Source organism: Acidovorax sp. DMC1 (assembly GCF_056314325.1).
This window is the reverse complement of record NZ_JBQUYO010000008.1, coordinates 221,177-277,356: the sequence shown is the minus strand read 5'-3', so window position 1 is coordinate 277,356 and position 56,180 is coordinate 221,177. Positions and strand designations below refer to the sequence as shown.

At 64.1% G+C, this 56,180-nt stretch carries 58 protein-coding genes (2 of these 58 running past the window's edge); 28 read left to right on the top strand and 30 right to left on the bottom strand.

Annotated elements, in window-relative coordinates; translation table 11 throughout:
- Window positions 1–366: the 5' portion of a hypothetical protein gene (locus ACT531_RS17590; protein WP_056065760.1), read on the bottom strand. The gene continues 81 nt to the left of window position 1, outside the view; only the first 366 of its 447 coding nucleotides appear in the window; it begins with the start codon at window positions 364–366; the stop codon falls past the left edge of the window.
- 188 nt (window positions 367–554) lie between these two features.
- Here ACT531_RS17590 and ACT531_RS17585 point away from each other — a divergent pair, with 188 nt between their 5' ends.
- Window positions 555–1,664 carry a hybrid sensor histidine kinase/response regulator gene (locus tag ACT531_RS17585; protein ID WP_476018244.1) on the top strand — a complete coding sequence of 370 codons (1,110 nt, stop codon included), beginning with the start codon at window positions 555–557 and terminating at the stop codon, window positions 1,662–1,664.
- Complete coding sequence (locus ACT531_RS17580; RefSeq protein ID WP_476018243.1) at window positions 1,661–2,290, top strand: response regulator; 630 nt, start codon at window positions 1,661–1,663, stop codon at window positions 2,288–2,290. The genes ACT531_RS17585 and ACT531_RS17580 overlap by 4 nt, the downstream gene beginning before the upstream one ends.
- A gap of 9 nt (window positions 2,291–2,299) precedes the next feature.
- Here the strand turns inward: ACT531_RS17580 and fliR are convergent, their stop codons facing one another.
- The 13 genes from fliR to fliF form a co-directional block, all read right to left on the bottom strand.
- Window positions 2,300–3,070, bottom strand: a complete 771-nt coding sequence (gene fliR, locus ACT531_RS17575; protein WP_260668603.1) for a flagellar biosynthetic protein FliR — start codon at window positions 3,068–3,070, stop codon at window positions 2,300–2,302.
- A gap of 126 nt (window positions 3,071–3,196) precedes the next feature.
- A complete protein-coding gene (fliQ, locus tag ACT531_RS17570; RefSeq protein WP_015015801.1) occupies window positions 3,197–3,466 on the bottom strand; it encodes a flagellar biosynthesis protein FliQ in 270 nt (89 codons plus the stop codon).
- Window positions 3,467–3,477: 11 nt separating this feature from the next.
- Window positions 3,478–4,182: a flagellar type III secretion system pore protein FliP gene (gene fliP, locus ACT531_RS17565; protein ID WP_110961880.1), complete on the bottom strand. Its 705-nt coding sequence runs from the start codon at window positions 4,180–4,182 to the stop codon at window positions 3,478–3,480.
- Between the two features lie 70 nt (window positions 4,183–4,252).
- Window positions 4,253–4,618: a FliO/MopB family protein gene (locus ACT531_RS17560; RefSeq protein WP_476018242.1), complete on the bottom strand. Its 366-nt coding sequence runs from the start codon at window positions 4,616–4,618 to the stop codon at window positions 4,253–4,255.
- Between the two features lie 7 nt (window positions 4,619–4,625).
- The gene (fliN, locus tag ACT531_RS17555) at window positions 4,626–5,066 is read right to left on the bottom strand and encodes a flagellar motor switch protein FliN (RefSeq protein WP_110961878.1); all 441 of its coding nucleotides are present in this window, start codon (window positions 5,064–5,066) and stop codon (window positions 4,626–4,628) included.
- Window positions 5,056–6,060, bottom strand: coding sequence for a flagellar motor switch protein FliM (gene fliM, locus ACT531_RS17550; protein ID WP_015015805.1), 1,005 nt, complete (start codon window positions 6,058–6,060; stop codon window positions 5,056–5,058). The genes fliN and fliM overlap by 11 nt, the downstream gene beginning before the upstream one ends.
- 22 nt (window positions 6,061–6,082) lie before the next feature.
- Window positions 6,083–6,676 carry a flagellar basal body-associated FliL family protein gene (locus ACT531_RS17545; RefSeq protein WP_110961877.1) on the bottom strand — a complete coding sequence of 198 codons (594 nt, stop codon included), beginning with the start codon at window positions 6,674–6,676 and terminating at the stop codon, window positions 6,083–6,085.
- 193 nt (window positions 6,677–6,869) lie between these two features.
- Window positions 6,870–8,252, bottom strand: a complete 1,383-nt coding sequence (locus ACT531_RS17540) for a flagellar hook-length control protein FliK (RefSeq protein ID WP_476018241.1) — start codon at window positions 8,250–8,252, stop codon at window positions 6,870–6,872.
- A gap of 2 nt (window positions 8,253–8,254) precedes the next feature.
- The gene (locus ACT531_RS17535) at window positions 8,255–8,704 is read right to left on the bottom strand and encodes a flagellar export protein FliJ (RefSeq protein WP_476018240.1); all 450 of its coding nucleotides are present in this window, start codon (window positions 8,702–8,704) and stop codon (window positions 8,255–8,257) included.
- Between the two features lie 21 nt (window positions 8,705–8,725).
- Complete coding sequence (gene fliI, locus ACT531_RS17530; protein ID WP_476018239.1) at window positions 8,726–10,120, bottom strand: flagellar protein export ATPase FliI; 1,395 nt, start codon at window positions 10,118–10,120, stop codon at window positions 8,726–8,728.
- Entirely contained in the window at window positions 10,110–10,844 is a 735-nt protein-coding gene (locus tag ACT531_RS17525) for a FliH/SctL family protein (RefSeq protein WP_476018253.1), read from the bottom strand. Before ACT531_RS17525 ends, fliI begins: the two co-directional genes overlap by 11 nt.
- Entirely contained in the window at window positions 10,831–11,826 is a 996-nt protein-coding gene (fliG, locus tag ACT531_RS17520; protein ID WP_060984674.1) for a flagellar motor switch protein FliG, read from the bottom strand. The genes ACT531_RS17525 and fliG overlap by 14 nt, the downstream gene beginning before the upstream one ends.
- Before the next feature lie 21 nt (window positions 11,827–11,847).
- Window positions 11,848–13,542, bottom strand: a complete 1,695-nt coding sequence (fliF, locus tag ACT531_RS17515; protein ID WP_476018238.1) for a flagellar basal-body MS-ring/collar protein FliF — start codon at window positions 13,540–13,542, stop codon at window positions 11,848–11,850.
- Between the two features lie 175 nt (window positions 13,543–13,717).
- Between fliF and fliE the strand changes: the two genes are divergently transcribed.
- Window positions 13,718–14,029 carry a flagellar hook-basal body complex protein FliE gene (gene fliE / locus ACT531_RS17510; protein WP_015015813.1) on the top strand — a complete coding sequence of 104 codons (312 nt, stop codon included), beginning with the start codon at window positions 13,718–13,720 and terminating at the stop codon, window positions 14,027–14,029.
- Between the two features lie 310 nt (window positions 14,030–14,339).
- Here the strand turns inward: fliE and ACT531_RS17505 are convergent, their stop codons facing one another.
- The 4 genes from ACT531_RS17505 to ACT531_RS17490 form a co-directional block, all read right to left on the bottom strand.
- Complete coding sequence (locus ACT531_RS17505) at window positions 14,340–14,639, bottom strand: flagellar protein FliT (RefSeq protein ID WP_007860919.1); 300 nt, start codon at window positions 14,637–14,639, stop codon at window positions 14,340–14,342.
- A 2-nt stretch (window positions 14,640–14,641) separates the two neighbouring features.
- On the bottom strand, window positions 14,642–15,091 hold the full coding sequence (fliS, locus tag ACT531_RS17500; protein WP_476018237.1) for a flagellar export chaperone FliS: 450 nt from the start codon (window positions 15,089–15,091) through the stop codon (window positions 14,642–14,644).
- Between the two features lie 65 nt (window positions 15,092–15,156).
- Window positions 15,157–16,590, bottom strand: a complete 1,434-nt coding sequence (gene fliD / locus ACT531_RS17495; protein WP_476018236.1) for a flagellar filament capping protein FliD — start codon at window positions 16,588–16,590, stop codon at window positions 15,157–15,159.
- Between the two features lie 264 nt (window positions 16,591–16,854).
- Window positions 16,855–18,366 (bottom strand): flagellin N-terminal helical domain-containing protein, encoded by a 1,512-nt coding sequence (locus tag ACT531_RS17490; RefSeq protein WP_296018988.1) that lies wholly within the window; start codon window positions 18,364–18,366, stop codon window positions 16,855–16,857.
- A gap of 435 nt (window positions 18,367–18,801) precedes the next feature.
- Between ACT531_RS17490 and ACT531_RS17485 the strand changes: the two genes are divergently transcribed.
- Window positions 18,802–20,310, top strand: coding sequence for a flagellin N-terminal helical domain-containing protein (locus ACT531_RS17485; protein WP_476018235.1), 1,509 nt, complete (start codon window positions 18,802–18,804; stop codon window positions 20,308–20,310).
- Window positions 20,311–20,457: 147 nt separating this feature from the next.
- Window positions 20,458–22,650 carry an O-linked N-acetylglucosamine transferase, SPINDLY family protein gene (locus ACT531_RS17480; protein WP_476018234.1) on the top strand — a complete coding sequence of 731 codons (2,193 nt, stop codon included), beginning with the start codon at window positions 20,458–20,460 and terminating at the stop codon, window positions 22,648–22,650.
- Between the two features lie 97 nt (window positions 22,651–22,747).
- Here ACT531_RS17480 and ACT531_RS17475 read toward each other — a convergent pair whose 3' ends face one another.
- From ACT531_RS17475 to rfbF, 8 genes are read right to left on the bottom strand one after another with little or no spacing between them, the layout of a single operon-like run.
- Window positions 22,748–23,530, bottom strand: coding sequence for a cephalosporin hydroxylase family protein (locus ACT531_RS17475; protein WP_476018233.1), 783 nt, complete (start codon window positions 23,528–23,530; stop codon window positions 22,748–22,750).
- A gap of 11 nt (window positions 23,531–23,541) precedes the next feature.
- Window positions 23,542–24,369, bottom strand: a complete 828-nt coding sequence (locus tag ACT531_RS17470; protein WP_121508453.1) for a class I SAM-dependent methyltransferase — start codon at window positions 24,367–24,369, stop codon at window positions 23,542–23,544.
- Window positions 24,317–25,123 carry an NAD-dependent epimerase/dehydratase family protein gene (locus tag ACT531_RS17465; protein WP_476018232.1) on the bottom strand — a complete coding sequence of 269 codons (807 nt, stop codon included), beginning with the start codon at window positions 25,121–25,123 and terminating at the stop codon, window positions 24,317–24,319. Before ACT531_RS17465 ends, ACT531_RS17470 begins: the two co-directional genes overlap by 53 nt.
- Entirely contained in the window at window positions 25,120–25,608 is a 489-nt protein-coding gene (locus ACT531_RS17460; RefSeq protein WP_476018231.1) for an acyltransferase, read from the bottom strand. Before ACT531_RS17460 ends, ACT531_RS17465 begins: the two co-directional genes overlap by 4 nt.
- Complete coding sequence (locus ACT531_RS17455; protein WP_476018230.1) at window positions 25,609–26,850, bottom strand: methyltransferase domain-containing protein; 1,242 nt, start codon at window positions 26,848–26,850, stop codon at window positions 25,609–25,611.
- On the bottom strand, window positions 26,847–27,407 hold the full coding sequence (locus ACT531_RS17450; RefSeq protein WP_476018229.1) for a dTDP-4-dehydrorhamnose 3,5-epimerase family protein: 561 nt from the start codon (window positions 27,405–27,407) through the stop codon (window positions 26,847–26,849). The genes ACT531_RS17455 and ACT531_RS17450 overlap by 4 nt, the downstream gene beginning before the upstream one ends.
- Window positions 27,404–28,471 (bottom strand): CDP-glucose 4,6-dehydratase, encoded by a 1,068-nt coding sequence (gene rfbG, locus ACT531_RS17445; RefSeq protein WP_476018228.1) that lies wholly within the window; start codon window positions 28,469–28,471, stop codon window positions 27,404–27,406. Before rfbG ends, ACT531_RS17450 begins: the two co-directional genes overlap by 4 nt.
- A gap of 5 nt (window positions 28,472–28,476) precedes the next feature.
- A complete protein-coding gene (gene rfbF / locus ACT531_RS17440; protein WP_476018227.1) occupies window positions 28,477–29,247 on the bottom strand; it encodes a glucose-1-phosphate cytidylyltransferase in 771 nt (256 codons plus the stop codon).
- Window positions 29,248–29,715: 468 nt separating this feature from the next.
- Between rfbF and motA the strand changes: the two genes are divergently transcribed.
- The 9 genes from motA to ACT531_RS17395 all read left to right on the top strand — a co-directional run bounded on the left by motA (window position 29,716) and on the right by ACT531_RS17395 (window position 39,262).
- The gene (gene motA, locus ACT531_RS17435) at window positions 29,716–30,576 is read left to right on the top strand and encodes a flagellar motor stator protein MotA (RefSeq protein WP_056748020.1); all 861 of its coding nucleotides are present in this window, start codon (window positions 29,716–29,718) and stop codon (window positions 30,574–30,576) included.
- Between the two features lie 45 nt (window positions 30,577–30,621).
- Window positions 30,622–31,554 carry a flagellar motor protein MotB gene (gene motB, locus ACT531_RS17430; protein ID WP_476018226.1) on the top strand — a complete coding sequence of 311 codons (933 nt, stop codon included), beginning with the start codon at window positions 30,622–30,624 and terminating at the stop codon, window positions 31,552–31,554.
- Between the two features lie 72 nt (window positions 31,555–31,626).
- Window positions 31,627–32,013: a chemotaxis response regulator CheY gene (gene cheY / locus ACT531_RS17425; RefSeq protein ID WP_015015821.1), complete on the top strand. Its 387-nt coding sequence runs from the start codon at window positions 31,627–31,629 to the stop codon at window positions 32,011–32,013.
- Between the two features lie 4 nt (window positions 32,014–32,017).
- Window positions 32,018–32,644, top strand: a complete 627-nt coding sequence (locus tag ACT531_RS17420) for a protein phosphatase CheZ (protein ID WP_110961869.1) — start codon at window positions 32,018–32,020, stop codon at window positions 32,642–32,644.
- 222 nt (window positions 32,645–32,866) lie between these two features.
- Window positions 32,867–34,021 carry an EscU/YscU/HrcU family type III secretion system export apparatus switch protein gene (locus ACT531_RS17415; protein ID WP_476018225.1) on the top strand — a complete coding sequence of 385 codons (1,155 nt, stop codon included), beginning with the start codon at window positions 32,867–32,869 and terminating at the stop codon, window positions 34,019–34,021.
- A complete protein-coding gene (gene flhA / locus ACT531_RS17410; RefSeq protein WP_015015824.1) occupies window positions 34,018–36,099 on the top strand; it encodes a flagellar biosynthesis protein FlhA in 2,082 nt (693 codons plus the stop codon). The genes ACT531_RS17415 and flhA overlap by 4 nt, the downstream gene beginning before the upstream one ends.
- On the top strand, window positions 36,096–37,589 hold the full coding sequence (gene flhF / locus ACT531_RS17405; RefSeq protein WP_476018224.1) for a flagellar biosynthesis protein FlhF: 1,494 nt from the start codon (window positions 36,096–36,098) through the stop codon (window positions 37,587–37,589). The genes flhA and flhF overlap by 4 nt, the downstream gene beginning before the upstream one ends.
- On the top strand, window positions 37,582–38,379 hold the full coding sequence (locus tag ACT531_RS17400; RefSeq protein WP_476018223.1) for a hypothetical protein: 798 nt from the start codon (window positions 37,582–37,584) through the stop codon (window positions 38,377–38,379). The genes flhF and ACT531_RS17400 overlap by 8 nt, the downstream gene beginning before the upstream one ends.
- Window positions 38,380–38,545: 166 nt before the next feature.
- The gene (locus tag ACT531_RS17395; protein ID WP_015015827.1) at window positions 38,546–39,262 is read left to right on the top strand and encodes an RNA polymerase sigma factor FliA; all 717 of its coding nucleotides are present in this window, start codon (window positions 38,546–38,548) and stop codon (window positions 39,260–39,262) included.
- Between the two features lie 123 nt (window positions 39,263–39,385).
- Here ACT531_RS17395 and ACT531_RS17390 read toward each other — a convergent pair whose 3' ends face one another.
- The 3 genes from ACT531_RS17390 to flgA form a co-directional block, all read right to left on the bottom strand.
- Window positions 39,386–39,760: a hypothetical protein gene (locus ACT531_RS17390; RefSeq protein ID WP_110961864.1), complete on the bottom strand. Its 375-nt coding sequence runs from the start codon at window positions 39,758–39,760 to the stop codon at window positions 39,386–39,388.
- 42 nt (window positions 39,761–39,802) lie between these two features.
- On the bottom strand, window positions 39,803–40,123 hold the full coding sequence (gene flgM / locus ACT531_RS17385) for a flagellar biosynthesis anti-sigma factor FlgM (protein ID WP_110961863.1): 321 nt from the start codon (window positions 40,121–40,123) through the stop codon (window positions 39,803–39,805).
- A gap of 94 nt (window positions 40,124–40,217) precedes the next feature.
- The gene (flgA, locus tag ACT531_RS17380) at window positions 40,218–40,931 is read right to left on the bottom strand and encodes a flagellar basal body P-ring formation chaperone FlgA (protein ID WP_476018252.1); all 714 of its coding nucleotides are present in this window, start codon (window positions 40,929–40,931) and stop codon (window positions 40,218–40,220) included.
- A 332-nt stretch (window positions 40,932–41,263) separates the two neighbouring features.
- Between flgA and flgB the strand changes: the two genes are divergently transcribed.
- From flgB to ACT531_RS17320, 12 genes are all read left to right on the top strand, one after another.
- Window positions 41,264–41,734: a flagellar basal body rod protein FlgB gene (flgB, locus tag ACT531_RS17375; protein ID WP_060987142.1), complete on the top strand. Its 471-nt coding sequence runs from the start codon at window positions 41,264–41,266 to the stop codon at window positions 41,732–41,734.
- A gap of 36 nt (window positions 41,735–41,770) precedes the next feature.
- Window positions 41,771–42,175, top strand: coding sequence for a flagellar basal body rod protein FlgC (gene flgC, locus ACT531_RS17370; protein ID WP_015015832.1), 405 nt, complete (start codon window positions 41,771–41,773; stop codon window positions 42,173–42,175).
- A gap of 18 nt (window positions 42,176–42,193) precedes the next feature.
- Window positions 42,194–42,847, top strand: a complete 654-nt coding sequence (locus ACT531_RS17365; protein ID WP_209820602.1) for a flagellar hook assembly protein FlgD — start codon at window positions 42,194–42,196, stop codon at window positions 42,845–42,847.
- Between the two features lie 38 nt (window positions 42,848–42,885).
- Window positions 42,886–44,166, top strand: coding sequence for a flagellar hook protein FlgE (gene flgE, locus ACT531_RS17360; protein WP_209820601.1), 1,281 nt, complete (start codon window positions 42,886–42,888; stop codon window positions 44,164–44,166).
- 49 nt (window positions 44,167–44,215) lie between these two features.
- A complete protein-coding gene (flgF, locus tag ACT531_RS17355; RefSeq protein ID WP_015015835.1) occupies window positions 44,216–44,956 on the top strand; it encodes a flagellar basal-body rod protein FlgF in 741 nt (246 codons plus the stop codon).
- Between the two features lie 43 nt (window positions 44,957–44,999).
- Window positions 45,000–45,782 carry a flagellar basal-body rod protein FlgG gene (gene flgG, locus ACT531_RS17350; protein ID WP_110961860.1) on the top strand — a complete coding sequence of 261 codons (783 nt, stop codon included), beginning with the start codon at window positions 45,000–45,002 and terminating at the stop codon, window positions 45,780–45,782.
- 50 nt (window positions 45,783–45,832) lie between these two features.
- Window positions 45,833–46,555, top strand: coding sequence for a flagellar basal body L-ring protein FlgH (locus ACT531_RS17345; RefSeq protein ID WP_238990898.1), 723 nt, complete (start codon window positions 45,833–45,835; stop codon window positions 46,553–46,555).
- Between the two features lie 283 nt (window positions 46,556–46,838).
- Entirely contained in the window at window positions 46,839–47,981 is a 1,143-nt protein-coding gene (locus tag ACT531_RS17340; protein ID WP_015015838.1) for a flagellar basal body P-ring protein FlgI, read from the top strand.
- 48 nt (window positions 47,982–48,029) lie between these two features.
- Window positions 48,030–48,947, top strand: coding sequence for a flagellar assembly peptidoglycan hydrolase FlgJ (flgJ, locus tag ACT531_RS17335; RefSeq protein ID WP_209820600.1), 918 nt, complete (start codon window positions 48,030–48,032; stop codon window positions 48,945–48,947).
- A 25-nt stretch (window positions 48,948–48,972) separates the two neighbouring features.
- Entirely contained in the window at window positions 48,973–50,949 is a 1,977-nt protein-coding gene (gene flgK / locus ACT531_RS17330; protein WP_476018222.1) for a flagellar hook-associated protein FlgK, read from the top strand.
- 27 nt (window positions 50,950–50,976) lie between these two features.
- Entirely contained in the window at window positions 50,977–52,230 is a 1,254-nt protein-coding gene (flgL, locus tag ACT531_RS17325; RefSeq protein ID WP_476018221.1) for a flagellar hook-associated protein FlgL, read from the top strand.
- Between the two features lie 133 nt (window positions 52,231–52,363).
- The gene (locus tag ACT531_RS17320; RefSeq protein ID WP_476018220.1) at window positions 52,364–53,611 is read left to right on the top strand and encodes an HDOD domain-containing protein; all 1,248 of its coding nucleotides are present in this window, start codon (window positions 52,364–52,366) and stop codon (window positions 53,609–53,611) included.
- Window positions 53,612–53,706: 95 nt separating this feature from the next.
- Here the strand turns inward: ACT531_RS17320 and ACT531_RS17315 are convergent, their stop codons facing one another.
- Complete coding sequence (locus ACT531_RS17315; protein WP_476018219.1) at window positions 53,707–55,194, bottom strand: aminotransferase-like domain-containing protein; 1,488 nt, start codon at window positions 55,192–55,194, stop codon at window positions 53,707–53,709.
- A 138-nt stretch (window positions 55,195–55,332) separates the two neighbouring features.
- Between ACT531_RS17315 and ACT531_RS17310 the strand changes: the two genes are divergently transcribed.
- Together ACT531_RS17310 and ACT531_RS17305 are read left to right on the top strand one after the other, a co-directional pair.
- Window positions 55,333–55,947: a LysE family translocator gene (locus ACT531_RS17310; RefSeq protein WP_056747996.1), complete on the top strand. Its 615-nt coding sequence runs from the start codon at window positions 55,333–55,335 to the stop codon at window positions 55,945–55,947.
- Window positions 55,944–56,180 carry the 5' end (the start) of a DMT family transporter gene (locus ACT531_RS17305; RefSeq protein WP_476018218.1) on the top strand. The gene runs 681 nt beyond the window's last position, so the window shows 237 of its 918 coding nt (coding positions 1–237); the start codon lies at window positions 55,944–55,946; the stop codon falls past the right edge of the window. The genes ACT531_RS17310 and ACT531_RS17305 overlap by 4 nt, the downstream gene beginning before the upstream one ends.

Sequence of the window (56,180 nt, the reverse complement as noted above, 5' to 3'; positions counted from 1 at the left end):
CGCGGCATCTTCACCTTCTTCGTGCCCCATGGCTTCCGAGGCCAGGCGGAAGGCACAGCCTTGTAACACCTTGGTGGTGTGCCATATCAGCTGGGAGGCCATGTCCTGGAACTGCAGTTCGGTCACCGCACTGCGCAGCGCTGTCCGCGCAGCCACGAGCTCAGGCGAATCGGCCACCACGGCATCTGTCAACATGGCATTTGCCTCACCAAACCGCTCCAGCAGATTGTCGGTGGCGTGGTTCAGCAAGCCTTCCAGGCGATGCAAGTCATGCATCACGACCAGCAAGGAGTCCTGCAACTCTGCCGCCACCATGACGGGAACCTGGACAGCAGGTCCTCCAGGCGTTGTTAGCGTAGATTGCATCGTTTCTCCATCGCAGCACGTAGCAGCAAAACACGCAAATACACAGGACTACGATAAATGCATCAGTAACCTGCCCAGGTCCCCGTGCAAACCGGCACACCCACGTCCATTGGACGCTGACGTACAAACCAACCCAACCGGACAAACACCCTTGTTTGTTCCAATTTGTATCCTATGATAGCGCTCCTATGGGCCCTGCAGCATCAGACCAGACCCTTGAAATCCTGCATCTTGAAGATTCACCGGCCGATCACGAATTGGCGGCACGTGCTTTGCGTCGGTCCGGGCTTCAATGCCACCTCCAGCGGGTGGACACCCTCTCAGAATTCCAAAGACTGACGGATACCCTTCACTTTGACATCATCCTGGCAGATTACCGTCTGCCCGGCTTCACCGCATTGGATGCGTGGGCCCATGTGGCGCAAAAACCGCAGCATCCGCCTTTTGTACTGCTTTCGGGAGCCATCGGCGAACCTGCTGCGGTGGACGCAATGCGGCTCGGGGTAGCGGACTATGTGCTCAAAGACGATATTCAGCGCCTATCCCACGTCATTGGCCGGACTCTGGAGGTGCACCAAGCTCGCAACGCACGCGAGCAAGCCATTGCCGAACTGGCAAGGTCACAGCGCCGCCTGGCCGAACTGGCCGAGCACTTGCAGACGTCCATCGAACAAGAGCGCGCCGCCATCGCCCGCGAGATCCACGACGACATTGGTGGTGCATTGGCCGCCGTGCGCTTTGACATGGCATGGATTGGGCGCCACAGCACCGACCCGGTCATGCAAGAACATGCCACATCGGCGGCAGACATGTTGCAACACGCCATTGGTGCCAGCCAGCGCATCATGATGAACCTGCGCCCGCCCATCCTGGAACAAGGGCTGGTGGCGGCTGTCCAGTGGCTGGCTTCGGGCTTTGAGCGCAGGACCGGTATCCCTACGCGATTGCAGAGCAGCAGCGACACCATCGACACCCCGCCCGAGATTCAGCTGGTGGCTTATCGCACGGCCCAAGAGGCATTGACCAATGTCACCAAACACGCACAGCCCAGCAAAGTAGACATTGAGCTGTCTGACAAGGAAGGCGTTCTGACCCTGGAAGTCGCGGACAACGGCCGTGGCATGGATACCACAGTTCGCGACAAACCCAAGGCCTTCGGTCTCAAGGGCCTTCAAGAGCGTGCACGCACCGTCGGGGGCTGGCTGGATATCAGCAGTCGCCTGGGTCAAGGCACATCGGTCATCCTCTCCATCCCGCTACCATCTCCCGATACATCCGTACCAGGAGACGCTCAGTGATTCATGTCGTCTTGTGCGACGACCATGCCGTTTTGCGGCGCGGCATTCGCGACACACTTGCCGAAGCACCGGACATTCAGGTGACCGGGGAAGCAGGCGGGTACTCCGAGCTGCGGGAAGTCCTTCGCACAGCCGCCTGCGATGTTCTACTGCTGGACCTGAACATGCCCGGGCGCAGCGGACTGGAAGTATTGACCAGCCTGCGCGAAACCCATTCCAGCATCAAAGTGCTGGTGGTGTCGATGTACCCCGAGGACCAATACGCATTGCGCTGCCTCAAGGCGGGCGCCCAGGGCTACGCGAACAAGGCCGGCGACCCGGTGGAGCTGATTGCAGCCGTACGCACGGTAATGCAGGGGCGCAAGTACCTGACCGCCGAAGTGGCCCAGATGCTGGCCGACAGCCTGGCCCAGCCCACGCCCGAGGCCCCCCACGCGGCGCTGTCAGAACGCGAATTGCAGACCCTGGTCAAGATCGCCTCCGGTCGGCGCTTGTCGGACATTGCCGAAGAATTGATGCTGAGCCCCAAAACGGTGAGCGTGTACCGATCACGGGTTCTCGAAAAATTGAAGCTTTCGAACAACGCGGAACTGACGGTCTACGCGATCCGCAACCAGCTGGTGTAGCTGGATTGACTACCTGCCGGCAGAGAACAGATCCACAGCCTGCTGCATCAACGCCAACACCGGTTGCTCGAGCATCGGCAGTGTTGCTGCAATCCCCAGCATCCCCACCGTGAGCGTGACGGGGAAGCCCACTGCGTAGATATTCATTTGCGGCGCTACGCGCGAAATGATGCCCATGGTCAGGTTGACGAACAACAGCAACGCGATCATGGGCATGGCAATCCAGAGAGCGCTGGAAAACAGAGAAGCTCCCAGTTCATGCAAGCGCATCTGCCCGAGCGCCTGCAAAAAATTGCCATCCACAGGAAAGCGGTCAAAACTCTTGACCACAGCCATCAAGATCAACAAGTGGCCATTGATGACAATGAATAGCAGCATGGACATATGACCAAAAAACCGCGCCACGGCACTGATCTGTCCATTGGAGGTAGGGTCAAAGAATGAAGCGAAGTTGAGCCCCATCTGCAGCCCAATGATTTCCCCAGCCAGCTCGACCGCCGTGAACACGAGGCGGACCGAAAAGCCAATCGCCAGCCCCACGGCCACCTGCTGCGCCACCGTGCCCAGCGCCTCACGACCGTTCACGCTGATGACAGGCTGCTCACCCAGAACACCTTGCGCGCAGAGCGCCACCAAGAACGCCAAGCCAATCTTCACCCGCATGGGGACGACGCGCATGGAGAACACCGGCGCCACAGAGAACAACGCGAGCACGCGCAAAAAGGGCCACAGGATGGGAGACAGCCACGCCATGATCTGCGCTTCCGAGAAGGTAATCACGCTCCTCCTCCCATGATTTGGCTACGGCGCTTTGCAGACCCGGTTGCCTCCGCCCTACACGTCGAACTCAGACCCAAGCCGTCCGCCGTCATCCACAGACAAGCTGGTGCCCCAGTTGCCATGGCACTATCCGATCATGGACGGGATCGATTCGATCGTCCTGCGAATGAAGTCCACCAGGGTACTGAGCATCCAGGGACCCGCAATGGCAAACACCACCATCGCCGCAATCAGCTTCGGCACAAAGGCCAGCGTTGCCTCATGTATCTGTGTGACCGCCTGAAAAATACTGACCAGCAAGCCCACCGCCATGACCACGCCCAACACAGGCATGGAAATCATCAGCAGCAAGGTGAGGGCATCGCGCCCAATCGTCAGCACCATTTGTGAAGTCATAGCGAAATCCCTCAGGTGACGAAGCTGGCGGCCAACGAGCCAATCAGCAGGTTCCAGCCATCCGCCAGAACAAACAGCATGAGCTTGAACGGCAATGCCACCAGCACCGGCGACAACATCATCATGCCCAGTGACATTAGGATGCTGGACACCACCATGTCGATGACGAGAAACGGGATGAAGATCATGAAACCGATCTGAAATGCCGACTTGAGCTCACTGGTCACAAAGGCCGGCACCAACACACGAATAGGCGCAGTCTCGGCCGTCACCTTTGGGTCCAGGCGCGCGAGCCTGGAAAACAGCGCAAAGTCCGATTGCCGCGTCTGCTTGAGCATGAAGCTGCGCATGGGCGCCTCCGCCCTGTCCAGGGCCTGCTCAAAGCTGATGGTGTTGTTGGTGTAGGGAACGTAGGCGTCCTGGTACACACGATCAAGCGTCGGCCCCATCACAAAAAAAGTGAGGAACAACGACAAACCAATGATGACCTGATTGGGCGGTGCCGACTGCGTTCCCAAGGCCTGGCGCAGCAGGGACAACACAATCACGATCCGGGTAAAACCCGTCATCATCAGCAACACGGCCGGCAAAAATGACAGTGCCGTAAAAAACAGCAGGGTCTGAATGGGCACCGAGTAGCTGGTTCCAGAAGGCCCATTGCCGACCACCAGCGGCAACGCGCCGGCATTTTGAGCCCACACGGAGCTCTGCGCCATCAAGCCCACCGCGGCGACTGCCCATGGACCTAGCCGCCGAGCTCCGCGCCCTATCCGTATGGTGACCTGCTCAGACATGGGCGGACTTCCCCGCATCAGCCGACGCAACTCGCATCTCATGGGCAAACGATGGGCCTGCCGACAGTGACGCCCCCCTCACCTCCTCAGGCAGCTTGCCGACCACGGGTAACACGTGAAGGCAGCTGACCTGTTGTGCAGTCACGCCCAGCACCAGCCAGGTCCGCGCGTTTTCAGGGCCCACCTCCACCGTCACCACCCGCTGCTGGGGTCCAACGGCCACCGCAGACACCACGCGTGATGCCCCGCCAGTAGCCAGCGCTCCCGAGGACTGGCGTTGCTGAAGCCGGCGCGCCGCCCAGGGAAGCAAAGCCATGGCCCCCACAAACAGCACCACGACCAGCAGCGCCTGGTTCATGCTCCCACTATCCACGGCTCACCCGACGCAAACGTTCCGAAGGTGTGACCACATCAGTCAGGCGGATACCGAACTTGTCGTTGACAACCACCACTTCGCCTTGGGCGATGAGGTAGCCATTGACCAGCACGTCCATGGGCTCCCCAGCCAGCGCATCCAGTTCCACCACCGAGCCTTGCGCCAGTTGGAGGATGTACTTGATTGGTACCTTGGTGCGCCCCAGTTCCACGGACAGCTGCACCGGGATGTCCAACACCATGTTGATGTCGTTGACCGTGTCGCCACCCGTGGCGCCGGAAAACGGCCGTACAGGCTCACCAGACAGCGGACCACCTTGCTCTGCATCGGCAGGCTTTTCATCCGTGCGCTTCTGCTCTTCCAGCGCCTCCGCCCAACCCGCAAACGGGTCGTCCGCACCAGCATCCTTGTTGTCTTCTTCAGTTGCCATTTTTCTCTCCCAGCCAGCTCATGTCCGACGTACGCAGGCACTCTTCAATGCGGATGGCGTACTTAGAATTGTGGGTTCCATACTGGCATTCAAAAATTGGAACCCCTCCGATCGACGCACGGATGCGGGGCTCACGGTCCAGCTCAATGAAGTCACCAGGCTTCATCGCAAGCAATTGCTCCACAGTGGCATCGGCCTTGGCCAGCTCCGCCACCAGCGTGACCTCTGCAGACTGGATTTCGCGCTTGAGCACGTTCACCCAGCGACGATCCACCTCGATGGAATCGCCCTGTGTGGACGAATACAGCACATCGCGGATCGGCTCCAGCGTGGCATAAGGCATGCAGACATGGATCGCACCAGAGAGATCTCCGATTTCCAGCTGAAACGCCGTAGACACCACAATTTCGCTGGGCGTAGCAATGTTGGCAAACTGGGGCTGCATTTCCGAGCGCTGGTACTCCAGCTCTAGCGGATAGATGCCCTGCCATGCCTTCTTGTACTCAGCGCAGATCACATCAACCAGCCGGTTAATGACCCGTTGTTCTGTGGGTGAAAAATCGCGCCCCTCGATCCGGGTCTGGAACTTGCCGACACCCCCATACAGCGTGTCGATGATGCCGAACACCAGCGAGGGCTCACACACGATGAGCCCGCTGCCACGCAAGGGACGGATGGCCACAATGTTGAAATTGGTAGGGACCGCCAGCTCGCGCAGAAACGCGCTGTAGCGCTGAACGGACACGGTGCCCACCGATATTTCCGGGCTGCGCCGGATGAAGTTGAACAGGCCAATGCGGAAGTTGCGCGCAAACCGCTCGTTGACGATTTCCATCGTCGGCATGCGGCCACGAACGATGCGCTCCTGGCTGGAAATATCGTAGTTGCGGACGGCCCCTGCCTCCGCCACTTCCTCCACGGACTTCTGGCTCTCGCCCGTGACCCCTTCCAGAAGGGCATCGACCTCTTCCTGCGAAAGAAATGAATCACTCATGGCTGGTCCTTAACCCGTGGGCTCATTGGATGATGAAACTCGAAAAGAGCACCCTGCGCACCGGATTGCGCTCGGCACGCTTGCGCGCTGCGGGGCGCTCCTCCGCGTCTCCGTCCTGTTCGGCAGCCGCTGCCGCCTTGGCACGCTCGCGCTCCGACGGCACGGAGTAGCCCAAGGGCCGCGAGACCTCACGCAATATGTCGTTTGCCAGCTTCTCTTTGCCCTCGCGCTGTAGCAGCTCCGAGGACGTGCGCTGGGACACCAGCATCAAAATGCCGCTGCGAATCGAAGGCAGGTACTGCTTGACCTGCTCTGCAGTTTTGGCGTCATCCACCTCCAAGGTGATGCCAATCTGTGCAAAACGATCCCCCCCTGGGTCCGCCAGATTGACCACCATGTTTTCCATGGGCAGGAAGGTGGGCGCGACTTTGGGCGACTCCTTGTGCGCTGCAGGTGCTCCACCGCCCTCTTCGTCTTCAGCGGCGTGGGACCGGCTGGAGATAAACCATGCGGCCGCCCCCCCTCCAATCACCAGCACAGCCACCACCACACCGATGATGATCAACAGCATCTTCTTGCTCTTGGCGGGTGCTGCTGCGGGAGTATTGGCTGACACGATGGAATTCCTTGCGGTATGGAGCAGGTGATACGGGCACTATCAATGTGCGAGCATGACCGGGTAGCCCATTATTGGTCGGGGGTGTAACCAATAATAGCCAGAATAAAAGCCCAAAACCATGGCATTCACCGCGCTCTCCGCCCGCGCGGATGGCAAAAGGCAATGCGGACTGACCACACTACCCCGCAAATCAAACGAAGATGTCGACCGCGCGGTCCAAAGTCCCGCCACCGCGCGCCAGAGAGGTAGCCCCGGCCGGAACAGCGGACACCACTTGCGCTTGGCGCGCTCCTTCGCGGGGACGCTGCTGCCCAGCCTCTCCACCACCGGCACTGTCACGCGCCGAAGTACCCACCGACATGCCAGACAGCACCAAACCCTCGCTGCGCAACAAGTCGCTCAACTGCGCCATGCTCTGGTCCAGCAGTTCCCGCGTCTGTTGCTGATCGCTGCGGAACGACACATGCGCTTCGTTGCCCGACAGGGACACCGACACCTCCACGGGGTGGCCATCTCGCTGCAGCGTCAACTCGGCGTTTTGCGTCTTCTGGTTAACCCAGTAGGCCACCTGCTCGGCCACCTGCTCTTCCGCCCCCAAGGCATTGGGATCCACCAACGCTGTGGCATCGGTGAAGCTACCCGCGTCCGAAGGTGATGGCCCTGACACGCCTTCAGACCAAGCGCCGGCAGTCCCTGCGCCCTCTCCGTTTCCATGAGAACGCCCGCCGGCTGGTGACTCCGCTGTCTGAGCAGATCCAATCATCGCAACCACACTGTCGGCGAGCGGTGCTGCCACCTCTATGCCGACAACGGAACTTGACTGAGCAACACCCGAACGCTCCATCGTGGTTCCGGCAGGTACACCCATCAAAGCCCGCTCTGCGGTGGAGGCCAACAGTGCAGAAGACGATCCATGCACCGTATTCGCCCGCCCGGTCGCATCCGTCGAGGCGACTGCTCCAAAGGAGACCTCCGCCCCACCCATACCCATGACTCGTTGAGCGTTAGCAGCCTGCATGCGCGAGAAAGCACGTCCGAATCCGCCCAACGTGCCTTGGGAAGGTTGCTCCTTCAGGTCTGCAGACGTGTCCAATTTCGCAGTCTCTGCAACCAAACCTTGGGGAATCCCACCCAGCAACAGATCATTGAGCGCATTGCCCGGGGAAACTGCAAGTCCTTGAATGCCGGACTGCGCTACCGTTGCGATGCTCCCCGAAAACGAGTTAGCTGATTGAGACGCCACCAACGCGGACTGTCCATAGACCGCACCAGGTTCGTTCTGGTTTTGCGTGGGATCAAGCAGGCCTTGCCATGCCGCCAAGGCAGCAGCGTCCGCAGTCGACGATGAGGCTACCTCTACGCCATTTCCCGCAGAAGACAAGGGGGTGTCACCCGAGCCCTCCCCAAGCACATTGCCGTAGACCCCGCCCCCCAACGCCGCCAGCAGCGCCAAAAAACCGCCACCTGCTGTTGGGTCCCCAGTCTCTGCGGTCGCCGGATGAGACGACGATTTAGCACGGGTGGCGTGGGCGGGCTGGGTGCTCTGCGAGGAAGCTACTTTGGTCGGTTCCATGTTCAATTCTCCTGGTCCGCATTACGATACTGCAACGCGGCGCGCTCGTCGGTTTGTTTCTGATCCCTGCGCTGCTGCTGCAGAGCAAAGTCGCTGCGCCTCTTCTCCACCACCTTGCGCAGGCTGGCTAAGCGAAGCTCGGCATCCAGCAGCGCGCGCTGCGCAACTTGCACCCGCGCAGATTGATCACCCACCACACCGTTCTGAATGCTGGCCGCATGGCCCAGCCTATTCATGAACTGGTAGTGGTGGTACATCACTTCGGGCTGCATGGCCGTATCGGCCTTCATGCCCCAGCGTGACTCAGTCTCTCGGGCGTAACCTTCCAGCTGATTGAGCTGGGCACGTGCCGCCTGCTCAGCAGCCAGCGTGTCCTGCAAAACCTTGCGGGCATCGTCCCGCTTGCGAGAAGCCACTTCGACCGCGACGGAGAGGGCGTTGAGACTGGACATGGCTGCTTACCTTGCCGGCCGTCAATGGTCCAGCACCGCGGCCATGGCGCCTACGCTCTGGTCCATCGACGCTGCCTCAAACATGTCCTGCTGCAGAAAGCCCGCCATCTGCGGCTGCAGGCGAATGGCCTCGTCTAACGCCGGATCGGAGCCGCTCATGTAAGCACCTACCTGCACCAAGTCCCTGCTCTTCTGGTAGCGCGAATACACCGCACGGAACCGCCGCGCCAGATCAAAATGCCCGCGAGACACCACGTTGTGCATCACCCGCGATGCCGATTGCTCGATGTCGATGGCCGGGAAATGCCCGGTCTCTGCCAAAGCCCGTGACAGCACAATGTGCCCGTCCAGAATGGCACGCGCCGCATCCGCGATGGGGTCCTGCTGGTCATCGCCCTCCGATAGCACCGTATAAAACGCCGTGATGGAGCCGACGCCATGCAGGCCGTTGCCGCTGCGCTCTACCAGCTGGGGCAGCTTGGCAAAACAGGACGGCGGATACCCCTTGGTGGCAGGCGGTTCGCCAATGGCCAGTGCAATTTCTCGTTGCGCCATCGCGTATCGGGTGAGTGAATCCATGAGCAGCAACACGTGCTGGCCCTTGTCGCGGAAGTGCTCGGCCACGGCAGTGGCATAGGCGGCGCCCTGCATGCGCAACAAAGGGGGCGCATCGGCAGGGGCCGCAACCACCACCGACCGCGCGCGGCCTTCCTCGCCCAGAATGTCTTCCACAAACTCCTTGACCTCGCGGCCCCGCTCCCCGATGAGTCCGACCACGATCACATCGGCCCGGGTGTAGCGGGCCATCATGCCCAGCAACACACTCTTGCCCACCCCGGAGCCTGCAAACAGCCCCAGGCGCTGACCTCGCCCTACGGTCAGCAGGGCATTGATGGCGCGCACACCGGTATCCAGAGGTTCACGCACCGGATCCCGGTCCATGGCATTGATCTGCCGCCGCCCCATGGGCTCAGATACGACATCCCGCACTGGTCCGCCGTGGTCGAGAGGCAGGCCTTGGGCATCCACCACGCGCCCCAGCAATCCATCACCCATGGGCAGACGCAGCACCCCGGCGCGCTGCACAGGCCGGGGAGGCTCGCCCAAGCGGGGCATGGGGATGTACGGTGCGGCCGGCACCACACTGGCACCACTGGACAGCCCATGGATGTCGCCCGCAGGCATCAGAAATGCGCGGTCGGCAGAAAACCCGACCACCTCCGCCAAAACCGGCGCATGCCCCGGCATTTGCACCATGCACTGCGAGCCCACGGGCACACGGATGCCCACGGCCTCCAGCACCAGCCCCGTCAACCGCGTGAGTGTGCCGCGCGTCTCCAGCGGCGCACCTTCGGCCACGCGCGCTCGCGCATCGTCCATGAACCGGGTCCAGGCCGAGGGTGTGTCAATGGTCATCGCCATCCCCACGCGCTTCGTCATCCCAAGGCGACTGCAGCCCCAAGGACGCAATGGCACGCTGCCAACGCTTGTCAATGCTGCCGTCGACGACGGTGCCCGCAGACTCCACCAGGCAGCCCCCTGCGGGTACGGCGGCATCCGCCATCCATTGCACACCCGGTGCATTGACCTCTTCGCGCAAGGGCTCGGCCATGGCCTCCATGTCCACCGGATTGAGCCGCACCGTGGCAGGGCGCCCCTCGGTCACGAGCATGTCAACAGCCTCTCGCACCACGGGCAACAAGGCATTGGGGTTGACTGACAGTTCCTGGCGCACCACCTGGCGCGCGATGTCGCACGCAAGCTCCAGCAGCTGCTGCGCCATCTGTTGCTGCATGTCGATCAGGCTCGCGTCGAGCGTTTGCAGCACGCTCTGCAAACGCTGCGCCGCCTCCTGCCCCTGCAGGGCAATGTATTCATCCATGCGGCGCTGCCATTCGAGCGCCGTCTGCGCTTGTCCCTGGGCGAAGCCCTCTGCGTACGCATCATCACAGGCTTGCTGAACGAGGGCCTGCTGCGCCGCTTCATCCAGTTCTGCGGGCAGTTCCGCCACCGGCTCCGGTTCGGGCTCAGGCTCCACCAGGTCGGAACCATCGACGGCAGAAAACTTCCATTGCTTGAAGTCGCCGACCTCCTCGCTGGGAATGAACCGCGAATACGACCGCTGGTTAGACGAAGGCATCATCACCACCGCCTCCAATCACGATCTGGCCTTCATCGGACAGGCGACGCACCGTCTTGAGGATTTCCTTCTGCTGCGCTTCGACCTCGGACAGCCGCATGGGCCCCCGCGATTCGAGGTCTTCGCGCAATGCGTCTGCCGCACGCGAAGACATGTTGGACAGGAATTTCTCGCGCAGTTCGGGCACCGCACCCTTGAGGGCCACGATGAGGGTTTCGGACGCCACTTCCTTGAGCACCGTCTGGATGGCCTTGTCGTCGAGCTTGAGCACGTCCTCGAACACGAACATCTTGTCCATGATCTTCTGGGCCAGGTCGGGGTCGTAGCCTCGAATGGACTCGAGCACCACGGCATCCATGTTGCCGCCCAGCAGGTTGATGATTTCGGCAGCCGCCTTGACGCCGCCCAGCGAGCTCTTGCGGATCTTGTCACCACCGGCCAGCACCTTGAACAACACCTCGTTCAGGTCCTTGAGGGCCGTGGGCTGAATGCCCTCCAGCGTGGCCACGCGCAGCAGAATTTCGCTGCGCTGGCGGTCTGTCAGGTGCATCAGGATGCCCGAGGCCTGGTCGCTGTCCAGATGGACCAGGATGGCGGCAACGATCTGTGGATGCTCGTTGCGCAACAGCTCAGCCACCGACAGCGGGTCCATCCACTTGAGGCTCTCGATGCCGGAGACATCGCCGCCCTGCAAGATGCGGTCGATGAGCAATCCGGCCTTGTCTTCGCCCAGCGCGCGCTTGAGCACGGCGCGCACATAATTGCCTGTATCCGACACCAGCAGGCTCTGTGCCGCCGCCGCGTTGGAGAACTTGTTGATAACCTCGTCCACCTTCTCGCGCGACACCGTGCGCATGCGCGCGATGGTCTCGCCGAGTTTCTGCACTTCCTTGGGCGAGAAGTGCTTGAAGACTTCTGCCGCCTCCTCCTCGCCAAGCGACATCAGCATGATGGCGGCGTCATTGAGTCCTTGCTCGTCCATGGTTGTCGTCCAGGATGGGGTTCAGGCGGGATCGCCGTTCAGCCACGTCTTGAGGATATTCGCCACGGCGACCGGGTTCTCCTTGGCCAGCACGCGGGCGTCTTCCAGGCGCAGCTGTTCCGGGGTCGCAGGCAACACTTCGTCTTTGCGGCTGGGCGCGGCCAAGGCTGGGCGCTCGGGCGTCTCGGCCTCCAGGGCGTCGAGCTGACCACCCGCCACCGGCTTGGCGGCCGTGGCCTTGGCAGGCGCGGAGCCCTTGAGCGCGGGACGCACCAGCCCCATCAGAACCAGCGCAGCGAACAGAACTGCACCCACCGGCCAGGCAAAGGTCTTGGCCAAGTCCACCACCTCAGGTTGCTTCCACAGCGGGGTGTCCGTCGTTGGCACCGCAGTCACCTGGAACGGTGTATTCATCAGATTCACCGAGTCTCCGCGCTCCCGATTGAAGCCAATGGTTTCACGCACCAGAGCGGTCATCTGCTCGATCTGCTCGGGCGTGAGCGCCTTGGTCACGGTCTTGCCCTTGTCCTCGGCCGACTGGAAATTGACCACCACAGCAGCGCTCAGCCGCTTGACGGCACCGGTGCTGCCACGGACCACCTTGACGGTCTTGTCCACTTCGTAGTTAGTGGTGGACTCGCGCTTGTTGGTCTGCTCCTCCGTCCCCTGCTGACCGCCTGCGTTGGGCGCGGGGTTGGCACCGTTGATGGGAGCGGCAGAGGGAGCGGGAGGCTGGTTGGCGACAGCGCCGGGTACGCCCGTGGCTGTCTTTGTCGAGCTGCCGCGACTCTCCAGCACCTGCTGACTGCGCACAGCACTCGAATCCGGCGTCTGGTTGGGACGGAACTGCTCGGAGGTGGATTCGGTCTGCGAGAAATCCACCTCGGCTGTGACCTGCGCCTTGACGTTGTCGCGGCCGACCACGGGTTCCAGGATGTCCATGATGCGGCGGGAATACTGCTGCTCTAGTTGCTGCACGTACAGCAACTGCTGGGCATTGATTTCAGCGCCGGCCGTGCTGTCGGGCGACTGGGAGAGCAGTTTGCCCGTGTCGTCCAGCACGCTCACGGCGGACGGTGCCAGCTCAGGAACGCTGGAGGCCACCAGATGCACGATGCCCGCGAGCTGCGCGCGATCCAGAATGCGCCCGGGATGCAGACTCACCAACACCGAGGCCGAAGGCTTTTGCTGCTCACGGAAAAAGCCGTTCTGGTTGGGCAAGGCCAGGTGCACACGAGCGCTTTGCACCGACGACAGTGCCTGGATGGACCGGGTGAGTTCCCCCTCCAACCCGCGCTGGAAGTTCAGACGCTCCTGAAACTGCGTCATCCCGAATTTGTTGGACTCCATCAGTTCAAAACCCGCGACGGAGCCCTTGGGCAAACCCTGCGTGGCCAGCCGCAAACGTACATCGTGCACGCGCTCTGCAGGAATCAGGATGGCGCCGCCACCCTCGGAATACTTGTAGGGGACGTTCATCTGAGACAACTGGGCCACCACGGCCCCGCCATCCTTATCGCCCAGGTTGGAAAACAGCACCCGGTAGTCGGGCTGGCGCCCCATCACGACGGCCGCAACGGCAGCAGCCACCAGCAGCGCCGCGCCCGCACCCAGCCGCATGCGCTGTGCCCGGTCGAGGGCGGACAGCCGCTGCAGCCAGTTGGGGCTGGCCGGCGTCGGGAGCGGATTGAGAGGGACTTCAGCAACAGCAGACATCTTGCTTTCCATTAAAGCAGGCCCTGCAACAGACCTAGCGTGGGGTCGATTATTCGGTCATGCCCCCACAATGTTCGCTTGATAAGCCGTCCGTTTGGCCATCTATTCAGCGCGATGCATCCTGGGCCGGTAGCTAGGATACGCAGCATACCGCCATTCCCCTACGGATACCGCCATGGACCTTCGCATCTCCAGCTCAACTGCCCCGCTGACGGGCGCTGGCGTCGCGCGCCGTGCCGCAGCGCCGCAAACCACGGGCAATGAAGTCGGCTTCTCTGGCGCGCTCAAGGGCGCGTTGCAGTCGGTGAGTGCCGCTCAGAACAAGTCTTCAGAGATGCAAAGGGAGGTGCAAATGGAAAACCCCTCCGTGAGCCTGGAAGAAACCATGGTGGCCATCCAGAAGGCGCAAATCGGCTTTCAGGCCACCTTGCACGTGCGCAACCGCATGGTGCAGGCGTATACCGACATCATGAACATGCAGGTGTAACAGCGGGCAGATGTTGCCACGTCTCCCGGCTAAACAAGCGTGGCACTACGCTAGCCCCACGCAATTGCTATTTTTTTAATAGCTTTAAAGGCATATCGCGCTAGCGCTTGATGCCGATTTGATCCACATTCCTGAAATTTGGGCTCATTCAGGTTGCCACACCCCACCTGCTGTGTGCATAACCCCTCGGCAAAGCACCGATCAGCTCCCGAGAGGGCCGGAGCCCCCTCATCCGACTGCTGCCTCTACCAAGCCATGCCTCGTGTCAGGCCATCGCCATCGAAAAGCTCGGGCACGCCCGCAACTGCACTCAATGCATCATCTGAGGCTGACCCTCGAACAGATGTTCGAATTGGGCAAGCCAAGGCTCAGCCAAGCAACGGATTTGCGCATCGTTGCGCAAGATGCGCTGCATGATGCGGGTCTTTTCACGGCGGTGCTCAGGCAGCAGTTCGTGCTCCTGGGACTTGAAGCGCAGTTGCTCGATGAGCACAGCGCAGGCGCCTTCATAGCGCACCACGCCATCCCAGTCCTTCAGCTTGGCAGCCTCCAGCATCTTGGCGCTGCTGTCTTCAATCGCCTTGTAATAGTCAATCAGCATGTGGGACATGGTCAGGCCTCCACCAGCACTGGCTGGCCCGACGTAGGCGTTTCGGCTGCACTCGCACCCGATTTCTTGATTTCGTTCCACCCGGTTGCCACGGGCTCAATCAGTCGCATGACCTCCTGCATCAAGGCGTCATCGTTGCGCGCATTGGCCAGGATCAGGCGGTGGATGCAGTAGTCGTACAGTGCCCCAAGGTTCTGAGCCAATTCTCCACCATCGACCTTATCGAGTGAAGTGCTCAGTCCCTCTTCAAGGATGCGAACCGCCTTGGAAATTGCGTTCACCTTGCCCAGCACATCGCCGCGGGCCAAGGCACCACGCGCGGTGGCGATGGAATTGAGAACACCTTCATACAACAGGCTGACCAGCTGGTGCTGGTCGATGGTGTGCATGCTGGTTTCTACATTGATACGCTGATAAGCGTTGGCTGCACGGGGGCTGTAGGCGCTGAACATGCTGTCAATCCTTCCGAGGTATTGCTTAAGTTATCGGCTTGCGCTCAGAAAACTGAAGCCCCGGTTTAACCGTTTGATTTATTCCAGGCGGTCACTTGCTGCGCGATGTAGGCGTTCAGGCCATTGAGGCTTGCCATCTGCTTGTCCAGCGCGTTGTAGCGCTGGGTAATGCGCTTCTCGAACGCATCGACCTTGTCGTTCACGCGGTTCTGGTCCTGTGCGTTGCGCTTGAGATTGAGCTGCAGGGTGTCGTCCTTGGACTTGAAGAAGCCGTCGTTGGACAGCAGGTTGGTGGTCAGCGCCTTGAGCTGCACGGCGATGCCGTCCGCCTTGCCGCCACCCGTGTTGCGGAACAGGTTTTTGACGTCTTCAGGGCTTTCGGTCAACGCCTTGCTCAGCTTGGCAGAGTCAACCGCCAGATTGCCGCCCAACTGCTGGGTGATGCCGACGTCGGCCAGCCGACTGAAGACCCCTCCGCCGGTAGTGATGGACTGGATGGCGTTGCGCAGCGAGTTCTGCAGCGCCACTGCGGTCGAGTCGCCCTGCAGCAGACCCGCCGACTGGGTCTTGGCATCGTACTTGGTGGCGTCCTGCAGGATCTCGTTGATGGCGTTGTAGGCCTTCACGAAGCCGTCGATGTTGGCGCGGATGGCCGCCTCGTCCTTAGCGACCGTGATCTCGATCGGGGCCGTGGTGATCTGCTCAGCCTTGAAGGTCACGCCGGACACCGTGGAGGCAAAGGTGTTGGTGGCGGACGTGACGGCGATGCCGTTCACCGTCGCCTTAGCATTGGCGGCCGCCTGCGAAACCGTCGTGCCCGCCACCAGCCGAGACAGACCAGTGGCGTCGGTGTTGCCAGCGCTCTGGGGGTCGGTGTCGCCGCCCTCCATCACGCTCAACCGGAAGCCAGCTTCTTCACCGGTGTTCTTGCCGCGCAGCAGAAGGCGCTCGCCTGAAGCGTCGGTCAGGATGGAGGCGGTCACGCCCGCGTTGGCGCCATTGATCTTGCTGGCCACGTCGGAAAGTTTGTCGCTAGCGAGGATGGTGATATCCACGGGCTGGCCGCTCGATGGCGTGAAGGATGCCGGCGCAACGCTCCACTTGCCCAGTTCCAGCCGCAACGTCCCCGCCCCCAGCGCGCCACCCACAGGCAGCAGAGCCGCTGACGCCGTGGCTTGTGCCTTGGCCAAGCCCTGCACTTCGACACTGAAGGATGTCGGCAAAGTGCCACCAATCGCCGAGGCCGATACAAATTTGGAATCCGACGAAGTGGTGGTGACGCCGTTCCAGCCCGTCACGCTGGTCAGCTTGCTGGCAGCATCCTGCAAGGTGGACACCAGCGACTTGATTTGTCCGTAGGCGGAAATCTTGGTGCTGACGGTGGCCGCCTGCAGCTTCAATGCGTCCAGGGGCTTTTTTTCCAGGGCCACCAACTGAGAAATGATGTTCTTGACATCGAGCCCGTTGGTACCAACGCCTGGTGATGAAATCGTGGCCATAGCAACCTCCTGAACTGGATCAACGGAAATTATGGCGCGCAATGGCTGCCAGGATCGTCCGTATTCGCACCAGGAAACCCGTCTTATCCAGCGGTCCTGGCACCCGCCGGCTCTGAGAACGTACTTGCGATTTCTTTTTCGCGCGTCGAAAGGAAAATCGTAAACGCACCCTGAAAGTCAAAAGGGCGGCGACAGAAAGCTTCTGCCGCCGCCGAGGTCCGACCGGGACGCTGCAACGCCCCGGCCGCCCGCACCTGCTGCAATTTAACGCAGAAGGGCCAACACACCTTGCGGCAGCTGGTTGGCCTGGGCCACCATGGCCGTGCCGGCTTGCTGCAGGATCTGCGAGCGTGACAGGTTGGCGGTTTCAGCTGCGAAGTCAGCGTCCAGAATACGGCTGCGCGATGCGGACAGGTTCTCGGACGTTACTTGCAGGTTGCTGATCGACGTTTCGAAGCGCGATTGCAGAGCACCCAGCTTGGCGCGTTCACCGTTGATGAACGACAGGGCCGAATCCACGGTCTTGAGTGCTTCGGTGGCCTTCTTGAACGTGGTCACGTCCAGGTTGGCAACTTCTTGCAGGTCAGAAGCCGAGTTGGCGGCGGTTGCGGTGTTAAACGCGTTGGTGGTGGTGGCCACGGTCGAGAACGCCTTTTCGGAGTCCAGAACCACGTAGCCGCTGATGGTCGATGCGTCGGCACCGGAGGCTGCGGCCAGCGTGTCTTGTGCGCCGATGGCGGTGCCGTCGGCCTGCAGCTTCTGGATGTTCACCGCGCCGGAGTTTGCACCCGAGGTGGCGCTCTTGGCCAGCGTGATGTCCTGACCGGAAGCGTTGGTCAGGATCACGCCGGTGTTGGTGTCGTTCACGCGGGCGGTCACGCCGGTCTTCGAGGATTGCTCGTTAATGGCGGACACAGCCCCCGACAGGCCGTCGGCAGTGTTGAGGGCGGTCACGTTGAACGACACAGACTGGCCCAGGGCGGTGCCGGTCGGCGTGTTGTCCGAACGCAGTTCGAACGTATAGGAGCCCACCGCGCCGAAGGTCAATTCGACTTCCGTGCGTGCCGAGGCCGTCACGCCGGTGTTGGCCGTCTGCAGGTTGATGTTGTCCGCCATGGCCTTGGCCGTATCGTTGGCAGCGATGGTGATGTTCTTAGAACCCAGCGAGCCATTCACAGCCAGCGTGCCGGCGGTGACGCCGTTGGTGCCCCAGCTGGTCGCGCTGGCACCGCTACCGGAGCCGTTGGCCGACGTGTTCTGGTTGTTGCCGTACACGCTGGTGCGCAGGTTGGCCGTGGCCGCCACGATGGTCTGGTTGGCGTTGGCGCCCACTTGGAACTGCTGGGTGCCGAACGAGCCATTGAGCAGCTTGGCGCCGTTGAACTCGGTGGTTTGCGAGATGCGGTCCAGTTCGGCCACCAGTTGGCCCACTTCCTGCTGCAGGGCTTGGCGGTCGCCAGCGCTGTTGGAGGCGTTGGCCGATTGCACAGCCAGTTCACGCACACGTTGCAGGATGTCGCCCGACGCCTTCAGCGCGCCTTCAGCGGTTTGCGCCAGAGAGATGCCGTCGTTGGCATTGCGCACGGCCTGGTTCAGGCCGCGGATCTGGCTGGTGAAACGCTCGGAAATCGCCAGGCCGGCGGCATCGTCCTTGGCGCTGTTGATGCGCAGGCCCGACGACAGGCGCTGGATGGAGGTGTTGAGCGAAGTCTGGCTTGCACCCAGATTGCGCTGGGCCGTCAGCGAGGCGACGTTGGTGTTGATGGTGGATGCCATGGCAAATCTCCTGAAAAGAACTCACTGAATATGGCGTTTCCGCCAACCTGGGTGCCAGGCAAGGCACCCGGCTATACGGTCCACAGCGCCGACTGGCTCTCTGGTGACGGCGGAGGCATTTACCTTCCGTTGCATATGTTTTCGGCCAGGCATTTGGAAACTTTAGGGCTGCTCTGCGCGAAATCCGCAACCATTTGGCCCCCTCTCCCCGCTCAGCCCGTGAAACGGCTGCCGGCCCGCCCCCCCCGGCTCGGCTCGGATGTTTGGGGTGTTTCGGCACGCGAACCAGCAAGTTGACCGGCTTTTCCACGCTTTATCCCGGCAACACAGCAGTGTGGTCCTCCACACAATTACCCATCGTTCCCGCATTGCCTGGCGGACGGTAGTCCCTGAACAGGCACCCATGTCCATCCAGAGCCCCCAAGGAGCAACTCCATGGCCACCATCAATACCAATGTCGCTTCGCTGACGGCCCAACGCAATCTGGGCACCAGCCAGACTTCGCTCAACACCTCCATCCAGCGCCTGTCGTCGGGCCTGCGCATCAACAGCGCCAAGGACGACGCCGCCGGCCTGGCGATTTCCGAGCGTTTCACCAGCCAGATCCGCGGTCTGAACCAGGCGGCACGCAACGCCAACGACGGTATCTCCCTGGCGCAGGTGACGGAAGGCGCCATGAAGGCGGCCGGCGACATCCTGCAGCGCGTTCGTGAGCTGGCCGTGCAATCGGCAAATGCCTCCAACAGCCCCAGCGACCGTCAGGCGCTCAACCAGGAAGTAGGTCAGCTGGTGGCGGAACTGGACCGCATCTCGCAAACCACCGAGTTCAACGGCGCCAAGCTGCTCAATGGGACGTTTGGCACCCAGCAGTTCCAGGTGGGCGCCAATGCCAACCAGACCATCGTGGCGGCCACGGCCAACCTGCGCACCAGCGTGTACGGCAACAACCAGAACACGTCGGCCAACGGCGCTGGTGCAGCCGCCAGCGCGACCAGCTGGGGCACCAACGGCGTGACCGGCGGCACGCTGGCCGTCAATGGCGCACTGGGCTCGCAGAACATCACGCTCGTGGCCAACGACACCGCCAAGGCCATGGCGGACAAGATCAATCTGCAGACGGCCAACACGGGTGTGACCGCCTCGGCCCGCACCGAGCTGGACCTCTCGTTCACCTCCGTCGGCTCCTACACCTTCGAGCTGCGCTCGGAAAACACGCCCACCGCGCCAGCTCTGGGCCAGTCGATTTCGTTCAACGTGTCGGCACTGAACACGTCGGACGGCCTCTCCAATGCCATCTCCGCCATCAACGAGCAATCGGCCAAGACCGGCGTGACGGCTTCGCTGAACGCCACCAGCACGGGCATCGTGCTGTCCAACGCCACGGGCCAGGACATCGGGCTGTACAAAAGCGCAGCCTCGGGTGCCAACGCGGGTGCCATCACCATCCAGAAGCTGCAGGCCGACGGCACCGCCACCGGCGCTGCCGACACCCTGGCTGCCGCATCGGGCGCCGATGCTTCGACCATCAGCGGCTATGTGGTGCTCGACTCCGAGAAGTCGTTCTCGACCGTGGCCACCACGACCAACGCGTTCAGCACTGCTGCGCCCGCCGATTCCGCCTCGGACTTGCAGGAAGTGGCCAACCTGGACGTGACCACCTTCAAGAAGGCGACCGAAGCCCTCAAGACGGTAGACTCGGCGCTGGCGTTCATCAACGGCGAACGCGCCAAGCTGGGTGCGCTGCAGGCGCGCTTCGAGACGGCGATCTCCGCGCTGAACATCACGTCAGAGAATCTCTCTGCCTCGCGCAGCCGCATCCTAGACGCCGACTTCGCGGCCGAAACCGCCAACCTGTCGCGCGCGCAGATCCTGCAGCAAGCGGGCACCGCCATGGTGGCCCAGGCCAACCAGATCCCGCAGGGCGTGCTCAAGCTGCTGCAGTAAGCAAAGCCGGCAAACTCGCCGACTGGAGGCCCGATCCCCGGGCCCCGGCTGGCGCGGCGCCACCGCGCCAGCGGCCGCAACCATGCAAGGATCGATGTGAAGGGCAGACCACCTCCCAGCCACGCGCAACCCGGCGCAGACCCCAGGATGCAGGCCGCGCTCGAATCGGGCCAATGGGAGCTGCTCGCGCGGCTGTGCAAGCAGGCCTTGCGCAAGAATTCACGCCAGTTGCAGGCCCACCGTTACTTGGGTCACGCACTCGACTGCCTGGGCCGCAAGGACGAGGCCGCCGAGGTCTACCGCCACGCTGCCGCCCAATGGCCCGGCGATGCGGAACTGCTGATCAACTACGGCAATTTGCTTCTGGGCTTGGCGCGCAACACCGAGGCCCTGCCCATCTTGCAGCGCGTGTGCGAGCTGCGCCCCGACAAGTCGGTGTGCTGGCTCATCCTCTCGCAATGCTGCTACCTCATTGCCCGCCACGAGCAAGGCTTCCAGGCCGCCGAGCGTGCGGCCGCCCTGGCCACCACCACGGCCGAGAAATCGTCAGCCCTCACCCAGAAGGCCATCCACCGGCGCGAGCTGGGCCAGGTCAAGCAGGCGGTGCAGGACTGCCTGGCCGCCATCGCCCTCACGCCGGCCGACTATGCCAACCACACCAACCGGCTGCTTTTCATGCTGGCCGACCCAGACGCCGACGCGGCCATGCTGGCGAGCGCGGCGCGGGATTTTGCGCAGGCGTTCGAGCCCGCCCTCCAGCCCAGCTGGCCCGACCACGCCGATCATCGTGGCGATCCCTGGCGACGGCTGCGCATCGGCTTCCTCTCACCGGACTTCCGCATCCACTCGGTGATGTACTTTGTGGAAGGCCTGTTGGCCCAGCTGGACAGGCGCCAGTTCGAGGTGTTCGCCTTCTATCTGTTTCCGCGCGACGACCAGGTGACGGCGCGCGTGGAGCACCATGCAGACCACTTCGTGCGCCTGGCGGGCCTGAACGGGGCACAGCAGGCGCAGGCCATCCGTGCCCATGGCATCGACATCCTGATCGATCTGGCGGGGCACACCGGCCACAACGGCCTGCTGGCCCTGGCCCACAAGCCGGCGCCGGTGCAGGTGTCGTGGCTGGGATTTCCTGCCACCACGGGGCTCCAGGCCGTGGACTACAAGTTCACCGACGAGGTCACCGACCCACCGGATGCGCAGGATCAATACACCGAGCAGCTCTACCGCCTGCCCACCCTGTTCGCCTGCTACCGTCCGATGAGCCGCCACCCGCTGTGGCGCTATCAGCCCCGCTATCTGGTGCGCCCCACCCCGGCGCTGGCCAACGGCTTCATCACGTTTGGCTCGTGCAACAACCTGGGCAAGCTCACCGACGACGTGCTGCGCCTGTGGGGCCGCATCCTGCAGGCGGTGCCGGGCTCGCGTCTGCTGATCGAAGGCAAAAACCTTGGCGAACCGGGCTTTGCCAGCGAGTACCGGTTGCGCTGCCAGGCGCTGGGCGTGGACACCGAACGGCTCGACCTGCTGGGCCTGAGCGGCGACAACCAGTACCTGACCTACCACCACATCGACATCGCCCTGGATCCGTTTCCGCTCACGGGCGGAACCACCACCTTCGACGTGCTCTGGATGGGCGTGCCGCTGGTGTCCATGGTGGGCGAGAGCTTCAAGAGCCGCATGGGCGTGGGGCTGCTCACCTACCTGGGGCGCACGGAATGGCTGGGCAAGACGCCCGAAGACTATGTGCGCATTGCCTGCGAACTGGCCAGCGACGTGCCCGCGCTGAATCAGCTGCGCCAGGGCTTGCGCGACGAGGTGGAGAACTCGCCGCTCATGCGGGAAGACGTGTTCAACCACCACTTTGCGGACGGCCTGCGCTCGATGTGGCTGCAGTGGCTGGCGGCATCGGCGCACCCGGGCGACCCTGCGGCGCAGCAGGCGGCCATGGCCGCATGGCTGCAGGACTGCCCGGCCGAATGGAGCGCGCCGCCCGTACCCGGCGTGGGCGTGAAGCCCGGCCAGCGCATCAGCCTGAGCGAAGCGCACCAGCGCCTGCAGAGTCTGGTGGACAAGGCCAAGGCGGGCCACAGCGCCACAGCGCCCGGCCTCGATGGCGCGGCATCCATCACCGACCGGAACTGGATCGCTGTGACTGGCTTGGCCGAGATGGTGCTCAACGCCGTGCCGCACGACCCGGTGGCGCTGGCTTGCCTGGCAGAAGTGGAGAACGCACACGGCCATCCCGACTTTGCCGTGACGTACCTGCAATACGCCATGCGCGCCATGGAACGGCAGGCGCAGACGGCGCAAGATTCACAGCGGGCGCAGGCGATTTGAGTCGTCGAGCCTGAATTGATAGCATCCAGCGTTTATCCAGCTAGCGCCGAGCCCCAAAATCCTTTAGATCCGGGCGCAAAATCTAGGGCTTGCATCCTCAGCTGGCGCGGCGGCGCAAGAATCCCTCGGGCGCCACCGTGACCTGCAGACGCTGCTCCATCTCCGCATCGACCTCGAATTCCGCATGCCCGGCCAGCCACTGGCGCACCGCCGTCTTGGGGTTGTTGCCCACGTCCCAGGGTCGGTCGGCAAAGAACTTGGGCGGCATGTCTTCCACAAAGGTATCGAACACCACACAGTAGCTCCCGGGCGTCACCAGGGGCGCATAGGCGTCGAGCTCCCCCAGCACATGGTCGTGCGTGTGCATGGAGTCCAGGCACACCAGCACGCGCTGGTAGCCCTGGGCAAAGTCGCGCACCTGCTGCACCACCTCGGGCGCCACAGCCGAGCCCTGGATCATCGCGATGCGGCTGGCCATGGGGTGGGCTTCGATGGCGGCACGGTTGTGGGCGCGGATGTCGATGTCCACGCCCAGCACCTTGCGGCGCGATGCGCGCGGGTCCATCGTGGTGCTGGCTTCAATCGCATCGCTCATGTCCAGCAGCGCCAGCAGCGAGGCGCTGAGCACCAGCGAGCCGCCGTGGGCGATGCCGGTCTCGATGATGAGGTCGGGCCGCACGCGCCACACCAGCTCCTGCATGGCCACCATGTCCTGCGGGTACTGGATGATGGGCCGCCCCATCCAGTCGAAGTTGTAGACGTACTGCCGCTGCATCGAGGCCTGCAGCCAGTCGCGCGACAGGGTCTGAAACGCCCCATCGCTGGCATACGACTCCAGACGCGCTTGCCGCTCCAGGCGAAATTGTTCTGATGGATGCATGGTCACGCCTTTTATTTGATCAACAGGCCCTGGCCGGTGGGCATTTCCAGCACACGGTACCCGTACTTGGCAAACCAGGGGTCCTCGGCCAGCTTTTGCGCCCGGTACGCGAGCCAGCCATAGTCATCCAGAATCAGTACGGCCCCTGGAACCATGCGTTCAAACAGCACTTCCAGCGCGCCAACCTCAGCCTCCGCATTGTTCATATCGAGGTGCATGAAGGCGATCTTGCGGGGCGCGACCTCGGCCAGCACGTCGGGCACTTTGCCTTGCGTCACGGTCACGTTGCCAAAGCCGGAGAACCGCTCTTTCACCTGCGCATACAACTGCTTGCTGTGCTCCGGCATGGCATGGTGCGGGAGCGAGGGGTCGTGATCGAACAGGTCGTACAGGTAATAGTGGCGATCCTGCCGGCTGGCAAAGTCCACCGCGTCGCACACAATCCGCGCAGTTGTGCCCTTGTAGCAGGCACATTCCACAAAATCTCCCTCCAGCCGCAGCCCATTGCGCACACCCCACAGCACTGTGGATATGCGCCACAGCACGGCCTTTTCGATTTCCGTACCGGCGTGCGCATTAAACGCGCGCATCAGTGGCTCATCTTCCAGAAAACCCAAATTGCGGTGGTAGGTGAAAAGATTGTCACCCGCGTAGATGCCGTCCTGGCCGCTGATTTGGTTCACCGCTTGCTGAATGCCTTGCAGGAAGGCTGCGGGTTCCGTGGTTCCGAAAAATACCGGGTGCAAATGGTTTGCCATATCCGTTTCCCTTCTCTGTCGTAAAAAATTACCACGCCTCGCCGTCAACCAGGATGCGACGGGGCTTCCAAGCGAATTCATCGCGCAGGCGCGTCACATCGATGGGTGCGAACCCCTGCCACGGCGCAGGCTCTGTGATGGCGAAGGTCGCCGCGTGGGTGCTGGCCAGCCACTCCAGCCACTGCCGATGCGTTATCTGCACGCCGCTGGCCACGTTGTAGACACTCGCGCGGCCCGCCAGCGCAATGCGCGGCAACCCGTCGAGCAGGTCGTCCACGTGCACATAGTCCTTGGCGGACTGCGGATCGGAGCGCAGCACGATGTGGCCCTGCCGCGCCTGGCGCAGCAGGTCGGCCACCAGGTTGCCCGATGCGGCGTCCATCCCCGGCCCGACTACGTTGGACAGGCGCGCCACGCGCACCCCGGGGCGTCCGCAGGCATGGCACAGCGATTCGCCGGTGAGCTTGGTCAAGTTGTACAGGTATGACGGGACACCCGGCAGCACGGACAGCGGGGCGTCTTCGTGCGTGGAGGCCGCCCCCATGTAGACCCGGGTGGACGACAGGTACAGCAGCGAGTCGAACTGCGCGCGCCGCAGCACCTCGGCCAACAGGCCCACATGGGCGTCCACCGTGTCGAACGGGCGTGTGCGGAAGTCGGCGGTGAGCCCCACGCAATAGATCACATGGCCCAGCGCGCGGGTGAACACCTCGGCATCGCCGCGCGGTGGCGCCCACACGGTGTGGCCCTGGGCCCGCAGGTGCGCCACCAAGCGGCTGCCGATGTAGCCCGTGGCGCCCAGCACCGTAAACGTCGAAGGGGGCAGGTCCGTCACCGGCGCTCCCCCACGGCCGCCAGCGATTGACCCGCATACACGGTGTACGCCAGCAGCTCCCCGCGCACGATGGAGCCTGCGCCCACCACGCAGCCGCGCCGCAGCACGGCGCCGTCGAGCAGCACGCAGTTAGCGCCGATCCACACGTCGTCCTCAATCACGATGCCACCCTTGCTGGGCAGAAAGCCCTGCTCGCGGATCAACCGGCCAAGTTCGGCATAGGCATGGTTGACCGGCGCAAAGGTGCAGTTGGCGGCAATCGCCACGTAATTACCGATGTGGATGCCGTTGCCGGTGTAGAGCACGCAGCCCGCGTTGATGACCACATGTTCGCCCACCACCAGGTCGCCGCTGCCGCCCGCAGGCTTGACCTTGACGAAGCTGTCGATCACCGAATGTGCGCCCACCACGATGCGCGTGCCGCGCACAGAGTCTTCAATGTCGGCCAGGTGCGAGACCTTGGCGCTGGGGTGCAGCTCGATCATCTAGAACACCTCCAGACGGGGCACGGCCACCACCAGCTGCGCGCCCCAGCTGCGCGTGTAGTCCAGCTGCTCGGCCACCTCGCTGCGCAGGTTCCAGGGCAGGATCAGGATGCGCTGCGGCTTGTGGGCGCGCAGGTGCGCCTCGCTCACCACCGGGATGTGGCTGCCGGGCAGGTACTGGCCTTGTTTGGCCGGGTTTTTGTCCACCGCGTAGGGCAGCAGGTCGGGCCGCACACCGGCAAAGTTGAGCAGGGTGTTGCCCTTGGCGGCCGCGCCGTAGGCGCCTACGGTGATGCCGGCGGCCTGGCATTGCAGCAAAAATATGAGCAGCTCGCGCTTGACCCGTATGGCCTGGGCCTGAAAATCGCTGTAAAAACCTGCGCCCAGCATGCCGGCCGTGGCCTCGTTGGCCAGCAGTTGCTGCACGCGGACGGCGCCTTCAGCCGTTACCTGGGGGTGGCCCACGGTATCGGCGCGGGCGGCAAACACGCGCAGGCTGCCGCCATGCGTGGGCAGCTCCTGCACATCGATCACCATCAGGCCGTTGGCCGCAAAGATGCACTGCACCGCCGTGAGCGACAAATACGAGTAGTGCTCGTGGTACGCCGTGTCGAACTGGCACCCCTGCACCATGCGCAGCAGGTGCGGAAACTCGAAGGTGGCCACACCGTGGGGCTTGAGCAGCCGCGTGAAGCCGCCCACAAAGTCGTTGATGTCGGGCACATGCGCTAGCACGTTGTTGGCGGCGATCAGGTCGGCCTGGCGGTCGGCAGCGGCCAGCTCGTCGGCCAGCGCCACGCCAAAGAACCGATCCACCACCGCTATGCCTTTGGCGCGAGCCGCCGCCGCCGTGCTGGCGGTGGGCTCCACGCCGTAGCAGGGGATGCCCGCCGCCTGCACGTACTGCAGCAGGTAGCCATCGTTGGACGCGACCTCGACCACGCGGCTGGCGGCGGTGAGGCCCAGGCGCTCACGCATCGCCTCGACATAGGCCTGGGCATGGGCCAGCCACGACGAGGAGAACGAACTGAAATACGCGTAGTCGTCGGTGAACAGCGCCTCGCGCCCGGCGTGGTCTTCGGTCTGCACCAGCCAGCAGGTTTCGCACACCAAGAGGCGCAGGGGGAACCAGGTTTCGGGCGCGCGCAACGCGGCCTCGCGCAGGTAGGCATTGGACGGGGGCGCGCTGCCCAGGTCCAGGAACGGCAGTCGCAGCGGGTTGCCGCAGTGTCGGCACTTCACAGGCGCACTCCTTCGAATTCTTCGGTCATCCCGGGCTGACCTGCGTCGCGCGGCGACATTTGCCCCACCGGCAGGGGCCAAGCCACGGCCAGGCGCGGGTCCAGCGGGTTCAGGCCCGCTTCGGCGGCAGGTGCATAGGCCGCAGAGTGGCAATACAGCAGCTCTGCATGGTCGGTCAGCGCCTGGAAGCCGTGCGCAAAACCGGGCGGGATGAGCAGTGCGTTGCCGTTGTCTGCGGATAAATACTCGGCATGCCACTGCAAAAAGGTGGGAGAGCCCTGGCGCAGGTCCACGGCCACGTCCCAGACCTCGCCACGCAGGCAGGTCACCAGTTTCATTTCGGCGTGCGGCGGCTTTTGGTAGTGCATGCCACGCACGGTGCCTTGGAGGGCTGTATAGCTCTGGTTGACTTGGGCGATCGGGCCCGCCCAGCCTGCGCCCGCCAGTTCATCGGTGCAGAACAGGCGCACAAAAAAGCCGCGCTCGTCCACCAACGGCTGGCGTTGCACACGGAACAACCCTGCCAGCGGCAGCGGCGCCAGGGCCAGGCGGCTCATGGGCGGGCCTCCCACGCGTCGATGTCGGCCATGCACAGCGCGCGCGCATCGGCGCCGCCATGGTGCTGTCGGTACCAGTTCATGGTGCGGGCCACGGCGGTGTTCAGCGCCCAATGCGGGGCGACGCCCAGCACCTGGCGGGCGTGGGCAGTCTCCAGCGCGAGCCAGCCGGCTTCGTGGGGGCCATCACTCTCTTTTTCATAGCTTGTTGCGCCGGAAGGATATGCGCTGGAGGCTAATTCGATGACATTTTTGACCGTAGCGGCCTCGTGCGGTAGCGGGCCAAAGTTGTAGGAACCGGCCAGTGCGGGCGATTCCCACAAGCATTGGGCCAGGCGCAGGTAGGCGGCCAACGGCTCCAGCACGTGCTGCCAGGGACGCGTTGCCTGGGGGCGGCGGATACGCAGGGTCTCACCCTTCTCCCAGGCGCGCACGGCGTCGGGCAGCAAGCGGTCTTGCGCCCAGTCGCCGCCGCCAATCACATTGCCCGCGCGGGTGGTGGCCACCGCCACACCCTGGGCTGCAAGAAAGGAATCACGGTAGCTGGCGGTTACCAACTCCGCCGCCGCCTTGCTGGCGCTGTAGGGGTCGTGCCCGCCCAATGAGTCTTCTTCGCGGTAGGGGTAGGCCCATTCGCGGTTGCGGTAGACCTTGTCGGTGGTGACCACCACGGCCACGCGCACGCCCGCCAGCCCACGCAGCGCGTCCAGCACATGCGCCGTGCCCATGACGTTGGTGGCAAAGGTGTCGAGTGGCGCTGCATAGCCGGGCCGCACCAGCGCCTGCGCGGCCAGGTGCAGCACCACATCGGGCCGGGCGGCGTGCACGCGCAGGGCCAGAGCCGGGGCGTTGCGGATGTCGCAAAAATGGCTCTCCATACCCGGGCCGACCTGCCCCAACTGCGCCAGGGTGAACAGGTTGGGCTCGCTAGCAGGGGGCAACGCAATGCCGGTCACCTGCGCGCCCAGGCGTTGCAGCCACAGGGCCAGCCACGCGCCCTTGAAGCCGGTGTGGCCGGTGAGCAACACGCGCTTGCCGCGCCAGAAGTCGGGATCAGGGCGCATCGTGCTTACCAGCATTTCCAGGGCGCGCGGCCCGATTGCCACAGGTCTTCGAGCAGGTTTTTCTCGCGCAGCGTGTCCATGGGCTGCCAGAAGCCGGTGTGCTCGAAGGCGCGCAGCTGATCGCTACTAGCCAGGCGGGCCATGGGTTCCAGCTCCCAGCTGGTGGCGTCGCCGTCGATGTAGTCGATGACCTCGGGCTGCAGCACAAAAAAACCGCCGTTGATCCAGCCGCCGTCCCCGCGCGGTTTTTCCACAAAACCGTCCACCCGGTCGCCGTCGCGCATCAGGGCGCCATAGCGGCCTGGGGGCAACACGGCCGTTACCGTGGCCTGGCGGCCGTGGGCGCGGTGGAACGCAAACTGCGCGGTCATGTCCAGGTCGGCCACACCGTCGCCATAAGTAAAGCAGAAGGGCTCGCCTTCGGGCAGGTACTCCTGCACACGGCGCAAGCGCCCGCCGGTCATGGTGCTTTCGCCGGTGTCCACCAGCGTCACGCGCCAGGGCTCGGCGTGGCGGTGGTGCACTTCCATGCGGTTGTTGGCCATGTCAAAGGTCACGTCCGACATGTGCAGGAAGTAGTTGGCGAAGTATTCCTTGATGACGTAGCCCTTGTAGCCCAGGCAGATGATGAAGTCGTTGACGCCATGGGCGGCGTACATCTTCATGATGTGCCACAGGATGGGCCGCCCACCGATCTCGATCATGGGCTTGGGACGCAGGTGCGACTCTTCCGAGATGCGGGTGCCCAGGCCCCCCGCGAGCAGTACGGCTTTCATGCCCGCAGCATAGTGCAGGCCCTCACGGCCAAAAAGGTCCAGTCACAGCAGAAACACCGTCCAAATGAGGCGTTTGCATGCGATGCGGGCGCACGGATGGCGGACACGCTGCGCAAGGACTCACTCCAATCAATATCAAATTGATAGCACCATAGGCAATAAATATCAGCGCATCGCCACGCTCTGACACAAACCTGGGTATACATAGTCCCCGAGAGGCCACCCAGACCCTTTGCCGGGCATCCGAAAGGCCATCGCAGCGCCCACATCCCAGCGCGCAAGACCACCAACGCTCCATCGGTGGCAGCGGCCAGAGGCCATTCGCCCGAGAAGCAGCCTGTTGACCGCTCTCTTGGGGCATTTCGCGTTCTGCAATCCGATACATTTGCAGTAACCTTCGGTCAATCCGTGGACTGCAGCCCTCCCCAGCGCAGTCGTGCCCCTGCCGCCGCCCTAAACGTCTAAAGCATGTTTGTCATCATCGGTTACGTCGTCTGCCTCGGCTGCATCTTCGGTGTGTACATCGTGCACGGGGGCAATATCAGCGTGATTCTCAAGGCACTGCCGTTTGAGATCATCACCATTTTGGGCGGCGCACTGGGCGCATTTGTGGTGAATAACCAGCCCAAGGTGATCAAGGCCACCTTGGCCGCACTGCCGATGGCGCTCAAGGGTTCCAAATACACCAAAGAGCGCTACATGGAGCTGATGGCGATGCTCTATGACATCCTGCAGAAGGCCCGCAAAGAGGGGTTGATGGCCATTGAGAAGGATGTGGAAACACCCCACGAGTCCGAGATCTTCAAGAAATACCCCACGGTGGGCAGCGACCACCACGTGATCGAGTTCACCACCGACTACCTGCGCATGATGGTGTCGGGCAACCTGAATTCCCACGAGATCGAAGCGCTGATGGACAGCGAGATCGACACCCACCATCAGGAAGCACACGCCCCGGTGGCCGCCCTGGCGCGCCTTGCAGGCGCCCTGCCCGCCTTCGGGATCGTGGCCGCCGTGCTGGGGGTGGTGAACACCATGGGCTCGGTGGGCCAGCCGCCCTCCGTGCTGGGCGGCATGATCGGCTCGGCGCTGGTGGGCACGTTCCTGGGCATCTTGCTGGCCTACGGCGTGGTGGAACCCCTGGGCGGACTCGTCGAGCAAAAGACCGAGGACGCTGCCAAGGAACTGCAGTGCATCAAGTCCACCCTGCTGGCCAGCATGCAGGGCTACAACCCCGCCACCGCCATTGAGTTTGGCCGCAAGGTGCTGTTCTCCAACGTACGCCCCAGCTTCTCGGAGCTGGAAGGACACGTGAAGGGCAAAAAGTAGCAGCCGCCGCGCATGCCGTAGCCGCGCCGCAACGCTCCCACCACCATGGCAGAAAAGAAGCTCCAGCCCATCATCATCAAGCGCATCAAGAAAGGCGGCCATGCGGTGCATGGTGGCGCCTGGAAGATCGCTTATGCCGACTTTGTGACGGCGATGATGGCGTTCTTCCTGCTGATGTGGCTGCTCGGCTCCACGGCCAAGGGGGAGCTGCAGGGCATTGCGGCGTATTTCGCGTCGCCGCTCAAAGTGGCGATGACCGGCGGCGACGGCGCGGGCAACAGCTCCAGCGTCATCCCCGGCGGCGGCAACGATCTGGCCAAGGTGCACGGCCAGGTGCGCCGCTCCGATGTGGAAGAGGCCAAGCAGCGCCGCATGAGCATCGATGCCGCGCGGGCGGAACGCGCCAAGCAGGACCAGGAACGCATCAAGGCCCTGGAGGCCAAGATCGATGCGCTGATCACCGAAAACCCGCGCCTGAACGAGTACAAATCGCAGATCCGCATCGACATCACGCCCGACGGGCTGCAGATCCAGATCATTGACGACCAAAACCGCCCCATGTTCGACAGCGGCAGCGCGTTGGTAAAACCCTACATGCGCGACATCCTGCGCGAAATTGGCGCGGCCCTTGGTGGCGTCGAAAACCGCATCAGTCTGGCAGGCCACACCGACGCCGTGCCCTATGGCAACAGCGAAAAGGGGTACAGCAACTGGGAGCTGTCAGCAGACCGGGCCAACGCCTCGCGCCGAGAGCTGGTCTCTGCCGGCATGCCAGACGCTAAACTGGGCCGCGTGGTGGGCTTGGCCGCCAGCGATCTGCTGGACCCCAAGAACCCACGCTCCCCCTCCAACCGGCGCATCACCATCACGGTGTTGACCCGGGAGGCCGAAGAACGGCTCATGGGCAAAGGGATTCCCGAAATCACGTCCACAGAACTGTTGACTGAAAAGCGGGAAAATCCCCCCCCAAGCAGGTAACAGTTACGACTTGTCACCAAACCTGCCGCCCATGACAATGCTTACAGTAAATCTCGACTGAAAGGGTCCCAAGTGACCACAGCCCTTCGTTTTTTGATCGTTGACGACTTCTCCACCATGCGACGCATCGTTCGCAACCTGCTCAAGGAGAGCGGGTTCTCAGACGCTGACGAGGCCGAGGATGGTGTCGCCGCACTCAACAAACTGCGCAACAGCAAGTTTGATTTCGTGGTGACCGACATCAACATGCCCAACATGAACGGCTTCCAGCTGCTGGCCGAGATCAAGAAGGACGACAAGCTCAAGCACCTGCCCGTCCTGATGGTGACCGCCGAAGCGCGCAAGGAAGACATCGTCGCCGCCGCCCAGGGCGGTGCTGCGGGTTACATCGTCAAACCCTTCACCAAGGCAACTCTGGAAGAGAAAGTGACCTTGATTCTGAAGAAGATGGGGCTATGACACCATGGACGACACACCGGACAACAGCCAGCCGGCCGCCGAAGCCGATGTTCACCACAAGATTGGCCTGCTGACCCGCCAGCTTCACGATTCACTGAATGAACTGGGGTACGCCGACAAGCTGCGCGGCTCCATGGGCGAACTGCCCGACGCCCAGAGCCGCCTGTCATACATCGCCCGGCTGACGGGCGAGGCCGCCGAGAAGGTGCTCAACCGCGTCGAGCAAGCCAAGGCGCAGCACGACTACATTGCGGCGGAAACACGCAGGGTCGTCAATTCGCTGGTCGCCGACCCGGTGGCAGCCGTGGCCAAGGGCGAAATCTTCAACTTCCTGACTGACGTAGAGCGTGTGACCAAAGAGGCCGACACGCACCTCACGGAAATCATGATGGCCCAGGATTTTCACGACCTCACCGGCCAGGTGATTGCGCGCGTGGTGAATCTGGCAGCCACCATTGAAGAGCAACTGGTGCAACTGCTCATCCAGACGGCCCCGCCCAACGCCCAGGTACCCGCCGAGCCCGCCCGCCCGGCCCACCTGCAAGGCCCGGTGGTGGACCCGGACAACACGCCCGACGTGGTCACCGACCAGTCCCAGGTGGACGATCTGCTGGCCAGCCTGGGCTTCTGACACGCTGTTTTCAGCCCAATGTGCTTCAAGCGCTAGTGCAATATGCCCTAGCCGCTATCATTTTTGAAAATGCTGATGACCATCGGCCGTAGCGGGCAGACGCCCGCCAGCGACTGAAAACACCCCGGGCCTCACCGAAAAGAGGGGGCGGCAGCCCCCTTATCCACCTTTAGATTTCCAGGTCGCTCACGACAATGGCATGACCCCAGCCGTCATGCCACCATGGAATCCAGCCAAGAAAAAAGCCTCCCCGCGTCAGAGCGCAAGCTGCAGAAAGCACGCGAAGACGGCCAAGGGGCACGCTCACGCGACTTGTCGCACCTGGCCATTCTGGGCGCGGGCGCCGCATGCATGCTGCTGCTGGCCCCACAGCTGATGGACCGCATGCAGTGGGCCATGAGCCAGCAGCTGGCGTTCAATGCGGCCACGGTGATGGCGCCGGGCACCATGCTGTCGCGGCTGCAGGACATGGTCATCGTGGGCGTGATCGCGAGCACAGTGTTCGCCACGCTGACCAGCGCGGCGGCCCTGATCAGCGCCATCGGAGCGGGCGGCTGGATCCTCAGCGCCAAGCCCATCACCCCCCAGTTCAGCCGCCTCAACCCGATCTCGGGGCTGGCCAACCTGTTTTCCAAGCAGCAGATGGCCAACGTGGCCAAGATGGTGCTGATGACGGCCATCCTGACCTATGTGGCCTGGAAGTTCCTGGGCAACAGCATCGAAACCGTTGCCATGCTGGTGCTGCAACCCTCCCCCATGGCCCTTCGCCAGATTGCCGACTGGCTGACTTCGGGCATGAGCCTGTTGTTGCTGGTCGTGTTTCTGGCCGCTTTGGTGGACGTGCCTTTGCAGGCGTTCTTCTTCAAAGAGCGGCTGAAGATGTCGCACGAGGAAGTCAAGCAGGAGCACAAGGAGTCGGACGGCAACCCCCACATCAAGGGCCGCATCCGCCAGAAGCAGCGCGAAATCGCCGACCGCGCCAGCGTGAGCGCCGTGCCCAAGGCCGATTTTGTGGTGATGAACCCGACCCACTATGCGGTGGCCCTCAAGTACGACGAGAAGACCATGAGTGCGCCCCAGGTGATCTCGCGCGGCACCGACCTCATCGCCATGAAGATCCGCGACGTGGCCAAAGAGCACAACGTGCCCGTGCTGCAGTCGCCCATGCTGGCCCGCGCGCTGTATGCCCATGCCGAGCTGGACCAGGCCATCCCCGCCACGCTCTACACCGCCGTGGCCCAGGTGCTGGCGTATGTGTACCGCCTCAAGGCCGCGCTGCGTGGCGAAGGCCGCATGCCCGACAGCCTGGTGGAGCCTTTTGTGCCGCCTGAACTCGATCCGCTGAACCGCACCACGGTGCAAGGTGCTGCCGTATGAACACCTCCGTAAAGTCTTTGCAGCAATGGGCGGGCACCAACGCCAGCGCCCTGCAGGGCCTGTCGGCCCCCCTGCTGGTGGTGGCGATTCTGGCGTTGATGGTGCTGCCCATCCCGCCGTGGCTGCTGGATGCCTTCTTCACGCTCAACATCGCCGTTGCGCTGATGGTGATGATGGTCGCGGCCTACATGCTGCGCCCGCTGGACTTCGCGGCCTTCCCTTCGGTGCTGCTGCTGACCACCCTGATGCGCCTGTCGCTGAACGTGGCCTCGACGCGCGTGGTGCTGCTCGAAGGCCACCAGGGCCCGGGCGCGGCGGGTGCCGTGATCGAAGCCTTCGGCCACTTCCTGATCGGCGGCAACTTCGCGGTCGGTCTGATCGTGTTTGCGATCCTCGTGGTGATCAACTTCGTGGTGATCACCAAGGGTGCCGAGCGCATTGCCGAAGTGTCGGCCCGCTTCACCCTGGACGCCATGCCCGGCAAGCAGATGGCGGTGGACGCCGACCTGAACGCCGGCCTGATCGACGAAAAGGAAGCCAAGCGCCGCCGCGCCGAAGTGGCGGAAGAAGCCAACTTCTTCGGCTCCATGGACGGCGCCTCCAAGTTCGTGCGCGGCGACGCCGTGGCGGGCATTCTGATTCTGCTCATCAACATCATTGGCGGCTTCACGATTGGCGTGTTGCAGCACGACCTGTCGGCCAAGCAGGCGGCCGACAGCTACATCCTGCTGGCCATTGGTGATGCGCTGGTGGCGCAGATTCCCGGCCTGCTGATCTCGGTGGCCGCCGCCATGGTGATCTCCCGCGTGGGCAAGGACCACGACATGGGCCGCCAGATCGTGCAGCAGCTGTTCATGTCGCCCCGCGTGCTGGGTGTCACGGCAGGCATCCTGATCCTGCTGGGCCTGATCCCCGGTATGCCGCATGTGGTGTTCCTGACCATGGGCGGGCTGCTGGGTTATGGCGCCTGGATGATGTACGAGCGCCAGAAAGTGCCGCCCGTCGTCGAGGCCCCTCCGCCACCGGTCACCGACGGCGAAGCCACCTGGGACGACCTGCAGCCCGTGGACCTGCTGGGCCTGGAGCTGGGCTACCGCCTGATCAGTCTGGTGGACAAGAGCCGCCAGGGCGACCTGCTCACCCGCATCAAGGGCGTGCGCCGCAAGTTTGCGCAGGAAGTGGGCTTCCTGCCCCCCGCCGTGCATGTGCGCGACAACCTCGAACTCAAGCCCAGCGGCTACCGCATCACGCTGCGTGGCGTGGTGGTGGGAGAAGGCGAGGCCTTCCCCGGAATGTTCCTGGCGATCAATCCCGGCGGCATCACCACCCCACTGATCGGCACGGCCACCACCGACCCTGCCTTTGGCCTGCCAGCACACTGGATCGACGATCGGCAGAAGGAAGCCGCACAAATGGCGGGTTTTACCGTCGTTGATTCCGAAACCGTGATGGCCACCCATTTGTCACACTTGATGCAAGTGCAAGCCGCCAAGCTTCTCAGCCGCACCGAAACGCAGCAGCTGGTGGAGCACGTGGCCAAGCTGGCTCCCAAGCTCATCGAAGAAGTGGTCCCGAAAATGGTCTCCATCGCAACGTTCCAGAAGGTCCTCCAGCTGCTGCTGGAAGAGTCTGTGCACATCCGCGATATCCGCACCATCATCGAGACGCTGGCCGAGCATGCGGGTGCGGTCTCCGACCCCGTCGAGCTGGCCCGCCGCGTGCGCATCGCGCTCTCACCAGCCATCGTCCAGCAGATTTACGGCCCCACCCGCGAGCTCAACGTCATCGCCATCGAACCCGGCCTGGAGCGCCTTTTGGTGCAGGCCCTGGGCAACACGGCAGGCCCTGCGCTCGACCCCGGTGTGGCCGACATCCTCACACAGAAGGCCGCCGAAGTGGCCCTCAAGCAGGAAGAGATGGGCCTGCCCGCCTGCCTGCTGGTTCCCGACCAGATCCGCAATGCCATCTCCCGTCTGGTGCGCCGCGTGGCGCCCCGCCTGCAGGTTCTGGCACACAGTGAAATTCCAGAGACCCACACCATCCGTATTGGGCCGATCCTTAAAGGTGCATCAGCATGAACATCAAACGCTTTACCGCCCCCACCTCCCGGGAGGCTCTGGCCAAGGCGCGCATGGCCTTTGGCGACGGCACGCTGATCCTGTCCAACCGCCCCACGGCCAACGGCGTGGAAGTGGTGGCCACGGCCGAAGACACGCTGTCGGCCTTGGATGGGGGTGCCCCCGCCTCTTCGTCCAATGCGCCCCTGCTGGCGCCCAGCACCCCGCGCAGCGCCCCACAGCGCGCCAGCCAGCCGGCGGCAGCGTCGGCTCTGGGCCGCAACCCGGTCGAGGAAGACACCGAACAGCTGGCCATGAGCACGCTGTCGTTCCAGGACTATGTGCGCGAGCGCATGCTGCGCCGTCGCCACGAGGCCCTGAACGGCCCGTCGGAACCCCAGACACTGTCTGAACGCAGCCGCGACCAGGAGCCCGAACGCGAGCGCATGCCCGCCCCCTCCGTGGCACGCCACAACCCGCTGCGCACCATCCCGATGGACATCCCGCCCGAGCCACCACGCCGCCGGCAGGAGGCTCCCAGCGCCCACCTGATCCAGTCGAACAACCAGAGCGTGATGAACGAACTGCATGCGATGAAGGAGCTGATCGAAGACCGCTTCAACACGCTGGCCTGGCTGGGGCAGGCACGCCAGAACCCGATCCAGTCCAACCTGATGCTCAAGATGATCCGTGCTGGCTACTCCCCATCGCTGGCCCGTGCAGTGCTCGAACGCATGCCCGAGGACCTGTCGGCGGGCGAATCGGTACGCTGGCTGATGGAGGTGCTGGAGCGCAACCTCAAGACCGACCAGACCGATCCCCCCCTGTATGAACAGGGCGGCATCTTCGCCATGGTGGGCTCTACCGGCGTGGGCAAAACCACCACCACGGCCAAGCTGGCAGCGATGTGTGCACGCATCCACGGCCCCGGCAGCGTGGGCCTGATCACACTCGACACCTACCGTGTGGGTGCCCACGAGCAACTGCGCACCTATGGCCGCATGCTGGGCATCGTGGCGCACCTGGCGCACGACCGTGCCGCGCTGCAAGACCTGCTGGGCCTGCTCAGCGGCAAAAAGATGGTGTTGATCGACACCACCGGCGTGGCCCCGCGCGACCCGCGCAAGCGCGATATGCTGGACGTGCTGGACCTGCCCCATGTCAACCGCCTGCTGGTGCTCAACGCCGGTTGCCATGGCGACACGCTGGATGATGTGCTCACCGCTTTCAAGACCGACGGTTCGCAGCAAGCCATCCTGTCCAAGGTGGACGAAGCGGTGAAGCTGGGCCCCGCGATTGACGCGCTGATCCGCCACCAAATGGTGCTGCGCGGCGTGACCAACGGCCAGCGGGTGCCCGAGGACTGGGAGCGTGCCAACGCCCACCAGCTCATCAGCGCCTCCATGCGGTCGCCCGCCAAGTCGGCCTTCGACCCCAAGGCCACGGACCTGAACTTCTTTTTTTCGCACTCTCCCGATACCGTGACTGAGGGGGGGCTGGTCGATGCTTGATCTCGGTTTTCACCAGGCCGCCAGCCTGCACAGCCTCACCCCGCAGGCGGAGCTGCGGTTGCTGGCGGTCGCCAGCCAGGGCAACACGGCGAATGGACTGGAAACGCTGTGGCAGATCTGTGCGAGCCTGCAGCGGCTGGGCTATCCGGTGGTGGTGCTTGACGGAACGGCGCAGGAATCCGACGACAGCCCCGGGCTGCTGCACCTGCTGCAACACGCCACATGGAATGACGGTGCCAGCCTGAACCTGGGCGCCACTGCGTCTTCGCTCGCAGTGATTCCGGCGGCCAAGGGGCTGCAGCATCTGAGCCGCAAGGCCGGTGACACCGCCCGATCGCCTATGGAAAGCCTGTTGCCCTACTTCAGAACCTACGGTCTGATGGTGATTCACGCACCGGCGGCCACCCTGGGGCCCCTGCTCACCCACACGGCCACGGTGCCGCTGGTGGTCATGGGCAGCGGCGCAGCCGGGGTGATGACGAGCTACAAGAGCCTCAAGCAGATCGCGCTGCACACGGGCTTGCCCTGCATGGTGGCAGCCTTGCTGCACAGCAACACGGCCGCCGAACGCCGCAAGGCCCAGTCCCAGTTGATGACCCTGCAGGCCTGCGCCGAACGCCATCTGGGCGGCCCCATTCGCACCACCACCATTGCCACGCAGAACCCCCAGGATCTTCAGCGTCTGGCCTTGCAACTGCTGGAAAATGCGGGCACCATGAACGGAGCGCTGGCTGCGCTGACACCCAGCAACTTGACAGGCATGCCTGCGCATTTTGTCCGGAGCCACTGACCAGAGCCTGTGATGCACCTCTACGTACCCACGTTGACCCGCACTGCCCCCAACGGTCTGGCCAGTCGCCAGCCCCGCGAGGCGGATGAAGTTCGGGTGATGGCACCCCCAAGCGGCTCCAGAACAAGATCGCATACCCGCCCTACCAGTGCATAACACCCTCTCTATGTACACCGCCAAAGGCCAGCTTGATCGCGATGCCATGATCCGCCAGCATGTACCGCTGGTCCGGAGGATTGCGCACCACATGATCGCCAAGCTGCCTCCCAATGTCGAACTGGATGACTTGATCCAGGTCGGCATGATGGGGCTGGCCGAAGCCCTGTCGCGCTATGAAGTGGCGCAGGGCGTGCAGTTTGAAACCTTTGCCACCCAGCGCATCCGGGGCGCCATGCTCGACGAGTTGCGCGAGGGCGACTGGATGAGCCGCAGCTCGCGCAAGAGCCAGAAAGACATTGAACACGCTGTGCACCGGCTGGAGCAAAAGCTGGGACGCAGCCCGCTGGAGTCCGAAATAGCCGGCGAAATGGGCATGAGCCTGGCGGACTACCAGAACCTGCTGGGCAAGGTGCGCGGTACCCAGCTGGTGTACCTGGAAGACATGACGCATGGCAACGACGACGAGGACGGGTTTCTGGACCGTCATGTTGCCGACAGCGCGGCCGACCCGGTGGAGTTGCTGCGCGATCAGCGGCTCAAGACGTCACTGGTCAACGCCATCAAGACCCTGCCGGAACGGGAACAGCACATCATGGGCATGTACTACGAACACGACATGAACCTCAAGGAAATTGCAGCCGTGCTGGGTGTGACCGAGTCTCGGGTGTGCCAGTTGCACAGCCAGTCGATTGCCCGCCTGCGTGCCAAGATGCGCGCACACTGAGCCCGCGCGTCGGGCCACGAGCCGGGCAACACAAGGCATTGCGGGGCCAACAGTTTGGATGGCTGCGCGGGCGGACACCTCTTGCGCCCCGGCCCGACCCTCCCTCAGAAAAGTCTTGGGTGCTCAGCCCGCAGAGCGGTAAATGCGCGCCACGCCTGGCGCAGCTCCCCGCGCGCCCAGGCCGTCCCCGTAGGTAGAAGCTGCATTGGACGGAGGCAACAAGCCTGCGGCCTGGCGGTCGGTGACGGCGGCCAACCGGGCCAGGCTGTCACGGTGCAAAGTCAGCATGGTGCGGATGGCATCCGCACGCTTCTGCAGCGAAGCCGGTAGCGGCATGCCACGCGCGGCGGCTTGTTCGAGCGCACGCGAGAAATCGGCCGCCGCATCGCGCAAGGCCGTACTGTGTTTTTCCAGAGAGAGGGGATCTGCCGCGAGAAGTGCGGCGGAGACTTGTTCGATCCGCTGTTCAACAGCTGAGAGAGATTCTTCCAGAGTCATGGCGCATTGTGCGATGAATTGCGCCCTCTAACAAAACGCAGATCAGCCCCGGGAGCGGGACAGGATCTCCTGGGCGTTGGACAGCAGTTTGTCGGCAATGGCTTCCGCGTCGACCGAAAACTCGCCCTTCTCGATGGCAGCGCGCACGGCCTTGACCTTGCCCGCATCAAAATCGGCCGTGCTGCGGGTGGCGGGGCTGAGAGCGCGGGCTGCGGTGGACACCGTGACGGGCACACCGGCGGATGACGCAACCAGTGCGTCTTTCGTGGCTCCTTCCGCAGCGCTGGCGGGAGCCTTGGCTTGCTTGGCAAGCCCCGTCGGCGGCAACCCGCCCGGCAGTTCCGGTGTTTGACCTATCTTCATCGCTCTCTCCACCACCCCGTTGGATGTGGGGCATCAGTAGCAATGTTTTCGACCCATTTGGCCCGGACTTTAGCCATTTATTACCGGGGCGTCATCACAGAGTGACGTCCACCGTCCCAGAATCGTTCACAGTTCCGCTCACGATACGCCCATTCTCCATGCGTACGCGCACAGTCTGTCCAGCGGAGCCCGCCGTCAACGCCTGGCCCGCCGAGCTGACCGCGTAGCCGGGCCCCTGGGCCACCACCTTGACCTGCGCACCTGCCTTGAACAGCAGCGGGACCCGCACCATGGCCTGGCGCACCGCCTGGCCCGCCACCAGCTGGCGAGCGGCGGTCTGACCCACCCACAGGTCGGGGTTGGCCAGGACGGGGGAGGCATCGGCCGCCCAATCCACCTCGGCCTCGGTGGCGTCGTTGGCAGTCAATACTGCGCCCGGCGCCACATTGTTCGTCAGCACCCAGGCGGGCCCAAACGCTTTGATGGTGACGGGTAAAAACACATTCCATGCGGTCGCGCCTTCCACACAGCGCAGCCCCAGGCGTGTACGGCCCCACAGGCGGGCACCCACAGGGAGATAAGGTTCAACGCGCGCGCAGGGCGCCAGCCGCAGGCGCGAATCCAGTGAGCCAACACTCACTTCCATGCGCAGCGGCAGTGCGGAGGACTGGTTGCGAGCCAAAGCATCGTCCAGCCAGCGCTGGGTGAGCGGACCGAGGTCTGCCGCAGGGTCCGCCGCCGACTGGGCATGAGCGACACCGGCAGTACCCAGCAGAACCCCGGCCACACTCCCAACCAAGCACAGCATGCGCAGCACAGCGCGGGCACGGGCCACCAGGGGCGAACGGGTCGCGCCGTGCAGTACAGCGCCGTGGCGGGCATGCATCAAAAGGGAAGGGGTGGACATGGGGGCCTCCTTGGGCATCGACGGGCCAGACTGCCCGCGCACAGTGCGCAGAGGAAGGCAGAGGCCATTTCACCCCTGGAACTATAGGCACGCGCCTTGAGCGCAAAACCCGGAACTGCGCATCCATTTGCCACTTCTTCGCGCTTTAGAAAAAAGGCGCGGTTTCCATAATCGAACCACGCCAAAAAGGCCCCTTGGGCTGGCGACTTTGCAACCGACGGTGTGAGGCACACATGCTTGACAAGATGACCAACCAGCTGAATTTTCACGGCAACGCCCTGGTGCTGCGCGGTGAACGCCAGCGCGCCATCGCCAGCAATATCGCCAACGCCGACACGCCGGGCTATGTGGCTCGGGACTTCAAGTTTGGCGATGCGCTGCGCGAGGCCACGGGCGTGACCTCTTCGGCCACCGGCACGCCCGGCGCGGCCGTCACGCGGCTGGCCACCAGCGGCTCGTACGGAACCGCGGGCACCACCGATCCGCACCACATTCCGCTGCCCACCGTGAATTCCAGCACCAGCATCGACCGGCAGGGCGCGCTGGGCTATGCCGTGCAGACGCAGCCCAGCCTGGACAACAACTCGGTGGACCTGGACCGCGAGCGTGCCAACTTCGTGGACAACGCCGTGCGCTACGAAGCCACGCTGCGGTTCATCAACGGCAACGCCAAAACCATGCTCAGCGCCATTCAGGGCCAATAACCACGCAGCCCAGTAGCGCAGAAAGCGAGCCACCCCATGTCCATGTTCTCGATCTTCAATGTGTCCGGCAGCGCCATCAGCGCGCAGTCGCAGCGGCTCAACGTGGTGGCCAGCAACCTGGCCAACGTGGATGCCGTGGCCGGTCCCGACGGTCAGGCCTACAAGGCACGCCAGGTGGTGTTCCAGACAGCGCCCATGGGCGCCGACAGCTCTGCGGGCGTCAAGGTCAGCGGCATCAGCGAAAGCAATGTGCCGGGCCGCCGCGTGCACGATCCCAGCCACCCCTCAGCAGACGCCGAGGGCTACGTGACCCACTCCAACGTCAATGCCGTGGAGGAGATGGTCAACATGATCTCCGCCTCTCGCTCGTACCAGAACAACGTCGAGGTCATGAACACGGCCAAGTCGCTGCTCCTCAAGACCCTGCAGATGGGCCAGTAATTCCCGGGAGACCCCACCATGATTCTCAGTGCCACCAACGCCGTCACGACCACCACAGACGCGTCCACCAAAGCCAACGCGGCCAGCGACCCGTCGGCCGCGCAGGACCGCTTCCTGAAGCTGCTGGTGGCGCAGTTGAACAATCAAGACCCGATGAACCCCCTGGACAACGCCCAGATGACTTCGCAGATCGCGCAGATCAATACGGTGACCGGCATCCAGCAACTGAACCAGACCATGCAGAGCATGGCGTCGCAGTTCAACTCGCTGCAAGTCATGCAGGGCACGGCCCTGGTGGGCCGCAGCGTGCTGACCGAAGGCTCCAGCCTGGCGGTGGCGGACAAGACGGGCAAGGGCGGATTCGAGCTGGGCTCGGCGGCCACCAACGTGAAGATCGAGGTCACGACTGCAGGCGGCCAAGTGGTGGACACCATCGACCTGGGCGCCAAGGCCGCAGGCCGCCATGCCTTTGACTGGGATGCCAGCAAGTACACCGGCTCCACCGATGCACTGCAGTTCCGCGTGACGGCCGTCAACGGCTCCACCAAGCTGGACTCCACCCCGTTGAGCCTGTCCAAGGTCACCGCCGCAGGTGCCGAAGACGGACAGCTGGTGCTGAGCCTGTCCAACGGCAAAACCATCAACTACAGCCAGATCAAGGCCTTGGTGTAACACCAGCCCGCTTCGTATCGCGTCAACAGGAGAACACCATGAGTTTTCAGCAAGGCCTGTCCGGCCTGAACGCCGCCAGCAAGAACCTCGATGTCATCGGGCACAACATTGCCAACTCCAACACCGTTGGGTTCAAGGCCTCGCGGGCCGAGTTTGCCGAGATGGTGGCTTCCGCCATTGGCTCTGCGGGCGGCTCCAACGCAGGTATTGGCGTGGAAGTGGCGGCCGTGGCGCAGCAGTTCACGCAGGGCAACCTGACCATCACCGGCAACAGCCTGGACGTGGCCATCAACGGCAACGGGTTCTTCACCCTCACGCTGCCCGACGGCACCGCCGCCTACACCCGCTCCGGCAACTTCAAGCTGGACAAGGAAGGCAACATGATCACCAACGACAACGCCAAGGTGATGGGCTTCCCGGTGGATCCGGTCACAGGCCTGCGCACGGGCACCGACCCCATTCCTATGGTGTTCCCGACGGCCGAGCCGATCCCCGCCAAGCAAACCACCAAGATCACGGCCGCCTTCAACCTGGACGCCCGCGCCACCGATGCAGCTGGCGACCCTGCGGCCACGCCCCCCATCCCGGCCACGCCGCGCGCCACGTATGGCACCTCGATCAACGTGTTCGACAGCCAAGGTGTGGCCAAGCCGGTGAGCCTGTACTTCCAGAAGACCGCGACCGACAACACCTGGGACGTGTACGACGCGCTGGACGACCCCACGGCCGTTCCGCCCGTGGTGGCCACGCCCATCGGCCAGATCACGTTTGACAACAACGGCGCCATCACCGGCCCGGTGGCCACACCACCCGCCACCGGCTTTTCGCTGCCGCTCACCGTCAACCCCACGCCGCCCAACCCCAACAACCTGCCTGCGTACACCGTGGAAGTGAGCCTGGACAAGGTGACCCAGTTCGGCACCAAGTTCGCGGTGTCCAACCTGAGCCAGGACGGCTACACCTCGGGCGAGCTGACCGGCATCAACATCGAGAACAACGGGATGATCATGACCCGTTACTCAAACGGCGTGACGCGTGCCGAGGGCCAGCTCGCGCTGTCGAGCTTCCGCAACACGCAGGGCCTGGCCTCGGTGGGCAGCAACAACTGGGTGGCCACGTTCGAGTCGGGCCAGCCCGTGGTCGGTACGGCCACCGACGGCAGCTTTGGTTCGCTGCGCTCGGGCGCCCTGGAAGACTCCAACGTGGACCTCACCGCCGAGCTGGTGAACATGATGACCGCCCAGCGCGCTTACCAGGCCAACGCACAGACCATCAAGACGCAAGACCAGGTGATGTCCACCCTGGTGAACCTGCGCTGATCGGCTGACCGCCCCCTACTGAACCCGCCCAGGACCCCGGAGAGCCCCCATGGACCGCATCATCTACACCTCGATGACAGGCGCCAACGCCGCTGCCCACCGGCAGGCGGTGCTGTCCAACAACCTCGCCAATGTGTCCACCGGCGGGTTCCGCGCCGAGATGTCCACCTTCCGCTCGGTGCCGCTGCAGGGTGACGGCGCCAAGACGCGCGTGTTTGCGCTGGAGGCCACCTCGGGCTACGTCAATACCCCCGGCCCTGTGCAGCGCACCGGCCGCAACCTCGACGCGATGGCCGCAGGCAACGCCTGGTTTGCCGTGCAGGGCCTGGATGGCACCGAGGCCTACACCCGCGCCGGCAGCTTTGAAGTGTCGGCCACCGGCCAGCTGCTCACACCGACCGGACTGCCCGTGCTGTCGGACGGCGGCGCGCCCATCGACGTGCCGCCCGGAGCCGATGTGTCGCTCGGGTCGGACGGCACCGTGACCTCCAAGATTCCGGGCCAGCCCGCCCAGGCCATTGGCCGCCTCAAGCTGGCCACGCCCACGCCGGAAGACCCGCTCAAACGCGGCGACGATGGGCTGTTCCGCACTACCTCGGGCGACCCTATGCCGAACGACGCCAACGCCCGCATGTTGTCAGGCGCTCTGGAGGGCTCGAACGTGAACCCGGTCGAATGCATGGTCGGGATGATCGCTGCATCGCGCCAGTTCGAGCAGCAGATGAAGCTGCTGCAGACCGCCGAAACCAACGACAAGACCGCCAGCCAGTTGCTGAGCATGAACGGCTGATGCCGCTGCCCCACCCTGCACGCACCCGCCAAAAGGAAGCACCATGATCAACTCCCTCTGGATCGCCAAGACCGGCATGTCTGCCCAGCAGACCCAGCTCGACGTCATCTCGCACAACTTGGCCAACGTCTCCACCACGGGCTACAAGCGCAACAACGCGGTGTTCGAAGACCTGATCTACCAGAACCTACGCCAGGTGGGCGCCAACACCACCGAGCAGAACCAGTTGCCCACCGGCCTGCACCTGGGCCTGGGCGTGCGCACGGTGGCCACCAGCCGCAACTTCATGCAGGGCAGCCTGCAGGAGTCCAAGAACAACCTGGATGTCGCCATCAACGGCAACGGCTTCTTTGAAGTGACCATGCCCGATGGCACCGTGGGCTACACCCGCGACGGCTCGTTCCAGGTCGATGCCCAGGGCCGCATGGTCACATCCAGCGGGCTGCCTGTGGTCAACGGCATCACCATTCCGGCCAACGCCACCAGCATCACCATCAGCGCCGAAGGTGCCGTGGCGGTCACGGTGCCGGGCAACACACAGCCGCAGACCGTGGGCAACCTGGCCATGGCCAGCTTCATCAACCCGGCCGGCCTGGAGCCCATCGGGCAGAACCTTTTCAAGGAATCCGCCGCGTCCGGCCAGCCCCAGCAAGGCACCCCCGGCACGAACGGCCTGGGCATCATCAAGCAAGGGTTTCTGGAGGCCTCCAACGTCAACGTGGTGGAAGAGCTGGTCACCATGATCCAGACCCAGCGCGCCTATGAGATGAATTCCAAGGCCATCCAGACCTCGGACCAGATGCTGGCCAAGCTGGCCCAGCTGTGACCTCTCTTGTGACCGCCCGTTTGCCCGCGCTTTCGCCCAGGACTTCCGCCATGCGCACTTTCACACGCTCCCTTCGCCTGCTGCAGGCACTTGGCTCGCTGCGCGCGGGCGTTCCCGCCCTGGGCGCAGCACTGCTGTGCGCTGGTTGCGCCACCCTGTCGCCACCCCCTCCGGTGGACATCCTGCCCACCACCCCGCCCCCGCTGGCCGCTGCACCGCGCACCCCGCCCCCGGTGACGGGCGGGCTGTTCCACAACGCCAGCTACCGCCCCGCGTTTGAGGATCGGCGCGCGCGCCTGGTGGGCGACAACGTGACCATCCAGATCGTGGAAAACGTGACGGCCAGTCAGAAGTCGTCGTCCACGGTGGACCGCACCTCTGAAGTCTCGGCCGGCGTGACGGCCCTGCCCTTCACCAGCAAGACCTTCACCGACAAGCTGGGCGTGGGCGCGAATTCGGGCAATGCGTTCTCCGGCAAGGGCGGCACCGAGAGCGCCAACACCTTCACCGGCTCCATCACCGCCACGGTGGTGGATGTGCTGCCCAACGGCCACCTGGTCATCACCGGCGAGAAGCAGATCGGCGTGAACCAGAACGTGGATGTGCTGCGCTTTTCGGGCACGGTGGACCCGCGCGCACTGCAGCCCGGCAGCATCGTGAACTCGACCCAGGTGGCCAACGTGCGCGTCGAGTCGCGCGGACGCGGTGCACAGAACGAAGCCCAGGCCATGGGCTGGCTGGGCCGGTTCTTCAACACCGTCACGCCGTTCTGACCAGCCCGGGCGCCCTGAGTGCGCCCAGTGCGCCCATGCCCCAGTCCTTCCGGTATCTGACGGAAGGCTGGGCGTTGCCATTATTCACTACGAATTTGATAGCTATCAGCGCATATTGCACTGTCGCTTCTGGCCATTTTTGCTCAAAAATGGCCTGCCAGACCGCTCGCAGACCGTACCTGCGCCCCCCCTTGCCAACGCGGCTTCAGACGCAGCCAATAAGCCGGTGAACCCGCTTCTTTTTGGGTTTTAGTTCTGGCCATGGCCCACCACAATGGATGCCATGAAAGCCTCGTCCCACTCCCCCCTGACCCGCACGGCGCGCGCGCTGTGGCTGCTGCTGGCCTTGGCGGCCGCAGGTCTGGCAACGCCTGCACAGGCCTTGCGCATCAAGGAAGTGGCGGCGGTGCAGGGCGTGCGCAGCAACCAGCTGACGGGCTACGGCCTGGTCGTGGGGCTGGACGGCACGGGCGACCAGACCACGCAGATGCCCTACACCACGCAGGCCATGTCCAACTACCTGCAGCAGATGGGCATCAGCCTGCCCCCCGGCACGGCGTCGCAGCTGCAGCTCAAGAACGTGGCGGCGGTGATCGTCACGGCGCAACTGCCCGCCTTTGCCCAGCCGGGCCAGCAAATCGACGTGAACGTTTCGTCCATGGGCAATGCCAAGTCGCTCAAGGGCGGCACACTCATCGTCACACCGCTGCGTGGCGCGGACGGCGAGATCTATGCGCTGGCCCAGGGCAACATGGTAGTGGGCGGTGCAGGCGCATCGTCCGGTGGCAGTAAGGTGCAGATCAACCACCTGAGCGCCGGCCGCATTCCGCTGGGTGCGCAGGTGGAGCGGGCCGTGCCCACCCCCCTGAACGAAGGCGACACCATCAACCTGGGCCTGAACGCCTCGGACTTCCAGACTGCCCGCCGCGTGGCGCAGGTGATCAACGCCAAGCTGGGCAACGGCCTGGCCACCGCGCTGGACGGCCGCACGGTGCAGGTGCGCGCGCCCATCGACCCCGGCGCCCGCGTGGGCTTCATTGCCGACCTGGAAGAGCTGCCGCTCGAAACCTCCACCCCCTCGGCCAAGGTCGTCATCAATGCCCGCACGGGCTCGGTGGTGCTCAACCAGGCGGTCACGCTGGGGCCTTGCGCCATCGCCCACGGCAACCTGTCGATCACCATCAGCAGCACGCCCGTCATCAGCCAGCCCAACCCGCTCTCGCAAGGGCAGACGGTGGTCACGCAAAAGAGCGACATCACCATCAACCAGGAACCGGGCAACGTGATCCAGATGCCTGCGTCGCCACAGCTGGCCGACGTGGTCAAGGCCCTCAACACGCTGGGCGCCACGCCCGGAGACCTGCTGGCCATCCTGCAGGCCATCAAGGCCGCCGGCGCGCTCAACGCCGAGCTGGAGGTGATCTGACATGGCCCGCCCTGCTGCCGCTGCGTGCGCCGTCCACCGGGAGCGACCATGGCCCTGACCCTGCCCTCGTCCAGCACCACCAGCCCGTCGAACGCGCTGGCCGTCGATATCCGCTCGCTCAACTCCCTCAAGTACGAAGCGGGCACCGCCAACAGCGCACAGGTCACGCGCGAAGCGGCCAAGCAGTTTGAATCGCTGTTCATGCGCGAACTCATCAAAAGCATGCGCGACGCCACGATGAAGTCCGGCCTCATGGAAGGCGAGCAGGCCAACCTGGGCCAGGACATGCTGGACCAGCAGCTATCGGTCAACATGTCGGGCCTGCAGGGCGGTCTATCAGAAGCCATCGCCCGCCAGCTCTCGCGCCAAATGGGCGGTGCGGACACCAACTTCTCGGTGCCGTCCACGCTCAGCTTGCCGCAGGCTCAGAACCGGTCGGCGGCTTCCGCCAACACCTCGTCCGTCGATACCACCCTGCCAGTGCCCAAGGGCCGCGAAGGCTTTGTGCAGCACCTCAGCGGCACCGCCGAGCGCGTGGCTCAGGAAAGCGGGATTCCCGCCAGCTTCATGCTGGGCCAGGCCGGGCACGAAACCGGCTGGGGCAAGAGCGAGATCAAGACCGCCAACGGCGGTAACTCGTTCAACCTGTTCGGCATCAAGGCCGGCAAAGGCTGGACCGGCAAGGTGGCCGAGATCACGACCACCGAATACATCAACGGCACTCCGCGCAAGGTGGTGGCCAAATTCCGCGCATACGACTCGTACGAGGACTCGTTCCGCGACTACGCCAAGCTCATCACCGACAACCCGCGCTACGAGAAAGCCCAGGCCACCGCCAAGACGGGTTCTGCCGTGGCCTATGCGGCCGAGCTGCAAAAGGCCGGATACGCCACCGACCCCGAGTACGCCAAGAAGCTCAGCGGCGCCATCAACAGCGCACTGCGCGTACAGCGCGCCCAGGCGTGATGGACGAGAAGAACCGAGGTAAGCCATGAGTCTGCTCAACGTCGGCGCCCGCGCCCTGCTGGCCAACCAGGTGGCCTTACAGACGGCAGGCCACAACATTGCCAACGTCAATACACCCGGCTATTCGCGCCAGACGGTGGTGCTGCAGACTGTCCAGGGACAGTTCACGGGCGGCGGCTACATCGGCCAGGGCGTGGATGTGCAGACCATTCTGCGCAACCAGAGCGAGCTGCTCACGCGCCAGTCGGCTGCCGCCGGATCGACACAGGCTGCGGACGCCATCCGCGCCCAGCGCCTGAGCCAGTTGCAGGAAGTGTTCAGCGGCGGCACCCAGGGCCTGGGCGCCGCCATCAACGACATGATGAATGCGTTCTCGGACGTGGTGAGCAGCCCCACCGATATCACGGCACGCACGGTGGTTCTTACGCGGCTGGACGAAACGGCCGCACGCATGCGCACCGCCAGCGACCGGATCAACGAGATCGAATACACCGTCAAGGAACAGCTGCAGAGCAGCGTGACCGCCATCAACAGCCTGGCCACGCAGATGGCGGCGATCAATGAGCAAATCGCCCGTGCCACCGGCAACGGCCAGAGCCCCAACGACTTGCTGGACCAGCGCGACCAGATCATCCGCGACATCAACCAGTATGTGCAGACCACCCAGATCCCGGCGGATGACGGCACCGTGGGCCTGTTCGTGGCGGGCAGCCAGCCTCTGGTGCTGGGCAGCACGGCCACCAGCCTGTCGATCGATGATGCAACGACCTTCCCGGGCAGCGGACAGTCCAAGCTGTTTTTCAACCGCCCCGGAGCCACGCCCATCGAGCTGGACGAGAACGTGCTGGGTGGCGGCACCGTCTCGGGACTGCTGCGCTTTCAGAACACGGACCTGAGCGAAGGGCGCAATCTGCTGGGCCGCATGGCGCTGGCCATCGGCATGACGATGAACGACCAGCAGAACCTGGGCCTGACGCTGGACGGCGTGCCAGGCAAGGACCTGTTCGCCTTGCCCACCAGCATGCCGGGCTATACCAACGGCGCAGGCGTGGGCACGGTGTCGTTCACGGGTCCCACGCAGTTTGAAGCCTCGGACTACGAGATCCGCTTTACCACCGGCACGGCCGGCCAGGTGGTGCGCCTGTCCGACGGCAAATCGACCCCGTTCACCGACGCCGCCAACCTAGCCACGCTGCAGATCGACGGGCTCAACTTCAACCTGACCACGCCCGGCAACCCCGGCGAGCGCATGCTGTTCAAGCCGTTCAGCACGGCCGCCAACAACATCCAGGCGTTGGTGTATTCGCCGCGGGACTTGGCCGCCGCCAACCCCATCAACGCGGCCATGGGCACTGCCAACGGCGGCACCATGCAGCTGGGCAACCTCAAGGCCACGGGCCTGCCCAACCCACCGGGGCTGGTATTGCCGGCAAACGCCAACCCGGCAGCCATCCCGCCCATCCTGGGGGGCATCCAGCTGCAGTTCACCGCCGGCCCACCCACCACCTACGACGTGCTCGACCGCGGCACTGCGCCGCCCACGTCGCTCGCCACCGCACAGCCCTACACCTCGGGACAACCCATCTCCATCAACGGATGGGAGATCACGCTGCAAGGCACCCCCAAGACCGGCGACACCGTCGTGATCGGCAATGCCCTGGACCCGCAGTACGGTGACGCCTACACGCGCAATGCAGGCAACGCCAATGCCCTGATGGGGCTGCGCGACGTCAAGATGTTTGACGAATCGACCCTGAGCGACGGCTACGCCAGTGCCATTGCCCAGGTGGGCACGCGCACCCAGAGCGCCAAGTTTGCAGAACAGCTGTCCTCCACCATCGCCGCCAACCTCGAGCGCGACCGCACGGCGGTGTCGGGGGTGAATCTGGACGAAGAGGCCGCCAAGCTGATCCAATACCAGCAGGCCTACCAGGCCTCGGCCAAGATGATCCAGATTGCGCAGAACATTTTTGATTCGCTGATCCAGGGCCTGGGCCGATGAACGGAGCCCTAGCGTGAGGAGTTCGACATGAGCACAAACATCTACCGCGTCGGCACGGCCAACATGTATGACAACGCGCTGCGCAACCTGGGCGCGCGCCAGACGAGCCTGACCACGCTGCAGGAAAACCTGACCTCGGGCAAACGCGTGGTGCGCGCCAGTGACGACCCGGTGTCGGCAGCTCAGGCTGAGCGAGCGCTTAACCGCCTGTCGCGCATCCAGACCGAGCAGCGAGCATTGGAAACCCAGCGCAATGCCATTGCGCAAGGCGAATCCTCCTTGGGCGACGCAGTGAATCTGATCCAGAACTTTCGGGAGCTGGTGGTCAGTGCGGGCGACGCCAGCATGACCCCCAACGACCGCGCTACGGTGGCCAACCAGCTCCAGGGTTTGCGGGAACAACTGGTCGAAGTGGCCAACCGAAAAGACACCAACGGCATTCCCTTGCTAAGTGCCTTGGGCAGCGCGCTGGCGCCGTTCCTGGGGCCCCTGAGCAGCTCGCCCGACTACATCTTCCAGGGCTTGCCAGGTCAGACGGCGAGCAACGGCGTGACGGTTCCCGGGGCACTCGACGGCGACTCCGCATTCATGTTCGACCCCAACCGTGACGGTGTTTACACCGCCGGGGTCAGCAGCATTCCGGTAGGCCGACAACTCACCACGACGGCCATCACGCCCACCAACAAAGCGTTGGTGACGGGTGACAACTACACCATCACCTTCAGCGCCGTCGGTCCCGGCGCCACCACGGGCAACAGCACCGCGACGTACACCATCACCAACACCACCACAGGTGCTGTCTCCGCCCCGGTGGTGGTGCCAGACTACCCGACCGACAAGCCGGTCACCATTTCAGTTCCCGGTATTCCGGGGCTTTCCTTCGACATCAAGGGCAACCCGGCCAACGGGGATACCGTCACCCTGCAACCCAGCGCGAGCATGTTCAGCACGCTGGACAGCGCCATCAATGGCATCCGCAACGCTCCCAACAACAACGGCGCGATCCAGGCCGTGGGACAGGCCCTGGCCAACATCGACATCGGACTGGAACGCGTACACAACATGCGCAGCTACGCCGGCGAGCTGCTCAATCGCGCAGACCGCATCACCGGCGACCAGGACAAGCGCTCCATCCAGCTGGAAGGTGACCGTTCGCGGGCAGAGGATCTCGATATGATCAAGGGCATTTCCGACTTCCAGAACCAGCAGGTGGGATATGAGGCTGCACTCAAGTCCTATGCGCAGGTTCAGAAGTTGTCGCTGTTCAACTTTATTGGCTAGCAGCCTGCGCGGCAGGAGTGTTCGGGCGTGGCGTCCGGCGTACCCGGTGCCTCCAGGCGGCAGCACCGGCTGGTGTACGCGGCGACTCCCATCCCGCGCGTGCTGGCCGGCCCCGTTTTTTGCCTGAGAGCACATGGTCCAATCCGTCCTAGGTAGCCTGATCCTGGGCTACCGCCCTCTGTGGAACCGAGCCCGCAAACTCGCAGGCATCCAGCTGTACGCCCACAACAAGGCCTCGGCCACCGTCGATGGCGGCCATCTGCTGCGCACGCTGCAGGAGCTGTGGTCGGCCAGCTCGCCGCCGCTGCTGATCTCGGCACAGACCCGCCAGCTGCTGTGCGACCTGCTCGAAAACGCCCCGCGTGCCGCGCCATGGATCGAGGTGCGCGGCGAGTGGCTTTCGGACTCCGCCATCTATGACCGCGTGAAGGCCGCGCACCAGCGCGGGCTGCGCCTGGTGTGGCGGGGCGACATGGACAAGTTGCCCGAACCCGAGATAGCCCGCTGCTTTGACAACAGCCTGCTGACACTGCGCCCCAAAGACGCCGTGGCCGCATTGCAGACCACACCGCCCCGCCCGGGCAGCGCCGCAGCCGCAGCGCCCCCACCGGCGGCCAAGCGCGCTCCCAGCCCGGTGCTGGCTGGCCAGATGTACGAAAACATTGCCAGCCGGGCCCTCATGGAACACTGCCTGGACCAGGGCAACGCGATGGCCCTGGCCGGCTGGCCGACCGAGGACGTGCTCTACAGCCTGCGCCACCACCCGCAGCAGCCGTCACACGCAGTGATCTTCAAGCTCATGAAGGCCATCGACGACGAGCAGTCGCTGGAGACGTTTGAAGACATCATGGGCGAGGACCCGCTGCTCGCCTACCGCTTCATGGTGTACACCAACTCGGCCGCGCTGGGCCTGCGCACAGGCATCGATTCACTGCGCCGGGGCCTGGTGATGATGGGCTACAGCTCCATCAAGCGCTGGCTGTCCGACCAGCTGCCCCATGCGAGTACCGAGGCCAACATGCAGCCCGTGCGCGAAGCCATGGTGATGCGCGCCCAGCTCACGGCACGGCTGCTGGACGCGGGCATCGAGAACGACCTGCGCCGCGAGATCTACCTGTGCGGCCTGCTCTCCCAGCTCGACGAGCTGCTGGGCGAGCCCCTCGGCACCATCCTCAAGCGCCTGCCCCTGTCCGAACGCATCTACGACGCCACCGTGCTGCGCACCGGCCCCTACACCGGCGGCCTGCAGATGGCCTGCGCGCTGGAGACCGACGATGCCAGCGCCATTCGCCAGCTGTGCGAGACCTTCGAGATGGACCTCGAAGAGGTCAATCGCGCGCTGCTGCGGGTGTTGTCTGATCTGGAAGTGGAAAGAAAATAAGCCCTGCCGAGCGTCTGCACGTGTCCTCCCCAGAGGCTGCCTCCCGTTGACCCGGTGAGGCGCCTGCTTCGCCCGACGGGGCAGCGCTCAGCGACTCACCGGGCCTGCTCGTCGCGCACCCGTGCAAAGGTCTTCCAAAACGCCGCCTCCTGCGTCGTCGCGAAGTTGATACGCATGAGGGTGCTGGGTTTGCGCTCGGCATGAAACAGGGCACCGGGCGCCAGCAGGTAGCCCTCGTCCAGCATGCGCTGGGACAGCGCATCGGTGTCCACTCCGGTCTCCACCCAGCCAAACAGGCCCACCGGCTCGGCCGCAAAGGTGCAACCCGCCCCCAGGGCCAGCTTCACGCTGCGCGCGCGCGCCGCATCCAGCCGGGTGCGGATGCGTTCGGCGTGGCGGCGTAGCTGGCCCTGCTCGATGCACAAGGCCAGGGCTTTTTCCAGCAGCGCGGGCGTGGTCAACGTGGCCAGCAGCTTGGTGTCGAGCAACTGCTCCACCAGCGCGGGCGGCGCAGCCATGAAGCCGATGCGCCAGTTGGGCGCGAGGATCTTGGCAAAGCCACTCACGTAGATGGTGCGCTGCAGGCCATCCAGCGCAGTGAGGCGCGTGGCATGCTCGGGCGCAATGTGGCTGTAGGTGTCGTCTTCCACCACATGGAAGTTGTGCTGGTTGGCCAGCTGCAGCACGCGGTGGGCGCTGCCCGGTGTGAGGCAATAACCCGTGGGGTTGTGGAACACGCTCACGCTCACGTAAAGCTTGGGCTTGTGCACCTCGCAGTAGCGCGCCATCACCTCCAGGTCCGGGCCATCGGCGCGGCGCGGCACGGGCAGGATGTGCATGCCAAGCGCCGCCAGGCGCGCAAACTCCACCGCCCAGCCAGGCTCCTCCACCATCACCGGGTCGCCGGGGCGCAGCAGGGTACGGCTCACGATGTCGAGCGCATGGGTGGCCCCCACGGTGGTGATGATGTTCTCGGGCACCGTGTGCACGTTGAGCGTGGACAGCTTCTTGGCCAGCACACGCCTCAGGCCTGCATCGCCCAGCGGCTCGCCGTATTGCAGCGAGAAGTCCTGCAGGGCCCGTGAGTTGGTGACCTTGCGCACGGCTGCAGGCATGAAGGTGGACTCCAGCCAGTCGGGCGGAAAGACCCCCATGCCGGGCTGGGGCTTGTCGCTGATCTTGTGGAACATGCCCCGGATCAGCGCCGTGGCGTTGACGGGCGACACGCCCGGGCCTGCGCGGCCGGCCGCACGCGCCGCAAACCAGTGCGCCGTGCTCCAGTTGGCGGCCGCACTCTCCAGCCCGGGGTCCACGGGGCGGGCGTCTTCGTCGTCGGCAGCATGGGCCGCGCGGCCACTTTCGCGCACAAAAAAGCCCCGGTTCTTGCGCGCCTCCACCAGCCCCTGGGCCAGCAGCTGGTCATAGGCCGCCACCACGGTAGACGGGCTCACCCCGTTTTGCTGCGCGCACTGGCGCACCGACGGCAGGCGCGCGCCGGGCGCCAGCAGGCGGTTGCGGATGCGCTCCGAGATCCGGGCCGACAACTGCTCGGTGAGCGACTGGGTGGAGGATTTCATCAGCATGGCAAGGCCCCGGGTGGTGTACTGTCTTCGCAACCAATACAGATTCAATACTGCGCTGAATGACTGTACTGGTCCTGTATTGGTTTGCAAGATTACATTGAACCCACGCCACCGACAAGAACCCCTCTGCAATTCCCCATGAGCGTCGCCGAACTCACCGCCCTGCTGCTGTTTTGCACCGCCATGAGCTTTTCGCCGGGGCCGAACACCACCCTGTCCACCGCGCTGGCCGCCAACCTCGGACTCAAGCGCGCACTGCGCTTTTGCTTTGCGGTGCCTGCGGGCTGGACGCTGCTCATGCTGGGCAGCGGGCTGGGCCTGGGTGCCCTCATCACCGGCGTGCCCGCCCTGCGCTGGGCGGTGACGCTGCTGGGCGTGGCCTACATGCTCTGGCTGGCTTTCAAGCTCAGCCGCGCAGGCCAGATGACCGCCATCGACACATCGCGCCTGAACGTGACGTTCTGGCAAGGCGTAGGCCTGCAGTTTGTCAACATCAAGGCCTGGATGCTGGCCCTCACGCTCAGCGCAGGCTGGGTGGTCAATGCCGCAGGGCAGCCCGCCGCCAACCCGGGTGAGCGCCTGGCCATCATTTGCGGCGTGATGATGGTGTTCGCCTTCACCAGCAACTTTGTCTATGCGCTGGTGGGCTCGCTGCTGCGCCAGTGGCTGGCGCAGGGCGCGCGGCTGCTGTGGTTCAACCGCGCGCTGGCACTCGTGCTGGTGCTCACTGCGTACTGGATGCTCACCCTATGAACCGCGCACAGGAAAAAGAAGCCCTGCTCTGGGGCCTGGTCGGCGTCACGCTGTTTGCGGCCACGCTGCCCATGACGCGGCTGGCAGTGGGCTCTACCGATGCACCCCAGCTGTCCCCCTGGTTCGTCACGTTCGGGCGTGCCGCCGTGGCGGGGCTGCTGTCCATCGGCTACCAGCTATGGCAACGCGCACAGGGGCGCCTGAACCTGCCGGTGCGGGCCGAGTGGCCACTG

Bases quoted from the DNA above. Each gene is read 5' to 3' on its own strand.
- ACT531_RS17585 (WP_476018244.1), top strand. From the start codon at position 555: ATGGGCCCTGCAGCATCAGACCAGACCCTTGAAATCCTGCATCTTGAA.
- fliQ (WP_015015801.1), bottom strand. From the start codon at position 3,466: ATGACTTCACAAATGGTGCTGACGATTGGGCGCGATGCCCTCACCTTG.
- fliP (WP_110961880.1), bottom strand. From the start codon at position 4,182: ATGGCGCAGAGCTCCGTGTGGGCTCAAAATGCCGGCGCGTTGCCGCTG.
- ACT531_RS17560 (WP_476018242.1), bottom strand. From the start codon at position 4,618: ATGAACCAGGCGCTGCTGGTCGTGGTGCTGTTTGTGGGGGCCATGGCT.
- fliN (WP_110961878.1), bottom strand. From the start codon at position 5,066: ATGGCAACTGAAGAAGACAACAAGGATGCTGGTGCGGACGACCCGTTT.
- fliM (WP_015015805.1), bottom strand. From the start codon at position 6,060: ATGAGTGATTCATTTCTTTCGCAGGAAGAGGTCGATGCCCTTCTGGAA.
- ACT531_RS17540 (WP_476018241.1), bottom strand. From the start codon at position 8,252: ATGGAACCGACCAAAGTAGCTTCCTCGCAGAGCACCCAGCCCGCCCAC.
- ACT531_RS17535 (WP_476018240.1), bottom strand. From the start codon at position 8,704: ATGTCCAGTCTCAACGCCCTCTCCGTCGCGGTCGAAGTGGCTTCTCGC.
- fliI (WP_476018239.1), bottom strand. From the start codon at position 10,120: ATGACCATTGACACACCCTCGGCCTGGACCCGGTTCATGGACGATGCG.
- ACT531_RS17525 (WP_476018253.1), bottom strand. From the start codon at position 10,844: ATGCCTTCGTCTAACCAGCGGTCGTATTCGCGGTTCATTCCCAGCGAG.
- fliG (WP_060984674.1), bottom strand. From the start codon at position 11,826: ATGGACGAGCAAGGACTCAATGACGCCGCCATCATGCTGATGTCGCTT.
- fliF (WP_476018238.1), bottom strand. From the start codon at position 13,542: ATGTCTGCTGTTGCTGAAGTCCCTCTCAATCCGCTCCCGACGCCGGCC.
- fliE (WP_015015813.1), top strand. From the start codon at position 13,718: ATGGACCTTCGCATCTCCAGCTCAACTGCCCCGCTGACGGGCGCTGGC.
- ACT531_RS17505 (WP_007860919.1), bottom strand. From the start codon at position 14,639: ATGTCCCACATGCTGATTGACTATTACAAGGCGATTGAAGACAGCAGC.
- fliS (WP_476018237.1), bottom strand. From the start codon at position 15,091: ATGTTCAGCGCCTACAGCCCCCGTGCAGCCAACGCTTATCAGCGTATC.
- fliD (WP_476018236.1), bottom strand. From the start codon at position 16,590: ATGGCCACGATTTCATCACCAGGCGTTGGTACCAACGGGCTCGATGTC.
- ACT531_RS17490 (WP_296018988.1), bottom strand. From the start codon at position 18,366: ATGGCATCCACCATCAACACCAACGTCGCCTCGCTGACGGCCCAGCGC.
- ACT531_RS17485 (WP_476018235.1), top strand. From the start codon at position 18,802: ATGGCCACCATCAATACCAATGTCGCTTCGCTGACGGCCCAACGCAAT.
- ACT531_RS17480 (WP_476018234.1), top strand. From the start codon at position 20,458: ATGCAGGCCGCGCTCGAATCGGGCCAATGGGAGCTGCTCGCGCGGCTG.
- ACT531_RS17475 (WP_476018233.1), bottom strand. From the start codon at position 23,530: ATGCATCCATCAGAACAATTTCGCCTGGAGCGGCAAGCGCGTCTGGAG.
- ACT531_RS17470 (WP_121508453.1), bottom strand. From the start codon at position 24,369: ATGAATTCGCTTGGAAGCCCCGTCGCATCCTGGTTGACGGCGAGGCGT.
- ACT531_RS17460 (WP_476018231.1), bottom strand. From the start codon at position 25,608: ATGATCGAGCTGCACCCCAGCGCCAAGGTCTCGCACCTGGCCGACATT.
- ACT531_RS17450 (WP_476018229.1), bottom strand. From the start codon at position 27,407: ATGAGCCGCCTGGCCCTGGCGCCGCTGCCGCTGGCAGGGTTGTTCCGT.
- rfbG (WP_476018228.1), bottom strand. From the start codon at position 28,471: ATGCGCCCTGATCCCGACTTCTGGCGCGGCAAGCGCGTGTTGCTCACC.
- rfbF (WP_476018227.1), bottom strand. From the start codon at position 29,247: ATGAAAGCCGTACTGCTCGCGGGGGGCCTGGGCACCCGCATCTCGGAA.
- motA (WP_056748020.1), top strand. From the start codon at position 29,716: ATGTTTGTCATCATCGGTTACGTCGTCTGCCTCGGCTGCATCTTCGGT.
- motB (WP_476018226.1), top strand. From the start codon at position 30,622: ATGGCAGAAAAGAAGCTCCAGCCCATCATCATCAAGCGCATCAAGAAA.
- ACT531_RS17420 (WP_110961869.1), top strand. From the start codon at position 32,018: ATGGACGACACACCGGACAACAGCCAGCCGGCCGCCGAAGCCGATGTT.
- ACT531_RS17415 (WP_476018225.1), top strand. From the start codon at position 32,867: ATGGAATCCAGCCAAGAAAAAAGCCTCCCCGCGTCAGAGCGCAAGCTG.
- flhA (WP_015015824.1), top strand. From the start codon at position 34,018: ATGAACACCTCCGTAAAGTCTTTGCAGCAATGGGCGGGCACCAACGCC.
- flhF (WP_476018224.1), top strand. From the start codon at position 36,096: ATGAACATCAAACGCTTTACCGCCCCCACCTCCCGGGAGGCTCTGGCC.
- ACT531_RS17400 (WP_476018223.1), top strand. From the start codon at position 37,582: ATGCTTGATCTCGGTTTTCACCAGGCCGCCAGCCTGCACAGCCTCACC.
- ACT531_RS17395 (WP_015015827.1), top strand. From the start codon at position 38,546: ATGTACACCGCCAAAGGCCAGCTTGATCGCGATGCCATGATCCGCCAG.
- ACT531_RS17390 (WP_110961864.1), bottom strand. From the start codon at position 39,760: ATGACTCTGGAAGAATCTCTCTCAGCTGTTGAACAGCGGATCGAACAA.
- flgM (WP_110961863.1), bottom strand. From the start codon at position 40,123: ATGAAGATAGGTCAAACACCGGAACTGCCGGGCGGGTTGCCGCCGACG.
- flgA (WP_476018252.1), bottom strand. From the start codon at position 40,931: ATGCTGTGCTTGGTTGGGAGTGTGGCCGGGGTTCTGCTGGGTACTGCC.
- flgB (WP_060987142.1), top strand. From the start codon at position 41,264: ATGCTTGACAAGATGACCAACCAGCTGAATTTTCACGGCAACGCCCTG.
- flgC (WP_015015832.1), top strand. From the start codon at position 41,771: ATGTCCATGTTCTCGATCTTCAATGTGTCCGGCAGCGCCATCAGCGCG.
- ACT531_RS17365 (WP_209820602.1), top strand. From the start codon at position 42,194: ATGATTCTCAGTGCCACCAACGCCGTCACGACCACCACAGACGCGTCC.
- flgE (WP_209820601.1), top strand. From the start codon at position 42,886: ATGAGTTTTCAGCAAGGCCTGTCCGGCCTGAACGCCGCCAGCAAGAAC.
- flgF (WP_015015835.1), top strand. From the start codon at position 44,216: ATGGACCGCATCATCTACACCTCGATGACAGGCGCCAACGCCGCTGCC.
- flgG (WP_110961860.1), top strand. From the start codon at position 45,000: ATGATCAACTCCCTCTGGATCGCCAAGACCGGCATGTCTGCCCAGCAG.
- ACT531_RS17345 (WP_238990898.1), top strand. From the start codon at position 45,833: ATGCGCACTTTCACACGCTCCCTTCGCCTGCTGCAGGCACTTGGCTCG.
- ACT531_RS17340 (WP_015015838.1), top strand. From the start codon at position 46,839: ATGAAAGCCTCGTCCCACTCCCCCCTGACCCGCACGGCGCGCGCGCTG.
- flgJ (WP_209820600.1), top strand. From the start codon at position 48,030: ATGGCCCTGACCCTGCCCTCGTCCAGCACCACCAGCCCGTCGAACGCG.
- flgK (WP_476018222.1), top strand. From the start codon at position 48,973: ATGAGTCTGCTCAACGTCGGCGCCCGCGCCCTGCTGGCCAACCAGGTG.
- flgL (WP_476018221.1), top strand. From the start codon at position 50,977: ATGAGCACAAACATCTACCGCGTCGGCACGGCCAACATGTATGACAAC.
- ACT531_RS17320 (WP_476018220.1), top strand. From the start codon at position 52,364: ATGGTCCAATCCGTCCTAGGTAGCCTGATCCTGGGCTACCGCCCTCTG.
- ACT531_RS17315 (WP_476018219.1), bottom strand. From the start codon at position 55,194: ATGCTGATGAAATCCTCCACCCAGTCGCTCACCGAGCAGTTGTCGGCC.
- ACT531_RS17310 (WP_056747996.1), top strand. From the start codon at position 55,333: ATGAGCGTCGCCGAACTCACCGCCCTGCTGCTGTTTTGCACCGCCATG.